At 64.0% G+C, this 53,281-nt stretch carries 59 protein-coding genes (1 of these 59 cut by a window edge); 32 read left to right on the top strand and 27 right to left on the bottom strand.

The features are described from left to right. Both AQ12_RS16165 and AQ12_RS16160 read right to left on the bottom strand, forming a co-directional pair. Positions 1-210: the 5' end (the start) of a GNAT family N-acetyltransferase gene (locus AQ12_RS16165; protein WP_238587740.1), read on the bottom strand. 246 nt of this gene lie to the left of the window's left edge; only the first 210 of its 456 coding nucleotides appear in the window; its start codon is at positions 208-210; its stop codon lies beyond the left edge, outside the window. Positions 211-309: 99 nt separating this feature from the next. Then, positions 310-975 carry a cytochrome b/b6 domain-containing protein gene (locus AQ12_RS16160; protein WP_048440992.1) on the bottom strand — a complete coding sequence of 222 codons (666 nt, stop codon included), beginning with the start codon at positions 973-975 and terminating at the stop codon, positions 310-312. 179 nt (positions 976-1,154) lie between these two features. Here AQ12_RS16160 and AQ12_RS16155 point away from each other — a divergent pair, with 179 nt between their 5' ends. Next, positions 1,155-1,610 carry a cytochrome c gene (locus tag AQ12_RS16155; RefSeq protein ID WP_193387992.1) on the top strand — a complete coding sequence of 152 codons (456 nt, stop codon included), beginning with the start codon at positions 1,155-1,157 and terminating at the stop codon, positions 1,608-1,610. Between the two features lie 64 nt (positions 1,611-1,674). Here the strand turns inward: AQ12_RS16155 and AQ12_RS16150 are convergent, their stop codons facing one another. Genes AQ12_RS16150 through AQ12_RS16135 form a run of 4 tightly spaced genes read right to left on the bottom strand, consistent with a single transcriptional unit; the run spans position 1,675 to position 5,402 of the window. After that, the gene (locus tag AQ12_RS16150; RefSeq protein ID WP_048440973.1) at positions 1,675-2,169 is read right to left on the bottom strand and encodes a TlpA disulfide reductase family protein; all 495 of its coding nucleotides are present in this window, start codon (positions 2,167-2,169) and stop codon (positions 1,675-1,677) included. Positions 2,170-2,224: 55 nt separating this feature from the next. After that, on the bottom strand, positions 2,225-3,403 hold the full coding sequence (locus tag AQ12_RS16145) for a hypothetical protein (RefSeq protein ID WP_048440972.1): 1,179 nt from the start codon (positions 3,401-3,403) through the stop codon (positions 2,225-2,227). 10 nt (positions 3,404-3,413) lie between these two features. Continuing rightward, complete coding sequence (locus AQ12_RS16140; protein WP_048440971.1) at positions 3,414-4,166, bottom strand: alpha/beta hydrolase; 753 nt, start codon at positions 4,164-4,166, stop codon at positions 3,414-3,416. Continuing rightward, positions 4,167-5,402 (bottom strand): CaiB/BaiF CoA-transferase family protein, encoded by a 1,236-nt coding sequence (locus AQ12_RS16135; protein WP_048440970.1) that lies wholly within the window; start codon positions 5,400-5,402, stop codon positions 4,167-4,169. A 55-nt stretch (positions 5,403-5,457) separates the two neighbouring features. On the opposite strand from AQ12_RS16135, the gene AQ12_RS16130 reads away from it, so the two are divergent. The 5 genes from AQ12_RS16130 to ptsP all read left to right on the top strand — a co-directional run bounded on the left by AQ12_RS16130 (position 5,458) and on the right by ptsP (position 9,739). Next, positions 5,458-5,994 carry a hypothetical protein gene (locus AQ12_RS16130; RefSeq protein ID WP_152682829.1) on the top strand — a complete coding sequence of 179 codons (537 nt, stop codon included), beginning with the start codon at positions 5,458-5,460 and terminating at the stop codon, positions 5,992-5,994. Next, positions 5,991-7,205 (top strand): MFS transporter, encoded by a 1,215-nt coding sequence (locus AQ12_RS16125; protein ID WP_048440968.1) that lies wholly within the window; start codon positions 5,991-5,993, stop codon positions 7,203-7,205. Before AQ12_RS16130 ends, AQ12_RS16125 begins: the two co-directional genes overlap by 4 nt. Then, complete coding sequence (locus tag AQ12_RS16120) at positions 7,202-7,651, top strand: PTS sugar transporter subunit IIA (protein WP_048440967.1); 450 nt, start codon at positions 7,202-7,204, stop codon at positions 7,649-7,651. Before AQ12_RS16125 ends, AQ12_RS16120 begins: the two co-directional genes overlap by 4 nt. Continuing rightward, entirely contained in the window at positions 7,620-7,889 is a 270-nt protein-coding gene (locus tag AQ12_RS16115; RefSeq protein WP_048440966.1) for an HPr family phosphocarrier protein, read from the top strand. Before AQ12_RS16120 ends, AQ12_RS16115 begins: the two co-directional genes overlap by 32 nt. Positions 7,890-7,972: 83 nt before the next feature. Then, positions 7,973-9,739 (top strand): phosphoenolpyruvate--protein phosphotransferase, encoded by a 1,767-nt coding sequence (ptsP, locus tag AQ12_RS16110; RefSeq protein WP_048440965.1) that lies wholly within the window; start codon positions 7,973-7,975, stop codon positions 9,737-9,739. 11 nt (positions 9,740-9,750) lie between these two features. On the opposite strand, the gene AQ12_RS16105 is transcribed toward ptsP, so the two are convergent. From AQ12_RS16105 to AQ12_RS16085, 5 genes are read right to left on the bottom strand one after another with little or no spacing between them, the layout of a single operon-like run. Beyond that, a complete protein-coding gene (locus AQ12_RS16105) occupies positions 9,751-10,572 on the bottom strand; it encodes a DMT family transporter (RefSeq protein WP_048440964.1) in 822 nt (273 codons plus the stop codon). Continuing rightward, entirely contained in the window at positions 10,569-11,600 is a 1,032-nt protein-coding gene (gene lipA / locus AQ12_RS16100) for a lipoyl synthase (RefSeq protein ID WP_048440963.1), read from the bottom strand. Before lipA ends, AQ12_RS16105 begins: the two co-directional genes overlap by 4 nt. An 8-nt stretch (positions 11,601-11,608) precedes the next feature. Next, positions 11,609-12,295 (bottom strand): lipoyl(octanoyl) transferase LipB, encoded by a 687-nt coding sequence (lipB, locus tag AQ12_RS16095; RefSeq protein WP_048440962.1) that lies wholly within the window; start codon positions 12,293-12,295, stop codon positions 11,609-11,611. A 9-nt stretch (positions 12,296-12,304) separates the two neighbouring features. Continuing rightward, a complete protein-coding gene (locus tag AQ12_RS16090; RefSeq protein WP_048440961.1) occupies positions 12,305-12,577 on the bottom strand; it encodes a YbeD family protein in 273 nt (90 codons plus the stop codon). A gap of 2 nt (positions 12,578-12,579) precedes the next feature. After that, positions 12,580-13,467, bottom strand: a complete 888-nt coding sequence (locus tag AQ12_RS16085) for an aminotransferase class IV (RefSeq protein ID WP_048440960.1) — start codon at positions 13,465-13,467, stop codon at positions 12,580-12,582. Between the two features lie 191 nt (positions 13,468-13,658). On the opposite strand from AQ12_RS16085, the gene AQ12_RS16080 reads away from it, so the two are divergent. From AQ12_RS16080 to AQ12_RS16040, 9 genes are all read left to right on the top strand, one after another. Next, positions 13,659-14,171, top strand: a complete 513-nt coding sequence (locus tag AQ12_RS16080; RefSeq protein ID WP_082151641.1) for an ATP synthase subunit I — start codon at positions 13,659-13,661, stop codon at positions 14,169-14,171. Then, positions 14,158-15,018, top strand: a complete 861-nt coding sequence (gene atpB, locus AQ12_RS16075) for a F0F1 ATP synthase subunit A (RefSeq protein WP_048440959.1) — start codon at positions 14,158-14,160, stop codon at positions 15,016-15,018. The genes AQ12_RS16080 and atpB overlap by 14 nt, the downstream gene beginning before the upstream one ends. Positions 15,019-15,091: 73 nt before the next feature. After that, the gene (gene atpE / locus AQ12_RS16070; RefSeq protein ID WP_048440958.1) at positions 15,092-15,355 is read left to right on the top strand and encodes a F0F1 ATP synthase subunit C; all 264 of its coding nucleotides are present in this window, start codon (positions 15,092-15,094) and stop codon (positions 15,353-15,355) included. A 60-nt stretch (positions 15,356-15,415) separates the two neighbouring features. Beyond that, positions 15,416-15,886, top strand: a complete 471-nt coding sequence (locus AQ12_RS16065) for a F0F1 ATP synthase subunit B (protein ID WP_048440989.1) — start codon at positions 15,416-15,418, stop codon at positions 15,884-15,886. Positions 15,887-15,889: 3 nt separating this feature from the next. Beyond that, a complete protein-coding gene (locus tag AQ12_RS16060) occupies positions 15,890-16,420 on the top strand; it encodes a F0F1 ATP synthase subunit delta (protein WP_048440957.1) in 531 nt (176 codons plus the stop codon). Between the two features lie 72 nt (positions 16,421-16,492). Continuing rightward, positions 16,493-18,106, top strand: a complete 1,614-nt coding sequence (gene atpA, locus AQ12_RS16055; protein WP_048440956.1) for a F0F1 ATP synthase subunit alpha — start codon at positions 16,493-16,495, stop codon at positions 18,104-18,106. 23 nt (positions 18,107-18,129) lie between these two features. Continuing rightward, on the top strand, positions 18,130-18,996 hold the full coding sequence (atpG, locus tag AQ12_RS16050; protein WP_048440955.1) for a F0F1 ATP synthase subunit gamma: 867 nt from the start codon (positions 18,130-18,132) through the stop codon (positions 18,994-18,996). Positions 18,997-19,041: 45 nt separating this feature from the next. Beyond that, on the top strand, positions 19,042-20,454 hold the full coding sequence (gene atpD, locus AQ12_RS16045; RefSeq protein ID WP_048440954.1) for a F0F1 ATP synthase subunit beta: 1,413 nt from the start codon (positions 19,042-19,044) through the stop codon (positions 20,452-20,454). Between the two features lie 26 nt (positions 20,455-20,480). Beyond that, on the top strand, positions 20,481-20,906 hold the full coding sequence (locus AQ12_RS16040) for a F0F1 ATP synthase subunit epsilon (protein WP_048440953.1): 426 nt from the start codon (positions 20,481-20,483) through the stop codon (positions 20,904-20,906). Positions 20,907-20,991: 85 nt separating this feature from the next. On the opposite strand, the gene AQ12_RS16035 is transcribed toward AQ12_RS16040, so the two are convergent. Genes AQ12_RS16035 through AQ12_RS16020 form a run of 4 tightly spaced genes read right to left on the bottom strand, consistent with a single transcriptional unit; the run spans position 20,992 to position 23,808 of the window. Continuing rightward, complete coding sequence (locus AQ12_RS16035; RefSeq protein WP_238587739.1) at positions 20,992-21,771, bottom strand: GNAT family N-acetyltransferase; 780 nt, start codon at positions 21,769-21,771, stop codon at positions 20,992-20,994. A 4-nt stretch (positions 21,772-21,775) separates the two neighbouring features. Further along, on the bottom strand, positions 21,776-22,303 hold the full coding sequence (locus AQ12_RS16030; protein ID WP_048440951.1) for a TPM domain-containing protein: 528 nt from the start codon (positions 22,301-22,303) through the stop codon (positions 21,776-21,778). Beyond that, positions 22,303-23,202, bottom strand: coding sequence for a YgcG family protein (locus tag AQ12_RS16025; RefSeq protein ID WP_048440988.1), 900 nt, complete (start codon positions 23,200-23,202; stop codon positions 22,303-22,305). The genes AQ12_RS16030 and AQ12_RS16025 overlap by 1 nt, the downstream gene beginning before the upstream one ends. Positions 23,203-23,208: 6 nt before the next feature. Next, a complete protein-coding gene (locus tag AQ12_RS16020; protein ID WP_048440950.1) occupies positions 23,209-23,808 on the bottom strand; it encodes a LemA family protein in 600 nt (199 codons plus the stop codon). 51 nt (positions 23,809-23,859) lie between these two features. On the opposite strand from AQ12_RS16020, the gene AQ12_RS16015 reads away from it, so the two are divergent. Genes AQ12_RS16015 through AQ12_RS16005 form a run of 3 tightly spaced genes read left to right on the top strand, consistent with a single transcriptional unit; the run spans position 23,860 to position 26,114 of the window. Then, positions 23,860-24,612: a hypothetical protein gene (locus tag AQ12_RS16015; protein WP_048440949.1), complete on the top strand. Its 753-nt coding sequence runs from the start codon at positions 23,860-23,862 to the stop codon at positions 24,610-24,612. Between the two features lie 25 nt (positions 24,613-24,637). Next, positions 24,638-25,090 carry a nuclear transport factor 2 family protein gene (locus tag AQ12_RS16010; protein ID WP_048440948.1) on the top strand — a complete coding sequence of 151 codons (453 nt, stop codon included), beginning with the start codon at positions 24,638-24,640 and terminating at the stop codon, positions 25,088-25,090. A 13-nt stretch (positions 25,091-25,103) separates the two neighbouring features. Then, positions 25,104-26,114, top strand: coding sequence for a YheT family hydrolase (locus AQ12_RS16005; protein WP_048440947.1), 1,011 nt, complete (start codon positions 25,104-25,106; stop codon positions 26,112-26,114). Here AQ12_RS16005 and mrdA read toward each other — a convergent pair. From mrdA to AQ12_RS15985, 4 genes are all read right to left on the bottom strand, one after another. Continuing rightward, positions 26,077-28,179 carry a penicillin-binding protein 2 gene (gene mrdA, locus AQ12_RS16000; RefSeq protein WP_048440946.1) on the bottom strand — a complete coding sequence of 701 codons (2,103 nt, stop codon included), beginning with the start codon at positions 28,177-28,179 and terminating at the stop codon, positions 26,077-26,079. The two genes, AQ12_RS16005 and mrdA, sit on opposite strands and share 38 nt — an antisense overlap. A gap of 73 nt (positions 28,180-28,252) precedes the next feature. Then, a complete protein-coding gene (gene mreD / locus AQ12_RS15995; protein WP_048440945.1) occupies positions 28,253-28,771 on the bottom strand; it encodes a rod shape-determining protein MreD in 519 nt (172 codons plus the stop codon). Next, positions 28,768-29,688: a rod shape-determining protein MreC gene (gene mreC / locus AQ12_RS15990; protein ID WP_048440944.1), complete on the bottom strand. Its 921-nt coding sequence runs from the start codon at positions 29,686-29,688 to the stop codon at positions 28,768-28,770. Before mreC ends, mreD begins: the two co-directional genes overlap by 4 nt. Positions 29,689-29,800: 112 nt before the next feature. Continuing rightward, a complete protein-coding gene (locus tag AQ12_RS15985) occupies positions 29,801-30,844 on the bottom strand; it encodes a rod shape-determining protein (RefSeq protein WP_048440943.1) in 1,044 nt (347 codons plus the stop codon). Between the two features lie 235 nt (positions 30,845-31,079). Here AQ12_RS15985 and gatC point away from each other — a divergent pair, with 235 nt between their 5' ends. From gatC to gatB, 3 genes are read left to right on the top strand one after another with little or no spacing between them, the layout of a single operon-like run. Next, positions 31,080-31,379, top strand: a complete 300-nt coding sequence (gene gatC / locus AQ12_RS15980; RefSeq protein ID WP_048440942.1) for an Asp-tRNA(Asn)/Glu-tRNA(Gln) amidotransferase subunit GatC — start codon at positions 31,080-31,082, stop codon at positions 31,377-31,379. Further along, positions 31,376-32,839, top strand: a complete 1,464-nt coding sequence (gatA, locus tag AQ12_RS15975; protein WP_048440941.1) for an Asp-tRNA(Asn)/Glu-tRNA(Gln) amidotransferase subunit GatA — start codon at positions 31,376-31,378, stop codon at positions 32,837-32,839. The genes gatC and gatA overlap by 4 nt, the downstream gene beginning before the upstream one ends. Before the next feature lie 3 nt (positions 32,840-32,842). Next, positions 32,843-34,288: an Asp-tRNA(Asn)/Glu-tRNA(Gln) amidotransferase subunit GatB gene (gatB, locus tag AQ12_RS15970; protein ID WP_048440940.1), complete on the top strand. Its 1,446-nt coding sequence runs from the start codon at positions 32,843-32,845 to the stop codon at positions 34,286-34,288. Positions 34,289-34,423: 135 nt separating this feature from the next. Here gatB and AQ12_RS15965 read toward each other — a convergent pair whose 3' ends face one another. Together AQ12_RS15965 and pyrE are read right to left on the bottom strand one after the other, a co-directional pair. Next, positions 34,424-35,053 carry a DUF4124 domain-containing protein gene (locus tag AQ12_RS15965; protein WP_082151639.1) on the bottom strand — a complete coding sequence of 210 codons (630 nt, stop codon included), beginning with the start codon at positions 35,051-35,053 and terminating at the stop codon, positions 34,424-34,426. A gap of 58 nt (positions 35,054-35,111) precedes the next feature. Beyond that, positions 35,112-35,798 (bottom strand): orotate phosphoribosyltransferase, encoded by a 687-nt coding sequence (gene pyrE / locus AQ12_RS22825; protein ID WP_048440938.1) that lies wholly within the window; start codon positions 35,796-35,798, stop codon positions 35,112-35,114. A gap of 30 nt (positions 35,799-35,828) precedes the next feature. On the opposite strand from pyrE, the gene AQ12_RS15955 reads away from it, so the two are divergent. Then, positions 35,829-37,217, top strand: a complete 1,389-nt coding sequence (locus tag AQ12_RS15955; RefSeq protein WP_193387991.1) for a tetratricopeptide repeat protein — start codon at positions 35,829-35,831, stop codon at positions 37,215-37,217. After that, the gene (locus tag AQ12_RS15950; RefSeq protein ID WP_048440937.1) at positions 37,205-37,996 is read left to right on the top strand and encodes an exodeoxyribonuclease III; all 792 of its coding nucleotides are present in this window, start codon (positions 37,205-37,207) and stop codon (positions 37,994-37,996) included. The genes AQ12_RS15955 and AQ12_RS15950 overlap by 13 nt, the downstream gene beginning before the upstream one ends. A 40-nt stretch (positions 37,997-38,036) precedes the next feature. Here AQ12_RS15950 and AQ12_RS15945 read toward each other — a convergent pair whose 3' ends face one another. Next, positions 38,037-39,122: an alkene reductase gene (locus tag AQ12_RS15945; protein ID WP_048440936.1), complete on the bottom strand. Its 1,086-nt coding sequence runs from the start codon at positions 39,120-39,122 to the stop codon at positions 38,037-38,039. Positions 39,123-39,310: 188 nt separating this feature from the next. On the opposite strand from AQ12_RS15945, the gene AQ12_RS22220 reads away from it, so the two are divergent. Both AQ12_RS22220 and AQ12_RS15935 read left to right on the top strand, forming a co-directional pair. Beyond that, positions 39,311-39,865, top strand: coding sequence for a hypothetical protein (locus AQ12_RS22220; RefSeq protein WP_053076766.1), 555 nt, complete (start codon positions 39,311-39,313; stop codon positions 39,863-39,865). A 95-nt stretch (positions 39,866-39,960) separates the two neighbouring features. After that, a complete protein-coding gene (locus AQ12_RS15935; protein WP_193387990.1) occupies positions 39,961-41,853 on the top strand; it encodes a sulfatase-like hydrolase/transferase in 1,893 nt (630 codons plus the stop codon). A 50-nt stretch (positions 41,854-41,903) separates the two neighbouring features. Here AQ12_RS15935 and AQ12_RS15930 read toward each other — a convergent pair whose 3' ends face one another. Genes AQ12_RS15930 through AQ12_RS15920 form a run of 3 tightly spaced genes read right to left on the bottom strand, consistent with a single transcriptional unit; the run spans position 41,904 to position 44,274 of the window. Continuing rightward, on the bottom strand, positions 41,904-43,304 hold the full coding sequence (locus AQ12_RS15930; RefSeq protein WP_048440934.1) for a sensor histidine kinase: 1,401 nt from the start codon (positions 43,302-43,304) through the stop codon (positions 41,904-41,906). Further along, entirely contained in the window at positions 43,301-43,963 is a 663-nt protein-coding gene (locus tag AQ12_RS15925; protein ID WP_048440933.1) for a response regulator transcription factor, read from the bottom strand. The genes AQ12_RS15930 and AQ12_RS15925 overlap by 4 nt, the downstream gene beginning before the upstream one ends. Next, on the bottom strand, positions 43,963-44,274 hold the full coding sequence (locus AQ12_RS15920) for a PepSY domain-containing protein (RefSeq protein ID WP_238587738.1): 312 nt from the start codon (positions 44,272-44,274) through the stop codon (positions 43,963-43,965). The genes AQ12_RS15925 and AQ12_RS15920 overlap by 1 nt, the downstream gene beginning before the upstream one ends. A 336-nt stretch (positions 44,275-44,610) precedes the next feature. Here AQ12_RS15920 and AQ12_RS15910 point away from each other — a divergent pair, with 336 nt between their 5' ends. Genes AQ12_RS15910 through AQ12_RS15885 form a run of 6 tightly spaced genes read left to right on the top strand, consistent with a single transcriptional unit; the run spans position 44,611 to position 49,569 of the window. Further along, positions 44,611-44,982 (top strand): DUF1924 domain-containing protein, encoded by a 372-nt coding sequence (locus tag AQ12_RS15910; RefSeq protein ID WP_238587741.1) that lies wholly within the window; start codon positions 44,611-44,613, stop codon positions 44,980-44,982. Between the two features lie 11 nt (positions 44,983-44,993). Continuing rightward, positions 44,994-45,503: a diheme cytochrome c gene (locus AQ12_RS15905; protein WP_053076764.1), complete on the top strand. Its 510-nt coding sequence runs from the start codon at positions 44,994-44,996 to the stop codon at positions 45,501-45,503. A 24-nt stretch (positions 45,504-45,527) separates the two neighbouring features. After that, complete coding sequence (locus AQ12_RS15900) at positions 45,528-46,286, top strand: cytochrome b/b6 domain-containing protein (RefSeq protein ID WP_048440930.1); 759 nt, start codon at positions 45,528-45,530, stop codon at positions 46,284-46,286. 41 nt (positions 46,287-46,327) lie between these two features. Further along, the gene (locus AQ12_RS23190; RefSeq protein ID WP_048440929.1) at positions 46,328-47,611 is read left to right on the top strand and encodes an efflux RND transporter periplasmic adaptor subunit; all 1,284 of its coding nucleotides are present in this window, start codon (positions 46,328-46,330) and stop codon (positions 47,609-47,611) included. 6 nt (positions 47,612-47,617) lie between these two features. Then, positions 47,618-48,838 (top strand): FtsX-like permease family protein, encoded by a 1,221-nt coding sequence (locus tag AQ12_RS23185; protein ID WP_048440928.1) that lies wholly within the window; start codon positions 47,618-47,620, stop codon positions 48,836-48,838. Beyond that, on the top strand, positions 48,835-49,569 hold the full coding sequence (locus AQ12_RS15885; RefSeq protein ID WP_048440927.1) for an ABC transporter ATP-binding protein: 735 nt from the start codon (positions 48,835-48,837) through the stop codon (positions 49,567-49,569). Before AQ12_RS23185 ends, AQ12_RS15885 begins: the two co-directional genes overlap by 4 nt. A gap of 7 nt (positions 49,570-49,576) precedes the next feature. Here AQ12_RS15885 and AQ12_RS15880 read toward each other — a convergent pair whose 3' ends face one another. Beyond that, positions 49,577-50,008, bottom strand: coding sequence for a hypothetical protein (locus tag AQ12_RS15880; protein WP_048440926.1), 432 nt, complete (start codon positions 50,006-50,008; stop codon positions 49,577-49,579). Beyond that, complete coding sequence (locus tag AQ12_RS15875) at positions 50,008-52,098, bottom strand: ATP-dependent helicase (RefSeq protein WP_048440925.1); 2,091 nt, start codon at positions 52,096-52,098, stop codon at positions 50,008-50,010. Before AQ12_RS15875 ends, AQ12_RS15880 begins: the two co-directional genes overlap by 1 nt. A 144-nt stretch (positions 52,099-52,242) precedes the next feature. Here AQ12_RS15875 and AQ12_RS15870 point away from each other — a divergent pair, with 144 nt between their 5' ends. Next, positions 52,243-53,208, top strand: a complete 966-nt coding sequence (locus AQ12_RS15870; RefSeq protein WP_048440924.1) for an AEC family transporter — start codon at positions 52,243-52,245, stop codon at positions 53,206-53,208. The last annotated feature ends 73 nt before the right edge of the window (positions 53,209-53,281 follow it).

Raw genomic sequence — 53,281 nt, 5'->3', positions numbered from 1 at the left:
ATAATCGGCGGCGTCCAGCGGCCGAAGCGCGCAGCAGCCGGCGATTTGACCAGCTACTCGCGCCAGGAGCAGCGCCCCGCGCGGCGGCGAATAGTCACCTGGAAGCGTAGCGAGTTCCTGGTCGAAGTCCTGGAAGCACAGGTCCACGCCAAGTCCGCTGGCGTAGTCGCGAAAAATCTCCCGGACGGCTCCCAATTCCTCGGGGGTCACAGGGGAGAATAGTTCGACAACGGGTAACTTCGTGACCAAGCTGCAGGTGGATCGGTTGGAGGCGGCCTGCCAGTTTAGCGCGGGATTCGGCCCGCAATCTCAGCTGCCCAGCTTGACGACCCAGGTGACGCACCCTGCGCAAAGCCCAAAGATCACCAGCGCGGCGACCCTTGAACCCAGATCGTCCCTCGATGCGGCCGCCGGGCTTTCCAGCGCCTTGTCCCCGTCAATCATCGGCTTGATAAGGTTGTCATTCCTTTTCCAGAGGTAGTACAGGACTGCGCAAATGTGGAGCGCGACCAGGCCAAGGATCAGCCATTGTCCAACGCGCTTGTGATACCAGGTCGCGGCCAGACCCTGGCTGCTTTCGACAAACTTGTTCAGGGGGCCGGTGAACGAAATTTCATCATCGCCAATCAGCCCGGTCCCGACCTGGGCCAGCAACACGACAATCATGGCGAAGACTGATCCTGCTCCCAGCGGGTTATGGCCCACCAGGTGATCGGGGTGCGCCTGCCCGCGCAGGTAATTCATGACAGACCTCGGCGAATAAATGAAAGAGCCGAAACGCGACCATCGCCCACCTACAAAACCCCAGACGATACGGAACAAAAGCAGGGTCAGTACCGCATAGCCAATGCGCGCGTGCCACTCCATCGCCGCACCGCCGCGATAACCCGAAATAACCAGGCCGATGACGCATGCCACCAGTGCCCAGTGAAACATCCGCGTGGGCAGGTCCCAGACGCGTACGGGTGTGGGCATGTGCGTTTCCTTCAGTTGATCGATGAGATTCGGCTGCCATTGTGACGCGACAGGTCCGACTCGACTGCGACGCACGGGCATTGGTGGATTCCCTAGCATTCAAAGTTCCCAAGAACTTTTTCACAGACTTGCGAGTCAGCATAGAGTCCAAAGAACCCACAACCCGGAGAAAAAAGCTCATGAGGATTCCCGTATCGCTGGCGATTGCCGCCACAGTTGCCGTGATGGCAGGACCTGCATCCGCGCAATTCGCCAAACCCGAGGACGCAGCCAAGTACCGTCAGGGCGTCATGTTTGTGATGTCGCAGCACGTTGGTCGCCTTGGTGCGATGACCAGCGGTCGAGTTCCTTACGACGCCAGGGTGGCCACCGAGAATGCGGAAATCGTCGCCGACATGGCCAAACTCGCGTGGGCGGGGTTCGGCCCCGGATATGACAAGGTAACGCCAAGTCGCGCAAAGGCTGAAATCTGGTCAGAACAAGCCAAGTTCAAGGAACATGGCGAAAAGCTGATCGCAGACAGCACGAAGCTGGTCGCGGCAGCCAAAACCAACAATCTGGACAATTTAAAGGCAGCGTTCGGTGCCACCGCGGGCAATTGCAAGACCTGCCATGACGCCTATCGCCGCGACTGACGCAGCGTCCGTCCCAACAGAAACGCCCGGTAATGCCGGGCGCTTCTGTTGGGGGTAAGCAAGTTCAGGTTTCTGCGAGCAACTTCTCGATGAGTATGTGCAGTTCGGCAAAGTTGGGCTCGCCGACATAACGCTTCACGATCTCGCCGCGCTTGTTCACCACAAAGGTCGTCGGTGTGAGTTGCACATCGCCCCACGCTTTCGCCACTGCTCCTGTGTTGTCGATCGCCACCTTGAAGGGCAGCTTGCGCGTCTGCGCATAGTTGACGACATAGCTGGGCGGGTCATAGCTCATCGCAACTGCCAATGTGTCGTAGCCGCGCGACTGATATTTGTCGTGGGTCGCCATGATCTTGGGCATCTCCGCGACGCAGGTCGTGCAACTCGTGGCCCAGAAATTCACCAGGGTCACCCGGCCCTTGAGGTCTGAAGTGGTCCTGCTCGATCCGTCGAGCAGCACGAACGTCGACTGCGGGGCGGCCTCCTTTGAGAACGCCAACCAGGCACCGCCGGCGGCAATCGCGGCCGCAAGGGCCAAGCCAATAAGAACGCGTTTCATGAGTCCAGGTTCGAGGGGATGCGTCGATTTTAGTTCCGCATCCGCATTGCCGCCCTCAACCGATCTTGGCCAGCTCCATCACCAGAAACGAAGGCAGGTGGGCGCGTAGCGAATCGCGGCTGATGCGACTCACGCTGTCTCCCATCCAGTTCGACATTTCCAGGATGTTGGGCGCCCGGGTGATTTCCACAACCGGAAAGTTCACGTCGGAGCGGACGATGTCAGCGCGAAGCTCCTCGAATTGATGGTCGCGTAGCCGCTCCTCCACCACGATCAGGTGAGGCATGTCTGCTTCGCAGTGACGCACGGCGCCTGCGCTGGTGGGGCAAACGTCAAGTGTCAGCCCCATGCTGTCGCAAACAGCCTTCAACTCTCCGATCACGCCGGCATCAGCGGACACGAGCAGGACCCGGTGACCCGCGAGCGGGCGTGCCTCGGTCAGGAACGTGCTGGAGTGGCCGCTACTGATGCCCGAATTGCTTTCCATGTCGATCGCCATGAGTCCCTCGATCTGGCGAACCGTTCGCGGAAACTCGATCGAGAGCATGGTGTGATCCACCGCGACGACGCGGTCCACTGTGACGCCCATCGCCATCGCGGTCTGCAGGAGCAGTTGCCAGTTGAGGTCATCACGAACCTTCTCCTCTCCAGATGCAGCCTGAGACAACGCGACCGACTGGCTGGACTTGATCGCCAGTTCAGCATGCTCCGGCCAATTCTTGACGTCCAGGCGAACCTGCAAGCGCTGTCCCTGGTCTGCAGACCAGTCGATCGCCACCTGCACCAGTCCCAGCAGCAGCCCGGGATCGACGATGACTTCGACGGGCCGCAGCCGATGGGTGACCTCATAGCCGCCCAGCTTGAACCGTAGCGTCATGCCATTGAGAACGTCGTTGACGATCGTGTCGAGCGGAAGCCGTTCATGCGACTGGCGCAGCCGTCCGCTGGCCAGGCGCGATATCTGCTGGCTCTGCATCGCAATCCGGTGTGCAGACTCCAGGCAGGCCTCCAGTGTGGCGACCTGTCCTCTCGAAATGCTGCGCATGCTTCGAACTTCCTGAAGCACGTTCTGCATGATGGCGACGTCATGGGCGAGTTCAGCCCCGATGATGGCCGGGAGTGTGGCGGCGGCAACCGGGGTGAGTCCCGCTACGGCTGGCGCAGCCGGCGCAGGCGCCGTCTTCGCTATGCGTTTTCGCTGTGACTCGCTTCGCGCGGACTTGCCTGACCCCATGGAGTCCCTCTCATCCTGAAGCTTTCATTGTGGCGCACTCCATCAGGACGCGGGCAAGTAAATCGGGCTCGCTCACCATCGGGTCGTGACCGGTTTTCATTTCCACGACCCGCACCCCTGCGCCACCCAACCAGGCACCACCCCAGAACCGGCTGTCACCCAGGCGCGGTCGAATCGAGTCGATGGTCGCGAGTGCGGGCTGGGTGCAGTTGATGAAGGTGCGGGCAATGGCCGCCACACGTCCTGGATCGAAGTCCAATGGCGCGGTGTAGGTATGCCCCGGGTGTGGGGTCTGCCGCCGCTTGACCCAATCGTAGGGTGCATCGGCCAGTCCAAAAACGGCTGGATCGGGCGGCGGGAAGCTGAAATCCGGCGAACTCGCCGCAGCGGCAAGCCTGGCTTCCCGGGTCGCCACTGCGTGTGTGCTGCTCCAGCTTTCGCCAGGCTTTGGCACGACGGCATCGACATAGACCAGGTGCTGCAGTCGCTCGGGCATTCGATCGGCTACAGCAGTGCCAATCATTCCGGCGTAAGAGTGCACGGCCAGCACAACCGATTGCATTTCCTCGGCCTCGATCGCCTTCATCACGTCGGCAATATGTGTTTCCAGCGTGATGGCGGGCGACATCAGGTGCGCGCGATCGCCGACGCCAGTCAACGTCACGGCATGTGCGCGATGCCCCTGGGCAGCCAGCAGGGCAATCACATCGCGCCAGCACCAACCACCATGCCAGGCGCCATGCACCAGAACGAAATCAGCCATTCAGATCACCTTGTCTTCTTTCAGTTGCTCGATCCTGTCATCGGGCAGCCCGAGCACCTCACGCAGGACCTGGGCCGTGTGCTCGCCCAGCAGCGGCGGGGGAAAGTCCTTGCGCACGGGCGTCACGCTCATGCGAATCGGGCTGGAGACCAGGTCGAGGCTGGCGCGTAAGGGGTGCGCCCAGGTGGAGACCATCCCGCGCTCCAGAACCTGCGGATCTGAAAAGACCTCCTGGAGGTTGTTGATGGCGCCGCAAGGCACCTTGGCGGCCTCCAGTGCAGCCAGCCACTGCGGCTTGGTTCGCTGGCGCATCAGCGCCTCCAGCATCGGTACCAGGACGGCGCGGTCACGCACGCGCCCCTGGTTGCGCGCGAATCGCTCGTCCTTCGCCAATTCCGGCGCGCCGGCCACCTCGCAGAACTTGGCGAACTGGCTGTCGTTGCCGACCGCCAGGATCAGGTAATCGCGATTGCCTTGAGGGTCAGGCGCGACTTCGAACACCTGGTAGGGCACGATGTTCTGGTGCGCATTGCCCGCACGGCCGGGTGTTTTTCCGCTCACGAGATAGTTGGCGCCCAGGTTTGCGAGCATGGCTACCTGCGTGTCGAGCAGCGCCATGTCGATGTGCTGCCCCTGTCCGTATCGCTCCGCGTGGCGAAGCGCCGAGAGCACGCCCACCGTCGCATACATGCCGGTGAAAAGGTCCGCGACAGCGACGCCCACCTTTTGCGGTCCGCCACCCAGGTCGTCGCGTTCACCGGTCACGCTCATGAGCCCGCCGATGCCTTGCACTGCGTAGTCGTACCCTGCGCGCTCGCGATACGGCCCGGTCTGCCCGAACCCGGTGATGCTGCAGTACACAAGGGCAGGGTTGATCGCCTTGAGTGATTCATAGTCCAGGCCGTAGCGAGCCATGTCACCGACCTTGTAGTTTTCGACAAACACCTGGCATTGCCCAACCAGGTCGCGGATCAGCGCCTGGCCCTCGGGGCTGGCGATGTCGCAGGTGATAGAGCGCTTGTTGCGATTGGCGCCCAGGTAATAAGCGGCCTCGGCCGTGTCATTGCCGGCATCGTCCTTCAGGAACGGAGGACCCCACGTGCGGGTATCGTCGCCGGTGCCGGGACGCTCAACCTTGATGACGTCGGCGCCCAGGTCGGCCAGGGTCTGGGTACACCAGGGGCCCGCAAGAACGCGGGAGAGATCGAGAACGCGAATGCCATCCAGTGAGTTCATGCACGCGATTCTGTCCCCAAACAACACCTCGCAGCGCAAACCCGATAATCGCGCGATGCCCCGAATTACCCGCACCTGGGCGCCACTTGCCGCCGTGCTCCTCGCCGCGTCCACGCTGACTGCGTGCAGCCCGACCTACAACTGGCGCGACGTGCGCCTGGAGCCCACCAACCTGAAAGCGATGCTGCCCTGCAAGCCGGACAAAGCCTCGCGCGAAGTCACGATGGTTGAGCGCAAGGTCGCGCTGGAAGTGCTCGGCTGCGAAGCTGGAGGCGCGACGTTTGCATTGCTCCACGCGGACATCGTTGATCCAGCGCGCGCTGGCGATGCGATCCGTCAATGGCGGATTGCAACGCTTGCGAACTTGCGCGGTACGTCTGCGCGGGACACGCCATTCGTAATTGCCGGTGGGGCGAGCCTTGCGCAGTCCGCGCAGGTCGTGGCAACCGGACAACGCGCGGACGGCAGCAAGGTCCAGAGCCATGCAGCCTATTTCGCGCAAGGCAGCCAGGTTTTCCAGGCCGTGATCTACGCGGATGAGCTGCGCATGGACATGACCGACCCGTTCTTTTCGAACCTGAAGTTTCAATGACAGTGCTGGCACGCCGCACCGCGATTGCCGTCTTTTTGGCGTTTGCGTTCACCTATTTCTTTTCGGCGCTGCTCAGGGCGATCACGGCGACGCTCTCGCCAACACTCACCGTCGAATTCAACCTCAGCGCGCAGGAACTCGGCCTGCTGGCGGGTGGCTACTTCTTCGGCTTTGCGATCACGCAACTGCCGCTGGGGACGTGGCTCGATCGGCACGGGCCTCGTAACGTGCTGTTGTGGTTCCTGCTGGCAGCCGTGGGCGGGGTGATTGCGTTCTCGATGGCGACCAGTTTCACGGCCTTGCTCCTGGCGCGAGTCTTGTGCGGTGTGGGGGTCAGTGCCTGCCTGATGGCGCCACTCACCGGATTTCGGCGTTGGCTCACACCCACTGCACAGCTGCGCGCCAATTCCTGGATGCTGATGACCGGCTCCTTCGGCATGGTCGGCGCGACGCTTCCCGTGCAATGGTTGATGCCGGTCTTCGGATGGCGTCCGCTGTTCTGGGGGCTGGCGGTGGCCATCGTGCTGGCGATGGTCGCCATTGCATGGAAGGTTCCGCGGTGGGAGCCGACCGAGTCGGAACCCGGCGACCGGCCGGGCACCTACTCACAGGTGTGGAAAGACCCGTACTTCCGGCGTCTGTCGCCAGTGGGATTCTTCAGCTATGGCGGCATGATTGCGATCCAGACCCTCTGGGCCGGGCCGTGGATGGTGCGCGTGGCGGGCTATGCGCCACTGGAAGCCGCAGGCGGGCTCTTCATCATCAACCTGTGCATGCTGTGCACCTTCTGGAGCTGGGGCATGCTCGCGCCTGCGCTGGCCCGGCGCGGCATCTCGACGCAGCGGCTCATTGCGTGGGGCCTTCCGATCAGCTTTGTGGTCCTGCTGGCGATCATCGTTGCCGGTCCTGCGGCCGGCGCCTGGGCCTGGGCGCTGTTCTGCATTTCTTCGACCTTTGTGTCGCTGGCCCAGCCTTCGGTGGGCATGGCGTTCCCGCCGGCCCTGGCAGGGCGCGCCCTGTCGGCCTATAACCTGGTGATCTTCGGCGGGGTGTTTGTCGTGCAGTGGGGCATCGGCCTGCTGATTGACGGCTTCAAGGCTGCCGGGATGGCCGAGGTGTCTGCTTTTCGCGCCGCAATGGGTGTCTTTCTGGTTTGCAGCATGCTGTCGTACGCTTACTTCCTGCGCGCAAAGGATAATTCCCGCTCATGAATGCGATCCTCATCATCGCCCACGCGCCGCTTGCTCACGCCTTGCGGCAATGCGCGCTCCACGTCTTTCCGGACTGCGGCGCGCTCCTGGCGGCGATCGACGTGCAACCCAACATGCCGCCCGAGGAAACGCTACACACCGCTCGCATCGCCATGAAGCAGCTGGGCGATGAAGATCGCGGCATCCTCGTGCTGACCGACATCTTCGGCGCGACACCCAGCAACGTCGCGCAGAAGCTTGTCGATGGCGTCAAGTCGCGCCTGATCACCGGTGTCAATCTGCCCATGCTCCTGCGCAGCGTCAGCTACCGCGCCGAATCACTGGATGCGCTCGTATCGCGCGCAGTGATCGGCGGGACGCAGGGTGTGATGCAGGTGGCCATCACCGCACCACAAAACCAGCCACGAAGAAGCAATGACCAGGACCACGACGACCATCAGCAATAAGCTGGGCCTGCACGCCCGCGCCTCGGCCAAGCTCACCAAGCTCGCCGGAAGCTATCCGTGCGAGGTCTGGATCACACGCGGCGAGCGTCGTGTGAATGCCAAGAGCATCATGGGCGTGATGATGCTGGCCGCCGGTATCGGCTCCGAAGTGTCGATCGAGACGATCGGGGAAAAGGAGCAGGAGGCGATGGACGCCATCCTGGCGCTTATCCACGATAAATTTGGAGAAGGGGAGTAAATGGCCCCCACGGTCGTGCACTGCGTGTCACTCCCTGCCCCCCGAGGGGGCTGCATTTCGCCTACGGGCGGCCGGGCGGCGAAATGACCTTCAGCGTCCACGGCCTGGCCGTTGCGCGCGGCATCGCCATCGGGCGAGCCGTGCTCATGGCATCGAGCCGCGCGGACGTGGCGCACTATTTCATCGAGCCGGCGAAGATTGAGTCCGAAATCGAACGCGTGCGCGATGGGCGCAACGCGGTGGTCGATGAGTTGCATCGGCTTCAGCACACCATTTCGATGATGGGGCCCAAGGAGGCACCGCACGAACTCAGCGCGCTTCTCGATGTGCACCTGATGCTGCTGCAGGACGAAGAGCTGATCGGCGGCGTCAAGCACTGGATCTCGGATCGCCTGTACAACGCCGAGTGGGCGTTGACCACGCAGCTCGATGTGCTGTCGCGACAATTCGACGACATGGAAGACGACTACCTGCGGGGGCGCAAGGCCGATCTCGAGCAAGTCGCCGACCGCATCCTGCGCTACATGAAGGGCGTTGCCTTGCCGGTGGCGCCACCTGCGGCCAGCCGCCGCAAAACCCAGCAGGACCTGCTGCTCGACGACAGCATCGACGTGCCGCTGGTGATGATCGCGCATGACCTGTCACCCGCGGACATGCTGCAGTTCAAGCAGAGTGTTTTCGCGGGCTTTGTCACAGACGTGGGCGGACGCAATTCGCACACGGCGATCGTGGCGCGCAGCATGGATATTCCGGCGGTGGTCGGCGCACGCAGCGCGAGCCAGCTGGTGCGTCAGGACGACTGGGTCATCATCGATGGCGATGCAGGCGTGATGATCGTCGATCCCTCGCCGATCATCCTGGCCGAGTACGGATTCAAGCAGCGCCAGGCCGAGCTCGAACGCGGGCGCCTGTCGCGCCTGCGCCATACGCCAGCGCTGACGCTGGACGGCCAGAAGATCGAGCTTCTGGCGAACATCGAGTTGCCCGAGGATGCACCCGGTGCAATGGAAGCGGGAGCGGCGGGTGTCGGGCTGTTCCGCAGCGAGTTCCTGTTCATGGGAAGGCGCGGGCATCTGCCCAATGAAGAAGAGCAATTCCAGGCATACAAGCGCGCCGTTGAAGGCATGCAGGGGCTGCCCGTCACGATCCGCACGGTGGATGTGGGCGCCGACAAGCCGCTGGACGACACGCGCCGCGATGAGGCGCACCTGAATCCCGCGCTGGGCTTGCGCGCGATCCGCTGGAGCCTGGCTGACCCGGCAATGTTCCTCACGCAATTGCGCGCCATCCTGCGGGCGGCGGCGCATGGCAAGGTCAACATGTTGATCCCGATGCTTGCCCATGGGAGCGAGATCCGGCACACCTTGTCGTTGATCGATTTTGCGCGGGCGGAGCTCGACAACCGCGGGACCCCGTACGGGCCTGTCTCGCTCGGCGCGATGATCGAGATTCCGGCCGCTGCGCTCACGGTGAAGATATTCCTGAAGTACTTCGACTTTCTATCGATCGGCACCAACGACCTGATCCAGTACACGCTGGCGATCGACCGCGCTGACGAGTCGGTCGCGCATCTTTACGACCCGCTGCATCCGGCGGTGCTTCGGCTGGTGGCCGAAACGATTGCCGAGTGCGATGTGCAGGGCAAGCCGGTGAGTGTCTGCGGTGAGATGGCCGGTGACACGACGCTCACCCGACTGTTGCTGGGACTGGGATTGCGAAGCTTCTCCATGCATCCGGCCCAGATCCTGGCGGTGAAGCAGGAGGTGCTGCGCTCCGATGCATCCAGGCTCACGCCGTGGGCGCAGGCGATCATGGATTCGGAAGACCCGGCCGCCGCACTCGAGGCCTGATCGGCTCTGCGCTAACGCACGCGCGTGCCTGCGACGGCGGCACCGATGATCAACACCGCCGCCGCCCCAATGCTCCATGTCATCGGCCGGTCGCTCACGATCATCAACAACAGCGTTGAAGCCAGAGGCGTGATGTAGCTGAGGATTCCGATGTGGCGCGGATCGCCGAGTTTCAGGGCCTTGTCCCAGAGGAAGAACGCCGCGCCCAGTGGGCCGAGTCCCATGATGGCAATCAGTCCCCAATCGGTCACCGAGAGCGCAACACGCGGTTCGAGTGCCCAGTGGCAAACCAGCGACAGCGTGCCCGACACAAGCCCGAACAGACCGATCGCTGCAGTAGGGAATGCCTTCACGCGCCGCGTGAGAAGCGAGTAGATCGCCCAGATGAATGCCGCGCCCAAGGCTGGCAGGTAGCCCCAGGCCCAGCCTCCGCCTGACGTGCCAGAGCCCAGGATGGCAACGGCTGCGCCGGCAAGGCCTGTGAATGCCGCGACCAGATGCGCGGCTCGCATGCGGATGCCCGGCACGAGCGCGGGCGCCAGGGCCACGATCAGGAGCGGCCACAGGTAGTTCACCAGATTTGCTTCCACGGCGGGTGCATGGCGCAGCGCGATGAACAGCAGGAAGTGATATCCGAAGAGCCCGCAAATGCCAAGTGCAAGCGTCGATGCCGGGATCTTCCACTGCTTCACAAGTGGCCATGCAGGGACGCTGCCGATCACGAGCGCCAGCCCCGTCAACAGGAAAGGCGGCACATGGCCCAGCGACACGCCAAGGGATGCCAGCGTGGCCCACAGGGCGATCGCGCCCAGCGCGTAGAGGTTCGCGCTCAGGTGTGGGCGCCGCCTGCCACGGGAGACGACACGCCGGCCAAAGGTGACGATACGCCTGCGGCGTGGGCCTGCTCGTCCGCGTGATACGAACTGCGCACCATCGCGCCGACAGCGGCGTGGCTGAACCCCATCTCGTAGGCCTTGGCCTCGAACATCTTGAAGACGTCCGGGTGGACATAGCGGCGCACCGGCAGATGCGAAGTCGAGGGCGCAAGGTATTGGCCGATCGTCAGCATGTCGATGTTGTGCTCGCGCATTTCGCGCATCACCTGCAGGATCTCGTCGTCGGTTTCGCCCAGGCCGACCATCAGGCCGCTCTTGGTCGGAACGTTGGGATGGAGTACCTTGAATTTCTTGAGCAGGTTCAGGCTGAAAGCGTAGTCGGAACCCGGACGCGCTTCCTTGTACAGGCGCGGGATCGTTTCCAGGTTGTGGTTCATCACGTCAGGCGGTGCAGCCTTGAGGATTTCCAGCGCGCGGTCATCGCGGCCGCGAAAGTCGGGCACCAGAACTTCGATCGTCGTGCCGGGCGACAGTTCGCGCGTGCGGCGAATGCATTCCACGAAATGCCCCGCGCCGCCGTCGCGCAGATCGTCGCGATCGACCGAGGTGATCACCACGTATTTCAGCTTGAGCCGGGCGATCGTGCGGGCAAGGTTCTCGGGCTCGTTCACGTCGAGCGGGTCGGGCCGGCCGTGGCCGACATCGCAAAACGGGCAACGCCTTGTGCACTTGTCGCCCATGATCATGAACGTGGCCGTGCCTTTGCCGAAGCACTCGCCGATGTTGGGGCAGGAAGCTTCTTCGCAGACGGTGTGGAGGTTGCTTTCCCGAAGGATCTGCTTGATCTCGTAGAAGCGCGTGGTGGGCGAGCCTGCACGCACGCGAATCCAGTCGGGTTTCTTCAGCAACTCGCCCTGCTCGACCTTGACGGGAATGCGAGAGAGTTTGGCCGCGGCCTTCTGCTTGGCTGCGGGGTTGTAGTTTTCGACGGATTGCGCCTCGCGCACGATTTCGCTGGAGCTCATGGATGCTTTCAGGAAGGAAGCAGGGCTGCGAGCTTGTCGCCAAGTACGGCTGCCGCGTCATTCCAGTTGGTAGATACCCCGATTGTAGAAAGGTCCACGGTTTTCAGTCCCGGATAGCCGCAAGGGTCGATGCGCGAGAAGGGTTCGAGGTCCATTGCCACGTTCAGTGCCACGCCGTGATACGTGCAGTGGCGACTGATCTTGATGCCCAGCGCCGCGATTTTCCCGAGCCCCTCGAACCCGGGCTTGCTCCCGCCCCCGTTGGGGGAGGGTTGGGGAAGGGGCAGCCTTGCGTGCGAATACGGATCATCCAGCCGCACATAAATCCCCGGCGCCCCTGCAACCCGATGCCCCGTCACCCCGAATTCGGCCAGTGTCCTGATCACCGCCTCCTCCACGCGATAGACGTACTCCTTCACGAAGAAGCCCTGCCGCTTCAGGTCCACCAGCGGGTAAGCGACAACCTGCCCCGGTCCGTGAAAGGTGACCTGGCCGCCGCGATTGGTCGCCACAACCGGAATGCCACCGGGCGTGCGCACATGTTCGGCTTTGCCCGCCAGTCCTTGCGTGAAAACCGCCGGATGCTCGCAAAGCCAGATTTCATCTTCCGTGCCCTCACTGCGCGACGCGGTGAACGACTGCATCGCTGCATATGTCGGTGCGTACTCGACGGGCCCGCGAACACTGAGGCGCATGGGCCGGGCCTAGAGAACGACCTTGACCATCGGATGACCCGTCAGCTTGCGGTACAGGTCGTCGAGCTGCTCGCGGCTCGTCACGTTCACCGTGATCGTGATGCCCAGGTACTTGCCGCCATTGCTGCTGCGCAATTCGATGGAGGCCGCGTCGAAGTCGGGATCGAACTGCGCAGCGACCGCAGTGATCGCATGCACAAACCCATCCACGTTTTCGCCCATCACCTTGATGGGAAAGCGGGTGGGAAACTCGATCAGGGATTCTCTTTGTTCAGGTGTCATGTTCAAGCCCGCTTGGCCTGTTGGTAGCCAGCGTAGAGCTTGTCGTAGATGGGGCCTGGCTTGCCGTTTCCAACCGGCTTGCCGTCAAGTTGGGTCACGGCGATGATCTCCTTGGTTGCCGAGCTCATCAGAAGCTCGTCGGCAGCCATGACTTCTTCACGCGAAACGCGTCGCAACTCAAATGGGATGCCGGCGTCGCGGCAAAGCTCCTCGAACAAGCCGTACCGGATTCCTTCGAGGACGAGGTTGTCTTTGGGCGCGCCCAACACGACGCCGCCCTTGACCACCCAGACATTGGAGGCGGCGGCTTCGCTCAGCCAGCCGTCCCTGAACATGATGGTCTCGTTTGCGCCGACGTCGGCGCTGATCTGGCGTGCCATGACAGCGCCTGCAAGGCTGATGCTCTTGATGTGCGCCTTCTTCCAGCGGAAGTCATCGGCCGTCACGCACGCGACGCCTGCGGCGCGTTCCTCGGGAGGGTAGATGTACAGCCGGTTGCTCATGGCGAACACGGTAGGCGTCAGGCCGGCGATCATGGCGTGATCGCGAAGCGCCACACCGCGCGTGACCTGGATATAAACCAGCTGGTTGGTTTCTTCTGGCACCTTGCCCTGCTGCTTCGCATAGGCAGCCACCAGTGTGTCCACAATCTCACGCCACTGACCGTCCGTGCAGGGGCTGGTGATTCGCATCTCGTCGAGACTGCGGGCGAGCCGGGCCATGTGCTCCAAAAAACGAAACGGCTGGCCGGCGTAAACGGGTACTACTTCATAAATCCCGTCGCCGAAGACAAACCCCCTGTCCATCACGCTGACCCTGGCGTTTGGAAGCGTCGTGAACTCGCCGTTAAGGTAGCAGGGCAGGTCGGGTAAATCGTGGCTGGTACTCATGGCGCCATTGTGTACGGTGCGACGCACCCGAATCGGGCGCCCGTTCAAATCCAGCAACACTGTCCTACGCAAAAGTACGCTGAACGCCGGCATAGCCCGCGTCTCGACTCGGATACGGGCGACCAGAACGGGGTTTCTACTTATAATGAGAGGCTTTGTAAAAATCCTGGAACAAGGCGGCGCACCAAACAATGACAATAAACGCACCGCTTCCTGTGAATTTTGATGAAGTCCCCGACGGAGAGATTCCGGTCAAGCCGCTGACCTTTGAGGAGGCGCGTCGGCTTCGCGAACAAAATCCACTGGTGTCCCCCTGGTGGGTCGTGATGGGGCAGGTAGTGGTGGGGCTCCTTGTGGCGTTGGCCGCGTGGGGCATCACTGGGAGGCAAAGCGTAGGGTGGTCCGCCGGATATGGCGCGATGGCCGTGGTGATCCCCGCGGCCATTTTTGCGCGAGGGCTCACCGGGCGTTTTGCGTCACTCGACGCTGGCAGTGCTGCCGTCGGGTTCATGGTGTGGGAGATGGTCAAGATTGCTTCGACGATTGCCTTGATGGCAGCGGCGCCGAAGCTGGTGGCGGACCTGAGCTGGCCGGCAATGCTGGTTGGCCTGATCGTCACCCTGAAGGTGTATTGGTTGGCGCTGGCATTCAAGCCGCGCCCAAAACGAATTGAAAACTTGAAGAATACAAATGGCCGCAGCTGAACATGCACCTAGCGCCGGTGAATACATCATTCACCACCTGACGCACCTGCAAAACCACAAGGCGTCCAACGTCCTGGACTTCACGGTCTTCAACTTCGATTCGCTGTTCTTCTCGATCCTGATCGGGGTGCTCGGCTGTTTCATCCTCTGGCGCGCCGCGCGCAAGGCGACGGCTGGCGTCCCGGGCCGCTTTCAGGCGGCAGTGGAAATTCTGGTCGAGATGGTCGACTCCCAGGCCAAGGGCATCGTCCACAACGCCAACAGCCGCAAGCTCATCGCCCCGATGGCGCTCACAGTCTTCGTGTGGATTTTCCTGCTCAATGCAATGGACTTGCTGCCGGTCGACCTGTTGCCGTTCATCTGGGAAAAAATCTACGGTGCCGCCGGCGGCGATCCGACGCACGCCTATCTGCGTGTCGTTCCCACTGCCGATCTCTCGGTGACCATGGGTCTGTCGGTGTCGGTGCTGCTGCTGTGCCTGTTCTACAACATCAAGATCAAGGGCCTGGGCGGCTGGGCCCATGAACTCGTGACCGCGCCTTTCGGTGCACACCCGATCCTGTGGCCGTTCAACTTTGTCTTCCAGATCATCGAGTTCGTTGCCAAGACCGTGTCGCACGGCATGCGACTGTTCGGCAACATGTACGCCGGCGAACTGATCTTCCTGCTGATCGCCTTGCTGGGCGGAGCGTGGTCCCTGTCGGCCACTGGCATCGGCCTGGCTGCACTGCATATCGTCGCTGGCTTTGTCTGGGCGGCATTTCACCTGATCATCATCACGCTGCAAGCCTTTGTGTTCATGATGCTGGCCCTGGTTTACCTTGGTCAGGCGCACGACTCTCACTAGATATTGCGCACTGCTTTTTCCGTTTTCTCTTTTCTCTTTTCTCTACGTCAACCAAGTCCTCTAGGAGCTTTTCATGGAAGTTATCAGCTTTGTCGCACTGGCCGCCGGCCTGATCATTGGTCTGGGTGCCATTGGTGCCTGTATCGGTATCGGCATCATGGGCGCCAAGTACCTCGAATCCGCAGCACGCCAGCCTGAGCTGATGAACGAACTGCAGACCAAGATGTTCCTGCTGGCCGGCCTGATCGACGCTGCGTTCATTATCGGTACCGGTATTGCACTGTGGTTCGCCACGGCCAATCCGTTCCTGGCGCAAATCGCCAACCTGCCGAAGTAAGTCTCGTCCTCCCAGAACGTATGCCCTGCGGCCTTGGCTCGCGGGGTGAAGGATGAAAAAGTGAGCATCACCGGTACCCTGATCATTCAGATGATCGTGTTCCTGGCCCTGGTCGGGTTCACGATGAAGTTCGTGTGGCCGCCGATCGCCGTGGCCCTGGACGAGCGCGCAAAGAAGATCGCAGAAGGCCTTGCTGCCGCCGACAAGGCGAAAGCTGACCTGTCTGCAGCCAACCAGCGCGTGGAAGAAGAGCTGGCCAAGACCCGTAACGAAACCGCAGCGCGCCTGGCAGATGCCGAGCGTCGCGCCCAGGCCATCGTTGAGGAAGCCAAGACACGTGCGACAGAAGAGGGCGGCAAGATCGTTGCGGCCGCTCGCGTTGAGGCGGAGCAGCAAACCGTCAAGGCACGTGAGGCCCTGCGCGAGCAGGTTGCAGCGCTGGCCGTGAAGGGCGCCGAGCAGATCCTGCGCAAGGAAGTCAATGCCGGTGTGCATGCCGACCTCCTGAGCCGCCTGAAGACCGAGCTGTAAGCCATGGCTGAACTTGCCACCATTGCGCGGCCGTACGCCGAGGCGCTTTTCAAGTCGGCATCCGCTGATCTGAATGGCACTTCGGTCTGGCTCGACGAAATTGCCGGCATCGCGGCAGAGCGCCAGATCCAGCTGTTCGCGGACAACCCCAAGGTCACCAACCAGCAGGTGTTCGACCTGGTCTCCGGCGTCGCCCAGGTGGCGCTGTCCGAGGCGGCAAAGAACTTCCTGCGCACGGTGATCGAAAACGGCCGCCTGTCCGCACTGACGGAAATCGCCAGCCAGTTTCGCGCGCTCGTGAACGTGCAGGGCGGCACATCGGACGCGACTGTCTACAGCGCGTTCCCGATCGACGCCGACGCCCTCCAGGGCGTTTCGGAGACGCTTGAGAAGCGTTTTGGCCGCAAGCTCAATCTGTCGGTCGAGCAGCAGCCCGACCTGATCGGTGGGATTCGCGTGGTGGTCGGAGACGAAGTGCTCGACACCTCGGTCAAGGCCCGCCTGGAACAAATGAAAGTCGCGCTGTCGGCTTGATAGCCGCCGCTTCAAACGACGCATCTAACGCCGCCTAAAACGCTGCTTAACCAAAGAAAGAAGGAAAGAGTCATGCAACTCAATCCCGCAGAAATTTCTGAACTGATCAAGAGCCGCATCGAGGGGCTCGTCGCCAGCGCCGACATCCGTAACCAGGGCACCGTTGTGTCCGTGGCGGACGGCATCTGCCGCATCCACGGCCTGTCCGACGTGATGGCTGGTGAAATGCTGGAATTCCCGCCGACCAAGGACGGCGTCGCCACCTTCGGCCTGGCGCTGAACCTGGAGCGCGACTCTGTCGGCTCGGTGATTCTGGGCGAGTACGAGCACATTTCCGAAGGCGACACCGTGAAGTGCACGGGACGCATCCTGGAAGTGCCGGTCGGCCCCGAGCTGATCGGCCGCGTGGTGAATGCCCTGGGCCAGCCCATCGACGGCAAGGGTCCTGTCAACGCCAAGATGACCGACGTGATCGAAAAGGTTGCACCGGGCGTGATTGCACGTCAGTCGGTCAGCCAGCCCATGGCGACGGGCCTGAAGTCGATCGACTCCATGGTGCCGATCGGCCGTGGCCAGCGCGAGCTGATCATTGGCGACCGCCAGACCGGCAAGTCCGCTGTGGCCGTCGACGCGATCATCAACCAGAAGGGTCAGAACATGACCTGCGTGTATGTTGCGATCGGCCAGAAGGCATCCACGATCAAGAACATCGTGCGCTCCCTGGAACAAGCCGGCGCGATGGACTACACCATCGTGGTTGCCGCCTCTGCTTCCGAGTCCGCCGCCATGCAGTACGTCTCGGCTTACTCGGGTTGCACGATGGGCGAGTACTTCCGCGACCGTGGTCAGGACGCCCTGATCGTTTATGACGATCTGTCCAAGCAGGCCGTCGCCTATCGCCAGGTTTCGCTGCTGCTGCGCCGTCCGCCAGGCCGCGAAGCCTACCCCGGCGACGTGTTTTATCTCCACAGCCGACTGCTCGAGCGCGCAGCCCGCGTGAACGCCGACTATGTCGAGGCCTTCACCAAGGGTGAAGTCAAGGGCCAGACCGGCTCGCTGACTGCGCTGCCTATTATCGAAACGCAAGCTGGCGACGTGTCGGCATTCGTTCCGACCAACGTGATCTCGATCACCGACGGCCAGATCTTCCTGGAAACGTCACTGTTCAACGCAGGTATCCGTCCCGCGATTAACGCCGGTATTTCGGTGTCGCGCGTGGGTAGTGCTGCGCAGACCAACTGGATCAAGGGCCTGTCCGGCGGTATCCGTACCGACCTGGCGCAGTACCGTGAACTGGCTGCGTTCGCGCAGTTCGCATCCGACCTGGACGAAGCCACCCGCAAGCAGCTCGACCGCGGTGCCCGCGTGACGGAACTGCTCAAGCAGGCCCAGTACAGCCCGCTGCCGATCTCGCTCATGGGCGCCACGCTGTTCGCAGTGAACAAGGGCTTCCTCGACGACATCGAAGTCAAGAAGGTTCTTCCTTTCGAACACGGCCTGCACGCTTATCTCAAGGACAAGCACGCTCCCATGCTCGCGACCATCGAGAAGAACGGCGCCAAGTGGGACAACAAGCCCGCCAAGGATTCGGACAGCGACGACAAGAAGGCTTTCAAGAAGGCCTGCATCGACGCAGAGGCTGAAATGACTGCCGCAATTGCCGCCTTCAAGAAAACCTTTGCCTGATCACCAAAGCATAGGAGCTCAACGTGGCAGCAGGTAAAGAGATTCGCGGCAAGATCAAGTCGGTGGAGAACACCAAGAAGATCACCAAGGCCATGGAAATGGTGGCTGCGTCCAAGATGCGCAAGGCGCAGGAACGCATGCGTCACGCCCGGCCTTATGCCGACAAGGTGCGTAATGTTGCAGCCAACCTTGGCAAGGCGAACCCGGAGTACACCCACCCGTTCATGAAAATGAACGATGCCAAGACGGCTGGGTTCATCGTGGTCACGACTGACAAGGGCCTGTGCGGCGGCATGAACACCAACGTGCTGCGCCTGGTCACCACCAAGCTGCGCGAGCAGCAGGCAGCGGGCCTGGAGTCGCACGCAGTGGCCATTGGCAACAAGGGCCTGGGCTTCCTGAACCGCATCGGCGCCAAGGTGGTCTCGCATGTGACGCAGCTGGGCGATACGCCGCATCTGGACAAGCTGATCGGCCCCGTGAAGGTCTTGCTCGACGCATACGCGGAAGGCAAGGTGAGCGCGGTGTACCTGTCGTACACCAAGTTCATCAACACGATGCGCCAGGAGCCCGTGCTCGAGCAGCTCTTGCCGCTCACGGCCGACAACTTCAAGTCGGATGAAGGCCAACCCGGCTGGGACTATATCTACGAGCCCGACGCGCAGACCGTCATCGACGAACTGCTGCTGCGCTACGTGGAAGCGTTGGTGTACCAGGCTGTTGCCGAGAACATGGCGTCCGAGCAATCGGCTCGCATGGTCGCGATGAAGGCAGCCACCGACAACGCCGGCAATGTGATTGCCGAGCTCAAGCTGGTCTACAACAAAACGCGCCAGGCAGCGATTACGAAAGAACTTTCGGAAATCGTCGCCGGGGCCGCAGCGGTCTGATCGCGCGGACGCACGGATTCAACAGATTAATTATTGGAGCGACTCATGGCTCAAGCAAACGCTACCCAGGGCAAGATTGTTCAATGTATCGGCGCGGTGGTCGACGTGGAATTTCCACGCGACAAGATGCCCAAGATCTACGACGCACTGAAGATGGAAGGCACGGCCCTGACGCTGGAAGTGCAGCAGCAACTCGGTGACGGCATCGTGCGCACCATTGCGCTGGGCTCGTCCGACGGGCTTCGCCGCGGCAACATGGTCTACAACACCGATGCATCCATCATGGTTCCGGTTGGCAAGGCCACCCTCGGCCGCATCATGGACGTGCTGGGCAATCCGATCGACGAGCGCGGCCCGGTTGATTCGGCGCTGACGGCTTCCATCCACCGCAAGGCCCCGGCTTACGACGAGCTGTCGCCCTCGCAGGAATTGCTCGAAACCGGCATCAAGGTGATTGACTTGGTTTGCCCTTTCTCCAAGGGCGGCAAGGTGGGCCTGTTCGGTGGTGCCGGCGTCGGCAAGACCGTGAACATGATGGAACTGATCAACAACATCGCCAAGGCCCACTCAGGTCTGTCGGTGTTCGCCGGTGTGGGCGAGCGTACCCGTGAGGGCAACGACTTCTATCACGAGATGGCTGACTCGAAGGTCGTGGACCTGGAGAACCTGCCCAACTCCAAGGTGTCGATGGTGTACGGCCAGATGAACGAGCCGCCGGGCAACCGCCTGCGCGTTGCATTGACCGGTCTCACGATTGCCGAATCGTTCCGCGATGAAGGCCGCGACGTGCTGTTCTTCGTGGACAACATCTATCGCTACACGCTGGCCGGCACCGAAGTGTCCGCGCTGCTGGGCCGTATGCCTTCCGCCGTGGGTTACCAGCCGACGCTGGCCGAGGAAATGGGCCGCCTGCAGGAGCGCATCACGTCGACGAAGGTCGGCTCGATCACCTCGATCCAGGCCGTTTACGTCCCTGCCGATGACTTGACCGACCCGTCGCCTGCAACGACCTTTGCCCACCTGGACTCCACCGTGGTGCTGTCGCGTGACATCGCTGCGCTGGGCATCTACCCGGCCGTCGATCCGCTGGACTCCACCAGCCGCCAGCTCGACCCGCTGGTTGTTGGCGAAGACCACTACAACACCGCTCGCGCTGTGCAGAACACGCTGCAGCGTTACAAGGAACTGCGCGACATCATCGCCATTCTGGGCATGGACGAACTGGCACCGGAAGACAAGCTGGCCGTGGCTCGCGCCCGCAAGATCCAGCGTTTCCTGTCGCAGCCGTTCCACGTTGCTGAAGTGTTCACCGGCTCGCCTGGCAAGTACGTTCCGCTGGCCGAGACGATTCGCGGCTTCAAGATGATCACCAACGGCGAATGCGATCACCTGCCCGAGCAGGCGTTCTACATGGTCGGCACGATCGACGAGGCCTTCGAGAAGGCCAAGAAGGTTTAAGTCCAGGAAACTGACTAAAGGTACTTATGGACCCCACCCACACCATCCACGTCGACGTGGTCAGCGCCGAGGAGTCGATCTTCTCTGGCGAGGCCCGCTTCGTGGCGCTGCCCGGCGAAGCCGGTGAGCTCGGGATCTACCCGCGCCACACGCCGCTGATCACGCGCATCAAGCCAGGCACAGTGCGTATCGAAAAGGCCGACGGAACCGAAGAGTTCGTGTTCGTTGCTGGTGGCATCCTCGAAGTGCAACCCAAGACCGTCACCGTGCTGTCCGACACCGCCATTCGCGGGAAGGATCTGGACGAAGAGAAGGCCAATGCCGCCAAAGCCGCAGCCGAAGAAGCGCTGCGCAATGCCAAGGGTGAACTCGACATCGCCAGGGCGCAATCGGAGCTGGCCGTCATGGCTGCGCAGATCGCGGCCCTTCGCAAGTATCGTCAGAAGAAATAAATCCCCAACGGATTCGAGCGAAACAAGAAGCGCTAAAAACCGCGCCCTCGGCCCTGCCTGTTGGCAGGGCCTTTTTATTGGGGGCTCATGGTTTCTGCGGTGCCATCGCCGACGGTCTCTCCCAGTAGGTGTAACGCCATGCGGTGCGCAATCCGCAGCGCGCATACAGGCGCTGCGCCACCGCGTTGCCAGCCTCCACCTGAAGCACCATCTGCTCATATCCGCGTTGCGTTGCAGTGCTTGCCAGCGCAGTAAGCACTCGCAATGCGTATCCGCGGCGCCGGTGCGTTAGCGCCGTTCGCATGCCGTGAATGCTCGCCCAGCCATGACCGAGTGCCAGAACGCCGGCGGCGACGGTTTGGTCGGCATCGCAGGCCCGCGCAAAGAGCGATCCCTGGGCCCGGCGCAGCGTCGCTACACGGCTGGCGCCATCGACAGGATCGAAGCCTTCGCCCAGGAAAACCGATGCCCATTCGTCGTCGGCAGCTGTCCTGATCTCTACCTGCGACAGACAGGGGGACACCATTCGGGCGGCCTCGCTGCTGGAGCCGACCTGCACCAGCGTTGGTTTGGATTCGGCATAACCACGGGCAACCAGTTCCGATCGAAAGGGCGCAAACGTTTCGACATCCGGCACACGAAATATGGCGGGCAGCTCTAGCGCCCCATACCGACCCTCGATCTCTGGGATCAGGTGCGTGTCCGGCTCGCCGTGGTCCAGCGGAACAGCGCTCCGAGCGCGCCCAACCGTCCCTTCGTCAAAGGGCAGGAGCCAGCCCCCCAGTTCTTCGACCCTCGGCGGCGCCACCGCAGCAACCGTCGCGCGCTCAATCGAGGCGACATCCGGTACCGGGGCGATTCGCACAGCATCAACCCAGGACCGGTTCGTCCGGCAGTTCATTGGGATTGACCTCGCCGGGTGCCAACGGGAAGTGCTGCACCAGCAGAGCCGAGACTTCCTCCAGCGCCTGGGTCAACCCATCTTCAAAGCGCCGGTCACGAAACGCGGTGCCCATTCGCTGGACGATAGCTTTCCATTCGGCTTCGGGTACGCGCTGTGACAACCCGCGGTCAGCGACGATTTCAATGGCGTGTTCGGCCAGCAGCAGGTAGATCAGCACACCGTTGTTGTTGGCGGTATCCCACAGGCGCAGTTTGGAGAACATGGCGATTGCACGTTCGCGCGGCGTGGCACCCCGCAGGATGTAGCTGGTGGGCAGGCCCGCTTCCACATAGAGGCGAATCTCGCCGCTGTGCCGCTGCTCGCTCGCGGCGACGCGCCGGGCCAGGCGCTCGACCAGCTCTTGTGGGATGGCTCGATGTGTATCTGCGTCATCCTGCCAGCGATGGCGCCACAGACGCAGGGCGGTTTGCGAGAAGTTGCGTGTGCCCGCCATCACCAGTCTCCCGAGGCGCCGCCGCCCCCAAAATCACCGCCGCCGCCAGAGCTCCAGCCGCCCCCGCCCCCACCACCGCCTGAGTTCCAGCCGCCGCCCCCGCCGCCGCCCCAGATCACGGGACCGCCAAGCCCGCCGCGCCGCCCGGACCCACCACCACCCAGTCCACCCGATAGCAGCGCGAAGACCAGCGCGACGAATGCCGCAATGGCCGCAATCGCAATGCTCGACGTGATGAGCAACGCGATGGTGCCGACGCCCGCGCCAGTCACCAGTGACCCCAGCTTGCGCCCCAGCATGCCCTTGAGCACACCGCCCACGACCGGCACGGCGATGAAGAGAAAGATCGCCAGGTCCATCCAGTCGAAGCCGAATGCGCCACCTGCAGGCGACTTGTCGGCCTGCTTGACAGGCGGCAGGGCTTCCCCGTTGATGAGCGAAGTGATCTGTGCCACGCCCGCGCGCAATCCCGCAGCGTAATCCCCCTTCTTGAACTCCGGCGTGATCGCTTCGTCGATGACGCGGCGCGCCGCCAGGTCGGGAATCGCGCCTTCCAGCGTCTTGGCAACTTCAATACGGATCTTGCGATCGTCCTTGGCGACGACCACCAGCAGCCCGTCACCTACGCCTTTACGGCCGATCTTCCATGCGTTTGAAATGCGGTTCGCATAGCTGGTGATGTCTTCGGGCTGCGTCGTGGCCACCATCAGGATCGCGACCTGCGCGCCCTTGGCAGTCTCCAGTGCGGTGAGCTGGTCTTCCAGCCCCTGACGCTGGATGGCGTCAAGCGTGTTGGTCTGGTCGATGACGTGCGCGGTGAGCGCCGGCACCGGCAGCACGTTCTGCGCGTGACTTGCGAAGCTAAGAAACAGCAGCGCAGCGGCCAGTGCCCGAAGCATGTTCACTTACTTCTTGTTGAAGTCAACCTGCGGTGGCACCGAAATCTGCGCTTCGTTTTGCACAGTGAATGTCGGCTTGGGCGAGTAGCCGAACACCATCGCGGTGAGGTTGTTCGGGAAACTGCGAGCGAGCACGTTGTACTCCTGCACCGTCTGGATGTAGCGATTGCGGGCGACCGTGATGCGGTTTTCGGTGCCTTCGAGCTGCACGCGCAAATCACTGAAACCCTTGTTGGCCTTCAGGTCCGGGTAGCGCTCCACCGTCACCATCAGCCGGCTGAGTGCACTGGACAGTTCGCCTTGTGCTTGCTGGAATTTCGCGAACGCAGCCGGATCGTTGAGCGTCTCCGGTGTGACTTGCATCGACGTGGCCTTGGCGCGGGCTTCAACGACTTTGGTGAGCGTCTCCTGCTCGAAGTTCGCTTCACCCTTGACGGTGGCGACGATGTTGGGGATGAGGTCGGCGCGGCGCTGGTACTGGTTGAGCACTTCGCTCCAGGCCGACTTGCTGGCTTCGTCGAGCCGCTGGAAATCGTTGTACCCGCACCCGGTCAGCGAGGCCGCAGCGAGCATGGCGGCAAGGATGAGGAACCAGCGCTTGATCATGAGTGATTTCCCTTCAAGGTGACGCGAGAGCCGCGACGGTAGCATAGATGGATGCAGGTTGAGCCCTTTCAAGCACTGAGTGCCGCGCAGCGCCGCGCTGCAGTCGCGCGCAAGCCTCGTCTGGTGATTGCAGGCGCGACCGGCGTGCTCGGCAATGAGGTGCTGCGGCGTGTGGTCGGCACACACCGGTTCGAATCGACACGTGTGCTCGCGCGCGAACCGGTGACCACGGCGCTGCGCGGTGTGGACCTCATGGTCGTGCCGGGTGAGGCGCCTGGCGACTGGCCACTGGAGCCGGCGGATACAGCACTGGTCATGTTCGACCCGCCGCGACTCTTCCATGACCGCGAGCGGGCGCTGTGGACACCGCAACCAGAGCAGCTCGTCGCAGTTGCGCGCTGGATGAGGGCCAGTGGCGTGACGACGCTGCTTGTCGTTTTGCCTCACGCGCAGGGGCGGCTACCCGAGGCGCTCAAGCGCGGCCTTGCCAACCTCGATGAGCAGTCGCTTGCAACCCTCGGCTTCGATCGGCTGATGATCGTACGCACGGCTCGCAAGCCCGTGCCGGCTCGTGGCGAGGGCATGCTGCGCGCGCTTGCAAGCTTCATGCTGTCGACCTTCAAGTACATGCTTCCCGGCAGCGAGCAGCCGGTGCGCGCGGTCAAGGTCGCCGAGTTCGTCTCGGCGCTGCTGGAACTCGCACCGGCGGGTGTGCACATCGCTGCGCCAGAGGTCGTTTGGCGTGCCGCCCAGGGGCACTCGCGCGATTTGCGCGAGACGGTGCGGCAGTGGCTTGCGGCCTGAATCCACGGCAGAATCCCTGCAACCCATGCGCAAGAAAAACAAGCTCCAAGCCGCCAACCTGGAAGGCAGTCCCGACGACGTTGAAGCGGCGTTTTACAAGGCATTGCAAAACGCCGACATCGAAGCGCTCATGGCTTGCTGGGCCGACGAGGACGACATCGTCTGCATTCACCCTGGGGGCCCACGCGTGGTGGGCGCGATGGCGATTCGCGCCACCTTCGAAGCGATGTTCAACAACGGCAGCATCCGCGCCTGGCCCGAGCGCGCCCGCAAGACACAGGCGCTGGCAAGCGCCGTGCACAACGTGCTGGAACGCGTCGAAGTCCTCAGCACCGAAGGCCCCGCGCAGGCGTGGGTGATCGCTACCAACGTGTACCACCGCACCGCGCAGGGCTGGCGCATGGTCGCGCACCATGCAAGCCCCGGCACCAGCAGCGAGATCCAGGAAGTGTCGGGCACGCCGCTCGTGCTTCATTGATGCGGGCATCCCATTGAATTACCGTGCGCCGTGGTGGCTGCCAGGCGGCAACCTTCAAACCATCTGGCCCGCGTTGTATGCCAAACGATATTTCGGCGGACATCCCCAGTACCGGCGTGAACGCTGGACAGCGCCCGATGGCGATTTCGTGGACGTCGATTGGCTGATTTCGCAGGGTTGCGTGCAGCCCGACCGCCCCATGCTGGTCATGTTCCACGGCCTCGAAGGGTCGTCTCGCAGTCACTATGCCGAAGCGTTTGCCGACTTCGCGGCCGAGCATGACCTTGCATTTGCGATTCCGCACTTTCGCGGCTGCAGCGGCGAGCTCAACGCAGGGCCGCGCGCCTATCACTCGGGTGACCACGAAGAAATCGCCTGGATCCTGGCGCGCCTGCGCGAACACCACAACGGCCCCATCGTGGCGGTCGGCGTATCGCTGGGCGGCAATGCGTTGATGCGGTGGGCCGCCGAGGCGGGCGAGGGCGCCGGCGCCCTGGTGCGCGCCGTCGCCAGCGTCTGCTCACCGCTAGACCTCGCCGCCAGCTCGGTGCAGATCGGCCGCGGCTTCAACCGGCTCGTGTACACCACGATGTTTCTACGGTCGATGAAACCCAAGGCGCTGGAAAAATTGAAGCAGCACCCCGGGCTCTTCGACGGTGCGCGAATGCAGGCAGCACGAGACCTGTACGAGTTTGACGACATCTTCACCGCACCGCTGCACGGTTTTACCAATGCCGACGACTACTACGCGCGTGCGAGCGCCAAGCCGCACCTGCACCGCATCTGTATACCGGCGCTCTGCCTCAATGCGCGCAACGACCCATTCGTGCCGGCACAGAGCCTGCCCAGACCCGGCGAGGTGGGAGATTTCGTGACGCTGTGGCAGCCGCAAGAAGGCGGCCATGTCGGATTCCCCGACGGCAGCCTGCCGGGGCATGTGCGCACCATGCCGGACGAAGTCGGCGGCTGGCTGCTGCGCGCGGCCGCTACTGCACAGCCACGCGAACCGAAGACGCCGGCTTGACGGCAGCTGCGGGTTTGGGCGTGGCTGCCGCGCTCGCCGCGCTCGCCGCGTTCGCAGGGGCGGCAGCAAGCGGCGCGGATGAGGCCGCAGCAGGAGCCGATGCGGGTGCAGGAGCGGCGCCGGGAACCACCCAGGGCACGTCAGCCGCAGGACGTGGTTTGCCTACCGGCGTTGTCGCCTTGCCCTGCCGCACCAGTGCCATGTCTTCTTCGCTGGGGTACATGCCGGTCAGGTAGTAGTCGAAGGCACGGCGGGCGATTGGCGCGGAATTCTGCGCGCCGAAGCCCGCGTTTTCCACAATCATGGCGATGGCAATTTTTGGGTCTTCTGCGGGAGCGTAGGCCATGAACAGTGCGTGATCGCGATGGCGTTCATCGATGGCCGATGCGTTGTATTTTTCGCCCTGCTTGATGGCGATCACCTGGGCGGTTCCGGTCTTGCCGCCGCTCGTGTAGCCGGCGCCTGCAAAGGCGCGCGCCGAGGTGCCTTCGATGTTCACACCCACCAGCGCCTTGCGGATGATGGCGATGTTTTCAGCCTTGGCAATGCGCTCGCCCACCACGCGCACCGCATCCGTGGGCGTCTTTGTCACCACATCGATCACCTTGCTGACCAGGTGCGGCTTCATCTTCACGCCTGAGTTCGCCAATGTCGCTGTGGCCGATGCCAGCTGCAGCATCGTGAAGTTGTTGTAGCCCTGCCCGATGCCCAGCGAAATCGTCTCGCCGGCGTACCACTTCTTCTGTTCGGGCTTGCGGTAAGCCGCCCGTTTCCACTTGGTCGAGGGCAGCAGCCCGCGCGATTCGCCCTGTATATCGATGCCGGTCAACTCGCCGAAGCCGAACTTCACCAGCTCGTCGTGCATGAGGTCCACGCCCATGTCGTTGGCCAGAATGTAGTAGTAGGTATCGCACGACTGCACGATGGACTTGTACATGTCGACCGAGCCGTGGCCGCCCTCCTTGTCGTCGCGAAACCGGTGGCCGCCGAACATGAAAAAGCCCGGATCGGAGATGGATTGCGCAGGCGTGCGCTTGCCCGTCTCAAGCGCAGCCAGCGCCATGAACGGCTTGTAGGTCGAGCCGGGAGGGTAGGTGCCACGCAAGGCGCGATTGAGCAAGGGCTTGTCCAGCGACTCATTGAGCGCTGCCCAGTTCTCGCTGTCGATGCCATCGACAAAAAGGTTGGGATCGAACGTGGGCTTGCTGACAAAGGCGAGCACTTCGCCGGTCTTGGGTTCGATGGCAACCATCGCGCCGCGGCGGTCGCCGTACAGGTCTTCGATCAGCTTTTGCAGCTTGATGTCGATCGACATCACGATCGTGTTGCCGGGCGTGCCGGGCCGGCTGGCGAGCTTGCGCATCGCGCGGCCGCCGGCCGAGGTCTCTACATGCTCGACCCCGGTGATGCCGTGCAGCTGGGCTTCGTAGCTTTGTTCGACGCCGAGCTTGCCGATGTATTCGGTGCCCTTGTAGTTGGTCTGCGCCTCTTCGGGCCAGTCTTCCATCGCCTTCTTTTCGGTCTGGTTGACCCGCCCGATGTAGCCGATCACATGGCTGGCCAGCTCGCCGTAGGGGTAGTTGCGAAACAGGCGGGCCTTGATGTCCACGCCCGGAAATCGCCAGCTCTGCGCGGCAAAGCGCGCCACCTCTTCATCGGTCAGGCGGGTGCGGATCGGAAGCGATTCGAAATTCTTGGACTCTTCCAGCAGCTTGCGAAAGCGCCGCTTGTCGCGCGGCTGGATGTCGACGATGGTCGACAGCTCTTCGATGGTCTTGTCCAGGCTGGCCAGGCGCGACGGCATGATCTCCAGCGTGTAGGCCGAGTAGTTGGTCGCCAGCACGATGCCATTGCGGTCGAGGATAAGCCCGCGATTGGGCACCACCGGCACGATGGCCGTGCGGTTGTTCTCGGCCTGTTCGAGCAGGTCGGTGTGGCGATACACCTGCAGGTAAACCAGTCGCGAGACCAGCAGCAGGAAGCACACGACGACGACCAGGCTTGCAGCCAGCACGCGGATGCGAAAGCGCGAGAGGTCGGCTTCGACGTTTCGTAGTTCGGTCATGCGTGGTTAGTGACGAAGTCGCGGGACAAGTTGCGCGGGTGGCCCGGCTAACAGCTTAGAGAGATCAGAGAGCTCAGAGCGGCCTATTTTCATCGGGATCGGGCGCCCTGCGTTGCGGCGCGAGCAGCAACACGCTCACGACCGGCCACAGCACAGCTTCGGCTAGCGGAGCGATGACGGTGACCCAACCGGGGAAGGTGCCGCCCATCAACATGCGGATGGCGAGTTCGATCGCGTGGGCGGCGACAAAAAGCGGCAACACCTGCACAGCTTGCGACGGCACAGAAAACCACAGCAGGCGGCGATGAATCGTGATCGCGAAATAGCTGAGCGCCGTATAGGCCAGCGCATGCTGGCCCAGCAATGCGGTCTGGTGCACATCCATCGCCAGGCCGAAGATGAAGGCAGCGCCAATGCCCACCCGAAGCGGCTGGTGCACGCTCCAGAACACGACGACCAGCGCCAGCACATCCGGCATCCACGGCGTCCGGCCTATGGGCAGCATGTTCACGAGCAGCGCGAGCAGCAGGCTGCCCCAGATGAAAACCGGATTGGCGGGCAACAGCAGCTGCTGGCCCTGTCGCATGATCATCGGCGGCCTCCCTTGCGGGCGGCGGGCGCCGCGTCTTCGGGTGCCGGACGCGCCGGAAGCACGTCGGTCATCGGCCCGAGCACCATGACGTGACGCGCACCACCCACCAACGCTTGCGGCAAGCAGGTGATGCGCGCGAAACCCGAATCGGCGCGGCGATCGACCTTGTCGACCTTGGCAACCGGCAGGCCCGAAGGATAAACGCCATCGACACCGCTGGTGGTCAGAAGATCGCCGGGCTGGACATCTGCATTGGCCGCCATGAAGCGAAGCTCGAGCGAGCCGCCGTGCAGCGTGGGGTCGCCGTATGCCACGCTGCGCGCGCCAGTGCGGGCATTGAGAACCGGGATCGCGTGTTCGCGATCGGTGATGAGCGTCACTTCGCTGATGAGCAAGTGCACCCGCGTCACCTGGCCGAGCACACCGCCCTCATCAATGACAGGAGACCCGGCCTTGATCTGGTGGGTCGATCCCTTGTCGATGATGATCTTGCGGGTGTAGGGGTCGGCCGCGTCATAGAGAACTTCGGCGGCAGTCGATGTGGCCATGAATCGCGCACGAAGTTCGAGCAACTTGCGCAGGCGTTCGTTTTCCTGGGTGAGCTGTTCGACCTGGAACGACCGCTGGGACTGCAAGGCGAGCTTGGCGCGGGCGGCCGCCTCGCCGCGTTGCGCACTCGCCAGGGATTCGAAATAGTCGGCCCCACCGCTCACGAACATCACGGGCCGCATGGCGACCCATTGCACGGGGTAGAGCGCTGTGGCGATCGCCGCGCGTATGGGTTGCGCAATCTTGAAGCGTGTGTCGGCCACCATCAGGAACAGTGCGATCGCACTGAACACCATCAGTTTGGAAATTGCAGACGGGCCCTGCTTGAAGAAGGGCGGCGGGTTGCGGTCGAGAGTACCTAAAGGCATGGAGGCGGTTATTTTGCACCCTGCCCCTCTTGGGGAGGGCCGGGGTGGGGGCATTTCAGCGCTGTGGCCCCCACCCTAACCCTCCCCCAGAGGGGGAGGGAAATTCATGCCGTCACTCGCTCGTGAAAATGGAACCCAGCCGTTCCATCCGCTCCAGCGCGATGCCGCAGCCGCGCACCACGCAGGTCAACGGGTCTTCGGCCACCAGCACCGGCAGGCCGGTTTCTTCTGCCAGCAGGCGGTCGAGGTCGCGCAGCAGTGCGCCGCCGCCGGTGAGCATCATCCCGCGCTCTGCAATGTCGGCGCCCAGTTCAGGCGGCGTCTGCTCCAGCGCGTTCTTCACCGCCGAGACGATGTTGTTGAGCGGATCGGTGAGCGCTTCCAGGATTTCGTTGGAAGAAATGGTGAACGAGCGCGGCACACCTTCAGACAGGTTGCGGCCCTTGACTTCCATTTCCTTGACTTCGCTGCCGGGGAAGGCCGAGCCGATGTTCTTCTTGATGGCTTCGGCGGTGGGCTCACCGATGAGCATGCCGTAGTTGCGGCGGATGTAGCTGATGATGGCCTCGTCGAACTTGTCGCCGCCGACGCGCACGCTGCCCTTGTAGACCATGCCGCCGAGCGAGATCACGCCGACTTCGGTCGTGCCGCCGCCGATGTCCACCACCATCGAGCCGGATGCTTCCGAAACCGGAAGGCCCGCGCCGATCGCAGCAGCCATCGGCTCTTCGATCAGGTACACCTCGCTCGCACCAGCGCCCAGCGCCGACTCGCGGATGGCGCGTCGCTCGACCTGGGTCGAGCCGCAGGGAACGCAGATGATGATGCGGGGGCTGGGCTTCAGGATGCCGCGCGGATGCACCATCTTGATGAACTGCTTGAGCATCTGCTCGGTGACGGTGAAGTCGGCGATCACGCCGTCTTTCATCGGGCGGATCGCCTCGATGTTGCCGGGCACCTTGCCCAGCATGGCCTTGGCCTCGCGGCCGACGGCCTGGATGGTTTTCTTGCCCTGGGGGCCACCTTCGTGACGGATCGCAACGACCGAAGGCTCATCCAGGACGATGCCTTTGTCGCGTACGAAAATCAGGGTGTTGGCCGTGCCCAGGTCGATTGCCAGGTCGGTGGAAAAGTACCGACGGAATGCTCCGAACATCAGGAAGTCCTCTCGGGAGCCATGCAGCGGGCGCGGCCGTGATGGCGATGGGTCATGTTATTGGGGTGGAAAGCCGTGGTTTTCCTGCAAATACCGGCGTTTTCGCGGGTGTTGCACTAAAGGCGGGATAATACCCGATCCCCTCCCCAGAAACCCGCCTCTACAGGGCCAAAATTTCGCGTTTACACCTGTTGCACGCCGGTTTGCGCGTGCGTTCGAGCCGAATTTTTTCCTCATGTCCCTTACCTCCCAAGACATCGCCCGCATCGCGCACCTCGCCCGGCTGGAACTGCAGCCGGCCGAAAGCGAGCGCATGCTGACCCAGATCAACGGCTTTTTCGACATCGTCGAAAAAATGCGGGCGGTCGACACCACCTGCATCGAGCCCCTGGCGCACCCGGCGGCCACCATCCAGGACGTGGTCCTGCGGCTGCGCGATGACGTCGCCGACCCCAACATCGACCGCGAAGCCAACCAGCGCAGCGCCCCGGCCGTGGAGCGCGGCCTCTTTCTGGTGCCGAAGGTGATCGAATGAGCGACCTGCACGAATTGACCGTTGCGCAGCTCGCAAAAAAGCTGCAGGCCCGGGAAGTATCGGCCGTCGAGACCGCCAGGCATTTTCTGGCGCGCGGCGTGCAGCATGACAAGCTCGGCGCGTACCTCGATGTGAATGAAGCCGTCACGCTCGCCCAGGCGCAGGCCGCCGATGCGCGCATCGCCTCAGGTGACGCCTCGCCGCTGCTGGGCGTGCCGGTTGCGCACAAGGACATCTTTGTCACCAAGGACTTTGCGAGCACCGCCGGCTCGAAGATGCTGGAGAACTACCGCTCGCCATTCGACGCAACCGTGGTGGCGAAGCTGTCGGACGCAGGCGCTGTCACGCTCGGCAAGCTCAACTGCGATGAATTCGCGATGGGCTCGTCGAACGAGAACTCCGCTTACAAGCCGGTCTTGAATCCGTGGGACACCTCGCGAATCCCGGGCGGCTCATCCGGCGGCAGCGCAGTCGCGGTGGCAGCCCGGCTTGCACCTGCAGCCACCGGCACCGACACCGGCGGCTCGATTCGCCAGCCCGCTGCGTTCTGCGGTATCACGGGCATCAAGCCAACTTACGGCCGCGCATCGCGCTACGGGATGATTGCGTTTGCTTCCAGCCTCGACCAGGCCGGACCGATGGCACGCACGGCCGAAGATTGCGCGCTGCTGCTGTCGCAAATGTGCGGCCCCGACCCGGACCGCGATTCGACATCGCTTGATGTGCCCGCAGAAGATTTCACGCGCACGCTCGGCGACTCGATCGAGGGCCTGCGCATTGGCGTGCCGAAGGAGTTTTTCAGCGAAGGTTTGTCCGTCGATGTGCGCTCTGCGATCGCCAGCGCGTTGAAGGAATACGAAAAGCTCGGCGCAAAGCTCGTGGACATCACGCTGCCTCGCACCGAGCTGTCCATTCCGGTGTACTACATCATTGCGCCGGCGGAAGCCTCGTCGAATCTCTCGCGCTTCGACGGCGTGAAATTCGGCCATCGCACCAAGGCGCACGGCGACCTGATCGAGATGTACAAGAAGACGCGCGCCGAAGCTTTTGGCGATGAGGTCAAGCGCCGCATCATGATCGGCGCGTATGTTCTCTCGCATGGCTACTACGACGCGTACTACCTGCAGGCGCAAAAAATCCGCCGCATGATCGCTGACGATTTCCAGCAGGCTTTCAAGGTGTGCGATGTGATCGCAGGCCCCGTGGCTCCGACGGTTGCATGGAAGATCGGCGAGAAGTCAGATGATCCGGTGGCGAACTACCTCGCCGATATCTTCACCTTGCCGGGGTCGCTGGCGGGCCTGCCCGGCATGAGCATTCCTTGCGGCTTTGGTGCGGGCAACATGCCTGTCGGCATGCAGTTGCTCGGCAACTATTGCGCCGAAAGCAAGCTGCTCAACGCCGCGCATCGCTTCCAGCAGGCAACGGACTTTCACCTGCGCACGCCGGAGGGTTTTTAAACCATGACGACCAAACTGATACAGGGATACGAAGTCGTCATCGGCTTTGAGACACACGCGCAGCTTTCCACGCAGTCCAAGATTTTCAGCCGCGCCCCCACCGCGTTCGGGGCAGAACCCAACACGCAGGCATCGCCGTTTGATCTCGCACTGCCCGGCACGCTGCCGGTGATGAACAAGGGCGCAGTCGAGCGAGCGATCGAGTTCGGCCTGGCGGTGAACGCGCACATCGCGCCGCGCAGCGTTTTTGCGCGCAAGAACTACTTCTATCCCGACCTGCCCAAGGGCTACCAGATCAGCCAGTTCGAGATTCCGGTGGTGCAGGGCGGCAGCGTCGAGTTCTATCTCGGCGAAGAGAAAAAATCAGTGCGTCTCGTGCGCGCCCACCTCGAAGAAGACGCAGGCAAGTCACTGCATGAAGACTTCATCGGCCAGTCGGGCATCGACCTCAACCGCGCCGGAACGCCGCTGCTGGAGATCGTCACCGAGCCCGACATGCGCTCGTCCGATGAAGCAGTGGCCTACGCCAAGGAGCTGCACAAGATCGTGACCTGGATCGGCATCTGCGACGGCAACATGCAGGAGGGCAGCTTCCGGTGCGACGCCAACGTGTCGGTGCGCAAGCCCGGCGCCGAACTGGGTACGCGTCGCGAGATCAAGAACCTCAACAGCTTCAAGTTCATGCAGCAGGCGATCGACTTCGAGATCCGCTGGCAGATTGAAGAGATTGAAGACGGTCGTGCGATCCAGCAGGCCACGGTGCTGTTCGATCCCGACACCGGCGAGACGCGCGCGATGCGCACGAAAGAAGACGCTGCCGACTATCGCTACTTTCCCGATCCTGATTTGCCGCCGCTTGCGGTTTCGCCCGAATGGGTGGAGCGCGTGAGGAGCGAGATGGCGGAGTTGCCGCGTGTGATGGCCGCGCGCTTCGTGAAGGACTACGGCCTGCCGGAGTACGACGCGACCACGCTCACGCAGAGCAAGGCGATGGCGTCGTATTTCGAAGCAGTGGCGAAGGCATCGCAGCAGCCCAAGCTGGCGAGCAACTGGGTCATGGGCGAAATCTCGCGGCGTCTGAACACGAGCGATGTCAGCATCGAAACCTTGCCGGTGAACGCGCTGGCACTCGCAGCGTTGATCCGCCGTATTTCAGACGGCACGATTTCCAACAATGCGGGCCGTCAGGTCTTCGAGGCGCTGTGGACGGGGCAGGGCAGCGATGTCGATGCCATCATCGAGGCGCAGGGCCTCAAGCAGATGAACGACAGCGGCGCTCTCGAAAAAATCATCGATGACGTGATTGCTGCGAACGCAGACAACGTGGCCCAGTTCAAGGCCGGGAAAGACAAGGCGTTCAACGCGCTGGTGGGCCAGGTCATGAAAGCCAGCAAAGGCAAGGCCAACCCGACGCAGGTGAACGACCTGTTGCGCGCGAAGCTGGTTTAGAAGGCTGTCATGCCGGACTTGATCCGGCATCCACCGCGAAGCGGCGACTGCGCCTGATCACAGATGGATTGCGGGGGATTCGCAGGATCCCTCCGGTCTCGGCCCGCAATGACAAGCTTCACGCCCGCGCATCGCTCATCGTCTCGCCGTCCCCGAAGCAGCCGCCGCGGCTGTCCTGGGCGCAGACCCCGCCAGCTGAGCCCACATCACCTTGAGCTTGACCAGTTCCTCGTCGTAGCGGGCGTTCAGGCGCTGCTTTTCAACATCCTGGTTGACGATGAACCGGCGCTGGCTTTCTATCGCCTGTGTGTTCTCGTCGATCTGCCGCTTGAGTTTGAACGGAACCTTGGTCGTGTCGCCCTTGAAAAATTCGAGCTCCACGTCCAGCTTGCGCCGTTGCGATTCAAGCTCGATGCGGTGCTTGTTCGCGGTGTGGATGACGTCGTCGATCTGCGCGAGTGATGCGGCCCGCTCCCTGTCGTGCGTGGCCCGGTCCGGGTAGCGGGCGATCAGTGCGCGCTCGCGCTTTTTCTCTTCCTGGATGCGCTTGGTTTCCTCAAGCGCCTTGGCAACCCGCAGCTCCTCGGCCGCGCGCTCCTCAGCCGTGAGCGAGGGGCCGACCTTGCGCCGGACGGTGCCGCTGGGCGTGAGTTCGCGCTGCTCGCGGTCAAGGCATTCAGGGATGGGCCGGTCGGCGGTCAACCGGCGGCCCTTGGCATCGATGCAGGTATAGATGCCTTGCTGTGCCAATGCTGCCGCAGCCATGCCAAAGCAAGCCCCAAACCCTACAACAAATCGCAATGCCAGGTACTGCATCCAAGCCCTAGTTGACGCCGTAGCGTTGCCGGTAAGCCAGCACCTCCTCATGCCATGCGCCCAGGTTGTCACCCCCCTTGTTTTCCAGATACTGGAGCAAATCGGCGAGCCGCGCAATCGCGCAAACCTGCAATCCGAGCTGCTGCTGCACATATTGAACGCCGCTGTAGTCCACGTCAGCGCCGTTGGCTGTGGCCTTCTCCTGCCGGTCCAGCGCGATCGCCACGCCGCAGGCCTTGCCGCCGGCCGCTTCGATGATGTCGCGCGCTTCCCGCTTGGAAGCGCCGTCGGTGATGACGTCGTCGATCACCAGCACCCGGCCCTTGACCGGTGCGCCGACCAGCGTGCCGCCTTCGCCGTGATCCTTGGCTTCCTTGCGGTTGTAGGCAAACGCAACGTTGCGCCCCAGGCGCGCCATTTCAATGGCGACCGCAGCGGCCAGCGAAATGCCCTTATAGGCCGGGCCGAACAGCATGTCGAATTCGATGCCCGAAGCCAGGATGCGCCGTGCATAGAATTGGGCGAGCCGCCCGAGCTTGGCGCCGTCGTCGAACAACCCTGCATTGAAAAAGTAGGGGGAAAGGCGTCCCGCCTTGGTCTTGAATTCGCCGAACCGCAGCACGCCGGCTTCGATGGCAAATTCGATGAACTCCCGTGCAATCTCGTCGTGCCCGTTGTCTTGATGGATAGTCATGCGAAACCCTTTGTCGTGGACGAGATTGTATTGACCGCTGTATTGAACGAAGCCCAGGCCAACGCCCTCGCGCAGCGCTCCTGGGCACTGCGGCAGGCCGGCCAACCCGCGCAGGCGCTGGCGCTGACGGCCCCTGTCATCGGCTCCAGCGACGCGGCCCGGCAATGCGCGCCGCTGCAGCATGAGCACGGCCAGACACTGCGCCAGCTGGGGCGCCTGCGCGAAGCGATCGCGAGCTTCGATCGCGCGGTCGCCCTGAATCCTGCCTACGCCCGCGCGTGGCTGCACCGCGCCAACACGCATTACGACCTGGGGGACCGCACCGCCGCGCTCGCCGACTACGACCGGGCGCTCGCCCTGGATGCGAAGAACGCAACCGCGTGGCAAAACCGCGGACTCGCCCTGGCCGATCTGGGCCGCCACGACGAGGCGCGGCAGTCGCTCGAGTACGCGATTGCCGCAGACCCGAATCACGTCGAAGCGCACTGGAACCTGGCGCTGGTGCTTTTGCGCATGGGCGATGAGGCGCGCGGCTGGCAAGAGTTCGAGTGGCGCTGGCAGCGGCCTTCAATGCCGATGGCCGGGCGTCACCTTCGCAAACCCCGTTGGCAGCCCGGTGCGGCATTGCAGGGCAAGACCGTGCTGCTCTATGCCGAACAGGGGCTGGGCGACACCCTGCAGTTCTGCCGGTATGTCGCGTGGGTTGTCGCGCAAGGCGCGCGTGTGCTGCTGCTGGTGCAACCTGAAGTCGCCCCCCTGCTGGCCGGGCGTTTCGAGAACACCCGGATCGTCGCCAGCGGCGGGGCGCTGCCGCCCTACGACCTGCACGCGCCGTTGATGAGCATTCCGTGGCTGGCGGGCGAGCCCTTGCGGCAGTGGCCGCAGACGCATCCGTACCTGGTTGCACCCGAATCGCACACCGCTGCATGGCGAACCCGGCTTGGTCAACCAAGGCAGGTTCGCGTGGGACTGGTCGCCGGCGGCAACCCGGCGCACGGCAACGACAAGGCGCGAAGCATCGGCCTCGCACGCCTGCTGGCAACACTGCCGCGTGGTCCCCACTATGTGTGCCTGCAACGCGACCTGCGCGCGGGCGACCGCGAGGCGATGCAAGCGCGCGGCGATGTGTTCGATGCCTCGTCGCAGCTCACGGACTTCAGTGTCACGGCGGGCCTGTGCGCCTGCATGGACCTGGTGATCAGCGTCGATACCAGCGTCGCGCATCTGTCCGGCGCGCTGGGCCGGCCGACATGGCTGCTGCTGCCGTTCAACTCCGACTGGCGCTGGGGCATCGATCGTGCCGACACGCGCTGGTACCCGACAATGACGCTCTGGCGCGAGCACGCGCCCGGCGAACGCGACGCCCTCCTGGCGCGAGTCGCCCAAAGCCTCACCGATCAATTCGCATGTTCCGACTGACCAGCCTCAATCTCAATGGAATCCGCTCCGCCACCAGCAAGGGTGTCGAAGCGTGGATCGCCAGCACCAACCCCGACTGCCTCTGCTTGCAGGAGGTCAAGGCCCAGGCCGCCGACATCGAAGGCCGCTTCGAGCAACTGGCGGGCCTCAAGGGCTACTTTCATTTCGCGGAGAAGAAGGGCTATTCCGGCGTGGCGCTCTACACGCGGCATGAGCCGAGCGACGTGGTGGTCGGTTACGGCTCGAGCGAGTTCGATGCCGAAGGCCGCTATGTCGAACTGCGCTTCGACACGCCATCGCGCAAGTTTTCCATCGTGAGCTGCTACTTTCCCAGCGGCTCATCCGGCGAACATCGCCAGCGGGCGAAGTTCCGGTTCCTCGAAGAGTTCGATCCGTTCCTTTGCAAGCTCAAGCAAAGCCGCGAGTTCATCCTGTGCGGAGACGTGAACATCGCGCACCAGGAAAGCGACCTGAAGAACTTTCGCAGCAACAGGAAGAACAGCGGCTTCCTGCCCGAAGAGCGCGCATGGATGACCAAGCTGATTTCCGAAACCGGCCTGGTCGATGTGTACCGCCTGCTCAAGCCCGACACCACCGAAGAGTGCTACACGTGGTGGAGCAACCGGGGGCAGGCGTACACGAACAATGTGGGGTGGCGGCTGGACTACCACCTCGCAACGCCAGCCACCGCACGCCTGGCGCGAACCGAATCCATCTACAAGGCGCAGAAGTTTTCAGATCACGCGCCGATCACGGTGGATTACGAATTCAGCCTCTGATGCGGCGCATCCGCGAAGGCGCACAACCGCCCGCCGGTTGTCACGCCGGACTCGCCTCCAACGCGGGATAGTCGGTGTAGCCCTTGGCGCCAGGCGTGTACGCCAGTTCCATATCCGGTGCGGCCAGTGGTGCTTGCGTCCGCATGCGCTCGACCAGGTCTGGGTTGGCGATGAACGGTCGCGCAAACGCGATGAGATCGGCCTGACCCGCAACCAGCGCGGCTTCGGCGGACTCGCGATCGAAGCCGCCAGCCAGGATGAACAGCCCCTTGAACGCAGCGCGCAGTTTTGCCTTCAGTTGCGCAGGCACCGGCGGGGTGCCCATGGCCGAATGGTCCAGCACATGCAGGTAGAGCAGCCCGAGCTTTGACAGCTCTTCAGTGAGCGCGATGTATTGCGCTTCCACGCCGGGGAAAGCGCCCGTGCTGTTGAACACACCGAATGGCGACAGCCGGATGCCCACGCGATCGGCCCCGATGGCGTCGACCGTGGCGCGGGTCACTTCAAGCGCGAAGCGATTGCGCCGCTCCATGTCGCCGCCGTAGCCGTCGGTTCGCTGGTTCACGTTGCCGTTCAGGAACTGCTCGATCAGGTAGCCGTTGGCGGCATGCAACTCGACGCCGTCGAATCCGGCTTCGATCGCGAGTCGGGCCGACTGGGCGTACTCGCCCACAGCCGTGGCAATGTCGGCCTCGGTCATGGCGCGAGGAACGCTGTGCGGCTGCATGCCATGTGCATCGGTGTACATCTGGCCGGGGCAAAGCTCGGCGGTCGGCCCGACCACTTCGGCGCCAGCGGGCAGGTTGGCTGACTGCGTCACGCGGCCGGTGTGCATGAGCTGCACAAATATCATGCCGCCTTTCGCATGGACGGCGTCGGTGACAGCCTTCCATGCGACGACCTGCGCCTGGTTGAACAGGCCCGGAATGCGCGGATAACCCAGGCCGTTCGGTGAAGGCGAAGTGCCTTCGGTAATGATGAGGCCCGCCGTTGCGCGCTGGGCGTAGTGCGTCGCGATCAGGGCGTTGGGCGTGTTCGCCTCGACGGCCCGGCTGCGCGTCATGGGGGCCATGACGACGCGATTGGCAAGCTGAAGCGAGGCGCTGGAAAGGGGATCAAAAAGCATTCTTCTTCCTGGGTGATGTTGGGTAGGTTTGTTCTGATGGCTGCAAGTAGATGGGACCGGGACGCCCATCGACAAGAGTGTTTTGCGACATCTGGCAAGACCTTCTCCCGGCGCGCTGCGCCAGGGGTCCGCTTCAGTGATCGCTCAGAATAGGGGGTACTTTGACGGTGGCGACATAGGAGAAGGTCTTGCAAGTGCTGTTGGAGGCGGGCGGATTCGCTCTGAGGTTCATGCGCAATCCCCGCCAGACCGGGGCGGTTGCGCCCGCGAGCAAGAGCCTTGCCCGTGTGGTTGGCGAAGTCACCCGGAACACCTGCGCAGCCCTTGAAGCCGAAAGAGGGGAAGGCCTGGCACTGATCGAACTCGGCGCGGGGACCGGGGCGCTCACCGGTGGCATCGCCGCCCTGCGACCGGTTCTTGTCGAAGCCGATGCCGTGTGGGCCTCAAACCTCAGGCGCAGGTTCCCTTCGCTCGAAGTGCGTGCCGAATGCGCGTGCGACACCCTGGAATCACTGCGCGGACCGGTCGGTATCGTGACCTCGATCCCGCTCCTGAACAATCCGCAGGGTATCGAGATCAAGCGGCTGATCGCCAGGGGCTATACCGCCGGGCTGATCCGTTTTTGTGTGCTTTACACCTATGGCTGGGGTGATCCGCTGCGCGACGCAGGATTTCGCCAGGGCCGGCGCGAGCGTTTCGTCGCCATGAGTCTTCCTCCCGCCTCGGTCTGGGTCTATCGGTGATGTCGGGCGCCGCAGCGTGGGTCAGGGCGCGGCGCAAACCGCTTGCCGTATGCGCTGCGGGTGCACTGGCGGCGTGGCATCTGCGGTCCCATCCGATGCATTGGCTGGCGGTGGCGCCGGTGTTGGTATTCGGATATGCAGCGGGCGCCTTCGATTTCCGGGTGTCTGCGCGCGAACGTCTGCTGTGGGCACTGGCCCTTGCGGCATTGCTGGCAATGCCGATGCTTGCGGCGACAGGCGCAGGGGACTTCGCGCTACCTCGTATTTCACGGCGGGATATGCTGGCCATCGTCTTGTGCGCAGCGGCGGCCTGGGGTGTGAGCAGGCGTTGGTCTGACGCGGCCGCGTATGCGCTGGTCATTTTTGGCGCCGCCTGGACCGAGCCGCAACTCGCGGCGCTCGTGATGAGCCTGCCGCTTCTGGTCTTGCTTGCGCTCAGCGGGAGGCCCCGATTTTCGCTGGTGGTCGGCGTTGCGCTTTTTTGCACCGGGCTGGCGGCGATGGTGGCTAAGGAACGCTTTGGCGGATCGATGCTGACCTGGCAGGACGTGCGCTTTTTCATGCGGCAGTTCTCGGACAACGTGGGCGTCTTCGGCCATCAGTTCACGTTGGTGGCATACACGGCGCTGGCGATGGCGGCCGGAGCGGTTGCGCTGGTCCAGGCATGGAGGCGAGAAGCCGCCGGCCCCGGCGGTCCCATGAGTCGGGCGGCCCGGGTGTGCGCCCTGCTGGCAGTCGCGGGCAGTTTTTCGTCGTTGGACACCTGGGCCCGCCAGGCCGCCGATCGATTCGACTCCGGTGCCGCCTGGGACCTCGCCGAGGCGGAGAAACCGCTCTATTCGCGGTTTCTATCTACCGCCTACCTGGAACCCCGTCCCGACTATCGTCCTGTCGACACGGCGGCGCTGGAGGCGGAGATCGCCTTGCTGCAGCAGACTTCTGCGCGACCAGCAGGGGCAACGCCCGACATCGTTGTGGTGCTGCAGGAAAGCCAGGTCAATCCGCGCCTGTGGTCCGGGTGTCCCGGCCATCTGTGCGCCTTTCCCGCATTCGATGCGCAGCCTCCGGTAGTGGATGCCGGCCCGCTGCGTGTGCACACCTTTGGCGGCGGCACCTGGCTGTCCGAGTTCACGGTGATGACGGGCGTGCCGCACACGGTGTTTGGGGGCGCAGGCGCATTTGCGTCGTTCAACGTGGCACCCCAGGTCAGCGCTTCACTGCCGCGTTCGCTTCGGGCGCGCGGGTATCGCACCGTGGCGGTCTACCCCGTGTCCGGCGGCATGATGAACGCGCGCGCCGCCTACGCCGGTTACGGGTTCGACCGCTTCTACGACATGAACGACATCGGCTTGACTGCCGGCTGGGCGACAAGCGATGAGGAGATGCACGCGGCCGCCCTGCGTGTGCTGGAGCGCGAGCGCCAGCACGGACAACCGGTCTTTCTTTTCGTGGTCACGATCTTCAACCACTCGGAGCACGGCGTCGACCTGGGCCGGGTGCCGCCCGATCTTGTGTCGCAGGCGCGTGCCTACGCGGGGGGCGAGAAGGCCGGCGACACCTTCGCCGACTATCTCTGGCGCACGCGCCGCTTCGCCCGGGCGCTGGAGACCACGCGCCGTGAACTCTCGAACAGCACGCGTCCAGCGGTGCTGGCCTGGTTCGGGGACCACCAGCCGCCTTTCGAGAGCGCGCCGGACATGATCCGCCGCATAGGGTCAGGCGATCCGCGTATCCCGCCACAAATGACCACCTGGTACAGCGTCGAAACCCTGGGGCGCCCCTCGCAGCCGCCACGCGTACGCGCCCTGGACCTGGCTTTCCTGCCCGGACTGCTGGTGGAGCGCGCAGGCATCGCGCCAGACGAGTGGATGGCCGCGAACATCGTCGCATCGAAGCATTGCAACGGGCTGTTCGCGGAGTGCGCCCAGCCAGCTTGGCGGGACGCCTACCTGACCTATCTGTTCGAACGGCAGCGCGCGTTCCGATGAGCGTGGCCGAGGAACGCCAGCGGCGGGCGACCGCGAGGACCCTGATCGCGCTACGCCGGCAGGAACAGCGTCGCAGCGAGCCCACCCGCCGAGGCCGCACGGAGCTCAAGCCTGCCCCCATAGTCCTGCGCCAGCGTCTGCACGATCGCCAACCCGAGCCCTGCGCCGGGAACTGACTCATCAAGGCGCACGCCGCGATCGGGAAGGTTGGCCAGCTGGTCGGCGGCCACGCCGGGACCGTCGTCTTCGACCACGATGCGCAGTTGCGGCCTACCTTCGTTCGTTACCCCATCGATGCGCACGGTCACCCGGCTGCGCGCCCACTTGCAGGCGTTGTCCAGCAGGTTGCCCAGCATCTCCTGCAAGTCCTGCGCTTCGCCCGCAAATCGCCAGGGCGGATCGGACCCAGGCCGCCCGATCGTCGGCAGCTCAATTGCAATGCCGCGCGCAGCGTGCACCCTGTGCATCACGCGGATCAGGCCGTCGAGCACCGGCAACACTTCGATGCCCGTGCCGCTGACCCGCAACTGCGCTGCTGCGCGTGAACGCGCCAGGTGCCAGTCCACATGGCGGCGCGCGGCTTCGACCTGCTCGGCCATCACGCGAGCCACTGTCTGCGGGTCAGCCTGCCTGGCGAGCTGATCGGCGCTCTGGGACAGCACGGTCAGCGGCGTCTTCAGCGCGTGGGCCAGGTTGCCCGCGTGCTGGCGGGCGCGTTCGACCACGACCGCGTTTTGCGCGAGCACCTCGTTGAAGTCATCCACCAGGGGCTGCAGCTCCTGCGGAAACGATCCCTGCAGCCGCGTGGCACGGTTGGCACGCACAGCGTCCAGGGCCTCGCGCAAGGCGCGCAAGGGGGCCAGGCCCACGGTCACCTGCACCCATGAGGCGGCAGCCAGCAGGCCGAACAGCACCAGCAGCGACCACGCCAGCTGTGTGCGAAAACGCGCGACAGCAGCTTGCAGTGCGTCGGTGCTGCGAGCGACCGCCAGCCGCCACACCCGCTGCGGTTGCGCTGCGTCGTGGATGCTGCGCTCCAGCACCATCAGCGGCTGGCCTTGCGGCCCCGACACCTCGTGCACATGCACAGCGCCGTCGGCCAGCGTGTCCGAAGGCAGCGCCAGATTGACGTCCCACAGCGAGCGAGACCGCAGCGCTGCGGAGCGGTCGGGCCCATCGACTTGCCAATACAGGCCCGACAGCGGCCGCTGCCAGCCGGGGTCGGTCATTCGCGCGTTGTCGACCACGGGGTCGCCGTCGGCGCCGAACTGGGTGGCTGCTGCCAGTTGGTCGAGCTGCACCTGCAGGGTCTCGCGAAACTGCTGGGTGACGTGCTCGCGAAACAGCCCGCCCAGCAACCAGCCCGCCGGCACCAGCGCCAGCACCAACACCACCACGGTGGCAACCAGCAGCCGCCGGCGCAGTGATGGTGTGCGAGATGCGGCGCTCATGCTTGCGGCGCGAGCCGGTAGCCCATGCCGCGCACCGTCTCGATCAGGTGCGGCGGCAGCTTCTTGCGCAGGCGGCCGACGAACACCTCGATCGTGTTGGAGTCGCGGTCGAAATCCTGCGCATAAATGTGCTCGGTGAGTTCGGCGCGTGAAACCATCTTGCCCGGCCGGTGCATCAGGTAGGCGAGCACCTTGAACTCGTGGCTGGTGAGTGGCACGAGCTCGCCGTCGCATGTCACCCGGCTGCTGCGCGTGTCGAGCGCGAGCGGGCCGAGCGTGAGCACCGGCGAGGCCAGGCCCTGCGAACGGCGCAGCAAGGCCCGCACACGCGCCAGCAGTTCTTCCATGTGGAAGGGCTTGGTGAGGTAGTCGTCGGCGCCCGCGTCGATGCCGGCCACTTTCTCGTGCCAGAGGTCGCGTGCGGTGAGCAGCAATACCGGTGTGGCAATGCCGGCAGCACGCCAGCGCTTGAGAACGGTGATGCCATCGAGCACCGGCAGGCCCAGGTCCAGCACGACCGCGTCATAGGGCTCCACGCTGCCCATATCCAGCGCCTGCTTGCCGTCGGATGCTGCGTCCACCGCATAGCCTGCGTCCGCCATCGCCTGCACGAGGTTGGCGCGCAGGTGAGGCTCGTCCTCGACCACCAGCACGCGCATCAGCGACGGTCCTTGCGCTTGAGCACTTCGGCGGTACGGGCGTCCACATGCAGCTTGACCAGTGCGCCGCCGCGCTGCAGCAGCTTCAGCTCGTAGATCCATCGGCCGTCCTCGCGTTCCAGTTCGACTTCGAGGATCTCGCCGGGATAGGTCTGGGCCACGCGTTGCAGCACCGTCGCCAGCGGCAACACTTCACCGGCCTTGAGCGCCGCGCGGGCGCGGTCGTGGTCCCTCTCGCTGGCCACGGCCGGGGCCGTCGCCAGCGAGAAGGTGACTGCAAGACACAGGCTGTAAAGAACGCGGTGAAACATGATCCTCTTCATTGTGGGCAGGTCCGCAGTCAGGGCGCTTGACCTGGCGCAAACCGCACTGCGAAGCGACTGCTGCGCCTGATCAACGATGGATTGCGGATCAAGTCCGCAATGACAACCGGTCGTTGGCTGTCATGCCGGACTTGATCCGGCATCCACCGCGAAGCGGCAACTGCGTCTGCATGGCAACCATTGTGGGCATCGAATCTGAACGCCCGATGAACGCGCGCTTCAGCTTCGGTTAAGGGGTGAAGTCGCACGATGGCTTCCTCGATACCCGAAGGAGTGCTTCCCGTGAATTTTCGCCCCCGCAGCAGCTGGCTCGTGATCGCCGTGATGGCTGCACTCGCCGCAACACTGTCGGCGCAGGCCGCTGACACAAGCCCGGCCGCGCAACTGGCGCGCTTCAACGCGCAGGCCGAGCGCCCCGGACAGGCCGAAACCGGGCGCGTCTTCTTCCAGTCGCGCCATGGCGGCGAGTGGTCGTGCGCCTCGTGCCACGGCACGCCGCCCAGCGGCCAGGGCAAGCACGCGAGCACCGGCAAATCGATTGCGCCATTGGCACCCGCATTCAATCCGCAGGCCTTCACCGATACCGCCAAGGTCGACAAGTGGCTGCGTCGCAACTGCAAGGACGTCACCAGTCGCGAGTGCACCGCGCAGGAAAAGGCAGACCTGCTCGCCTACCTGGTGAGCGTCAAGCCATGAAAGACCGTGACATGAAAACCATCACCTTTCTGGGCACGGTGCTGTTCGCGCTGGCCGTCGCCGGCGCATCGACCGCCGCCCGCGCCGATTCACCCCGAAACGCGGTGACACCGCTGAAGGCCTACGCGCAGGAATGCAGCACCTGTCACCTGGCCTACCCGCCTGGCATGTTGCCCGCGCGCTCGTGGCAAAAAATCATGGGCGGGCTGGACAAGCACTACGGCAGCGATGCCTCGCTCGACGCCGCCACCGTGGCCGAAATCGCCGGCTGGCTGCAAGTCAACGCCGGCACGTACAAGCGCGTGCGCGAACAGCCGCCCGAAGATCGCATCACGCGCGCCGAGTGGTTCGTGCACAAGCACCGCGAGATCGCGCCTTCGATCTGGAAGCTGCCCAGTGTCAGGAGCGCGGCCAATTGCGCCGCGTGCCACACGGGCGCCGACAAGGGGCGTTTCAACGACGACAACCTCCAGGTTCCTGCTGGCGTGCCCGCTCATCTGCGCCGCGCGTGGAACGACTGAAACCCAAAGAAAAGGATTCCTGCAATGACTTCTTCGTCCACACAGGCCGCGGGCGCTGCACCGCGCGCCGCCGCTGCCACAACTACAACTGCCACAACCGCCGCGCCGGGCCGACTCGTCATCGACGCGCCCACCCGCATGTTCCACTGGCTGTTTGCGCTGGGGTTTCTCGGTGCATGGGTCACAGCCGATGGCGAGCGCTTTCGGCTGCTGCATGTGACGCTGGGGTACACGATGCTGGGGCTGCTCGCATTTCGCGTCGTCTACGGCCTGGTCGGGCCGCGGCAGGCGCGCCTGTCGGCGCTCCTTCGCAAGGCAAGCGGCATCGGTCAATGGCTGCGCGCCGCATTCACCGCCGGTTCGCCCGGTGCGGTCAACTGGCGCCAGGGCCAGAACCTGCTGATGGGTGTCGCTGTCGTCGCGCTGCTGGTCATCGTGCTGCCGCTCACCCTGAGTGGCATCGGCACTTACAACGAATGGCTGGGCGGCGACGCTTTCGAAGATGTGCACGAATTTTTCGGCAACGCGATGCTTGCAGTGGTGCTGGCGCATCTGGGGCTGATCCTCGCGCTGAGCATTCTTCGCCGGCGCAACCAGGCCATGCCCATGATCACCGGTCGCATGCCCGGCAACGGGCCGGACCTGGTGCAGCGCAAGCGGACATGGCTCGCGGCCTTGCTGCTGCTGGCGGTGCTTTCGTACGGCGCGTGGGAGTGGCAGCAGTCGCCCAACGGCCTGCTGGCGGGTAGTGAAAACAGCAGCCACGAACGGGGCGACGACTGACCCAGGTGGCGCTGCACGGGGCGGCTGGCAGAATCAGCCTCATGTCGCGACGCCTTGTGGTCTTTCTCGCGGTGCTTGCCGCCGTCGCTCTAGCCGCGTTCGCTGCATGGTGGATGACGCGCGCACCCGCAGTGCCTGCGGTCCAGGCACGCATGGCGCCCCTCGTGCGCACCCTGCAGTTCTCCGCTCGCGTCGCCACTGCATCGCGGGTTGATGTGGGCAGCACACTCACCGGACGCGTGCTGCAGGTGGCAGTGGCCGAGGGCGCACAGGTCAAGGCGGGCGATGTGCTCGTGCGGCTCGAAAGCGCCGAGCTGCGCGCAGCGCTCGCACAAACCCAAGCCAGTGAACGACAGGCCGCCGCGCGGATCGCAGGCCTGCGTACCACCGGACGCAGCACGGCGCAGGCCTCTGTGTCGCAAGCCGATTCAGTGCTGGTCGCCGCGCAGGCCGATCTCAAGCGCACGCTCGATCTCGTGGCGCAGGGCTTCGTGAGCCAGGCGCGCCTGGACGAGGCGCGCCGCGCTGTCGCGGTCGCGCAGGCGCAGCGCGATGCCGCACGCGCGCAGAGCGCTGCTGTCGCCGAGCCGGGCACTGAAGTGGCACAGGCCCAGGCGCAACTGGCGCTGGCAACTGCTGCACGCACCGCGGCGCAGGCCCGATTGAGCGAGGCCGTGCTCACCGCGCCGGCCGATGCGCGTGTGCTCACGCGTCTGGTCGAGCCCGGCCAGATCGTGCAACCCGGACGCGCGCTGCTCAGCCTGGCGCTGGCCGGGCCGCTGCAACTGGTCGCGCAAGTCGATGAGCGCTACCTGGGCCAGTTGCAGCCGGGACAAATGGCAGGCGTGCTGGCCGACGCGTATCCCACGCAGCGTTTCACGGCACGCGTGCTTTCGATCGCGCCGCTGGTGAATGCGCAGCGCGGCGCGATCGAAGTCAAGTTCGCATTGCCGCAGCCGCTTCCGTCCTTCTTGCGCGAAGACATGACACTGTCGGTCGAAGTCGAGACCGCGCGTCGCGATCAGGCGCTGGTGTTGCCGTCCAGCGCGCTGCGTTCAGAAGAATCGACCGGTGGCGCCAGCGGCGTTGTCTGGCTGGGAAACGACGGGCGCGTCGAGGCGCGCAAGGTGCGCGTGGGCCTGCGGACGCTGGACGCGGTCGAGATCATCGATGGACTGAAGACGGGCGAACTCGTGCTGGTGGGTCCTGCACCTCAACCGGGCCGCCGCGTGCGCATCGACAGCCGGGCCGCACCGGCGGCGGTTGCAGGCAAGGGCACCAAGGAAGATGCCGCAGGCGCGATGAGCAACGCGATGGGTCGGTAAGGCCCCATGCTCGGATTCGAGACCCGTGTCGCGACGCGCTTCCTGCGCGAAGGGCGGATGCAGACCCTGCTCATCATCATCGGCGTGGCGGCGGGTGTGGCGGTGGTCACCTACATCTCGGCGCTGATCACCGGCCTGCAGCGCAACACCATCGAAAAGACACTGGGGTCACAGGCGCATGTCACGCTCAGCCCGCGCGATGAGGTCGTGCTGGACGCACGCGCTCCCGCCAGCGCCGCAACCCGCGAACTGGTGCAGACGCAGCCGCGCGCGCAGCGCCTGCGCTCGCTGGGCAACTGGCAGCCGCTGGTTCCCCTGCTGGAGGCCATGCCGCAGATCACGGCAGTCTCGCCGATGGTGTCGGCTGCGGGCCTGGCCGAGCGCGGCGAGGCGTCCAAGGCGATCGCGCTGCTGGGCGTGGACCTGGAGCGCTACGACCGCGTCATCGGGCTGCGCGCCAAGATCGTCGATGGCACCGCGCGCCTGGGTCCCGGCGAGGCCATCATCGGGCGCGAGCTGGCCAAGGATCTGGGTGTTCGCATCGGTGACCGCATCGGCATCGTGACCGGCGGCATCAGCGATTCGCTGCGCGTCACCGCGCTGGTGGACCTGGGCGTGCGCGACCTGAACCGGCGCACGGTGCTGGTGCCGCTGCGCACGGCGCAAAGCCTGGCCGGCCTGCCCGGTGGCGCGACCAGCCTGGACCTCACATTGGCCGACATCTGGTCTGCCCAGGCGGTGGCCGATGAGCTGGGCGCGCGCTGGCCCTACAAGGCTGAGAGCTGGCAACAGGCCAATGCGCAACTGGTGTCGGCACTCAACGCGCAGTCGGTGAGCACGGCGGTGATCCGCGGCGTGGTGATGATCGTCGTGGTGCTGGGCATCGCCAGCGTGCTGGTGGTGTCGGTGGTGCAAAAGCAGCGCGAGATCGGCATTCTCCGGGCGATGGGCGCCACACAGGGCCAGGTGCTGCGCATCTTCCTGATGCAGGGCGCCATCGTGGGGGCCGTGGGCTCGGCGCTCGGCGTGCTGCTTGCGGTGGCGCTGATATGGGCCTTCACCACGTTCGTGCTGGGCTCCGATGGCCTGCCGCTGTTCAACATCACACTGGCTCCCGCGCTCGCCTTGCAGGTGGCTCTCACCGCCACGGTGTGCGGTGTGCTGGCGGCAGTGGCACCGGCGCGGCGCGCGGCCCGGCTCGATCCCGCGCAGGCGATCCGGCTATGAGCACTTCCGATACGGCAACACCCGCTGGCGAACTGCTTGTGCTGGACGGCGTGCGCAAGAGCTACAACATCGGCCTGCCCAACCAGACCGAGGTGTTGCACGGCCTGTCGCTGCGCTTGAACCGGGGCGAATTCGCGGCGCTCATCGGTCCGTCGGGCTCGGGCAAAAGTACCTTGCTGAACATCGTTGGCCTGCTGGAGCGCATGACCGCAGGAAGCTATCGCATCGAGGGCGAAGAGATGAACGGCCTGGACGACGCGGCGCTCACGCGGCGCAGGCGCTCGTCGCTGGGCTTCGTATTCCAGTTCCATCATCTGCTGCCCGCGTTCAGCGCGCTGGAAAACGTGACCTTGCCCGCGCTGATGCGCGAGGGCCGCGTCACGCCAGTCCAGCGGGAACGCGCGCGCGCCGTGCTGGCGGCAGTCGGGTTGGGCGATGCGATGACCAAGCGCCCCGGTGAGCTGTCCGGCGGCATGCAGCAGCGCGTCGCGATCGCGCGTGCGCTGGTGCTGGAACCACCGCTGGTCCTGGCGGATGAACCCACCGGCAACCTGGACACCGCATCGGCCAACGAAGTCTTCGCCCTGATGCGCCAGATGCACGCCGAGCTGAACATCTCATTTCTGGTGGTGACGCACGACCCGCGCATGGCAGCGCGATGCGACCGTGTGCTGGAACTCGTCGATGGGCAACTCGTGAACGACGGACCGCCGGTCACTTCTGGCGGTTAGTGCTGGGCTACTGCTTGCGCAGCACGAACGCGCGCTCGACCTTGTCGCGCTCCAGGCGCCAGGTGCCGCGCACTTCGCGGCCGCAAGAGCCTTCGGCGACATCCCCGACCCAGGTCGCGCTGATGGCGATGCCGTCGATGGATTCCTCCAGCAGGAACTCGCTGTCGTGGACTTCGCCCGACAGGGCGGAGCGCTCTGCGCCCCTGTCGATCGTGCCGCGCACGCCGCGGTACTGCGGATGGCGTACCAACACAAGCGTGGCGTCTGCCGCGCCCTCGATCTGCGCGCGCCATCGGCCCACCAGGTGCGCGAACGTCACCTCGGATGCCTTGGGACATGCGCGCGATTCACGCGCTGCGTTCTGCGCCGCGGCGGGCAGTGACAGCGTTGCAGCCAGCAATGCTGCGCCCGACAACAGGGCGGCCAAACCGGCTCGCATCACGAACCCCCGGCAGCCGCCGCCGCAGCAGCCGTGTCACTGGCCTTGCGCGCGAACTCCGCGCGCAGGGCCTTGAGCTTTTCGCGCGGGTCTTCCCTGGTGCTGGCCTGCTCCAGCGCCATCTCGGCGATGAAGCGGCTGGGCTGCGCTGCCACCATCTCGCGGCCCTTCTTGCGTTTGCGCGTCCAGCTCACAGCCAGCGAGCGCTGCGCGCGCGTGATGCCCACGTACATGAGGCGGCGCTCTTCCTGCAGGCGCTGCACGATGCTCTCGCTCATCGGGCCGGTGGCTTCGCTCATGGCTTTTTCGTCATCGCCGGGCTTGAAGGGCAGCAGGCCCTCGTTCACACCGGCCAGGATCACATGCGGCCACTCCAGGCCCTTGGCCGCGTGAAGGGTGGACAGCGTCACCACGTTCTGGTCTTTCTCGCGCTCGCTGATGGTGGACAGCAGTGCAATGGTCTGCGCGACTTCGAGCAGGCTCTTCTTTTCGCTGGCGATGCTCACACCGGCCGCATCGTCGATCTCGCCGCCTGCGCGCTGCGACATCCAGTCGCAAAACTCCAGCACGTTGGTCCAGCGGCTTGCGGCGAGTTTCTCGCTCTCCTCACCGTCGTACAGGTGCTTTTCGTAGTCGATGTCCTTGAGCCATTCGAGCATGAACGCGCGCGAGTCCTGGGCGCCATGCGTGTGGCGCGCGCGAAACTCCAGGTCGTTCACGTAGCGGCCGAATTCATGCAGGCTGCCCACGGCTTTCGCAGGCAGCACGGAGCCCAGCGACGACGAGAACAGCGCCTCGAACAGGCTCAGCTTGTACTTGCTCGCAAACGTGCCCAGGTGCTGCAGCGTCGTGTGGCCGATGCCGCGCTTGGGCGTGGTCACCGCGCGCAGGAAAGCGGGGTCGTCGTCGTTGTTGATCCACAGGCGAAACCAGGCGCACAGGTCGCGAATCTCGGCCCGGTCAAAAAAGCTCTGGCCGCCCGAGACCTTGTACGGAATCGCTGCCTTGCGCAGCGCCTGCTCGAAGACGCGCGCCTGGTGGTTGGCGCGGTAGAGCACCGCAAAGTCTTTCCAGTCCTTGCCTAAACCGTTCGCGCGGATCGACTGGATGCGCGCCACCATGCGTTCGGCCTCGTGTTCCTCGTTGTCCGCATCGACGATGCGCACCGGCTCGCCTTCACCCAGTTCCGAGAACAGCGTTTTTGGAAACAGCTTGGGGTTAGGGCCGATGACATTGTTGGCTGCGCGCAGGATGGCGCTGGTCGAGCGGTAGTTCTGTTCCAGCTTCACCACCTTGAGCTGCGGGAAATCCAGCGGCAGGCGCTTCAAGTTGTCCAGCGTCGCGCCGCGCCAGCCGTAGATCGACTGGTCGTCGTCGCCCACCGCGGTGAACCGCCCGCGCTCGCCGACCAGCAGCTTGAGCACTTCGTATTGCGTGGCGTTGGTGTCCTGGTATTCATCGACCAGCACATGGCCCATCTGCTTTTGCCACTTCTCGCGCACGTCGGCATGTTCTTGCAAGAGCTTGAGCGGCAACCCGATCAGGTCGTCGAAATCGACGCTCTGGTAGGCGGTGAGGCGCTCTTCGTAGCGCGCCATGATGCGCGCGGTGATCTTTTCGTTGTCGTCCTTGGCTTGCGCCTCGGCCTGCGCCGCGTTCAGGCCCATGTTCTTCCACGCGCTGATGGCCCACTGCCACTGGCGCGCCACCTTCGCATCGGTGCTGCCGCCTGCGTCTTTCAGCAAGCTGGTGACATCGTCGCTGTCGAGGATGGAAAACTGCGGCTTGAGGCCCAGCGCCGCGCCGTCCTGGCGCAGCATGCGAACGCCCAATGCGTGAAAAGTGCACACCATCACCTGCTTGGCTTCGCGCCCGATCAGGCTCTTGGCGCGCTCGCGCATTTCGGCGGCGGCCTTGTTGGTGAAGGTGATGGCCGCGATGCGATTGGCCTCAAGCCCCGCCTGGATGAGGCGCGCGACCTTGTGCGTGATGACGCGGGTCTTGCCGGAGCCTGCGCCGGCCAGCACGAGGCATGGCCCCTGCAGATAGTTCACAGCTTCCTGCTGCGCGAAATTGAGACCGGCGGACATCGGGGAGGGAGTGCGTGAAGAGAAACGGGGGAGGGAGAAAAAGAAGGTACTGCGACAAGGCTGCAGGCGAGCGGCGAATCATAGCGGGCGAGCCGGTCAGCACCCTGACATCGGGCGGTTGGCCGTTGCGCGGAGAATACTGCCGTGCTTGACATCCTTTTGATCACCTTTCCCTTCTTCGCGCTGGTGCTGTGCGGCTACATCGCCGCCCGCAGGCGCCTGCTGCCGCTCGACGCAATTCCGGGCCTCAACACCTTCGTTCTTTACTTCGCGTTACCTTGCATGCTGTTTCGCTTCGGCTCCACCACGCCGATTGCGCAGTTGCTCGATCTCTCGGCGATCGCGGTCTATCTTTTTTGCGCGCTGGTGATGGTCACCTTTGTGGTGTGGGTGAGCATGAACAGCCGCATCCGCTGGAACGATGCGTCGTTCGGTGCGCTGGTGGCGGCCTTTCCGAACACGGGTTTCATGGGTGTGCCGCTGCTGGTTGCATTGCTCGGCGCGCGCGCAGCGGGACCGGCGATCCTCACGATCCTGGTGGACTTGCTGGTGACGTCATCGCTGTGCATTGCGCTGTCGCGCCTCGATGGCGCGGATGAACACGGCGCCGCCAAGGCTGCGAAGAATGCGCTGCGCGGCGTGGCACTCAATCCGATGCCATGGGCCATTGTTCTGGGTGGCGTGGCGTCGGCCTTGCAATGGGAGCCGATCAAGCCGGTGGCGCAGACGATAGGCCTGCTCGCGGATGCGGCTTCGCCTGTCGCCCTGTTCACCATCGGCGCGGTGCTGTGGCGTTCGCAAGCCGTGGCAGCCGCGCAGGAGCAAGCGCGAATGCCGCTGCGCGATTACGTGCCGGTGGCGGTGATCAAGCTCGTGCTGCATCCCTTGCTGGTGCTGGTGGTGGGCGTCGAAGCGATCGCCATGGGATTGCCGCTGGACAAGTTCGCGCTGTCGGTGATGGTGCTGGTGGCGGCGTTGCCAAGCGCCAGCAATGTGTCGGTGCTGGCCGAGCGGTTCGGCGCGGATACCGGGCGGATCGCGCGGATCATTTTGCTGACGACGGCTGCGGCTTTCTTGACTTTTTCAGGGGCTGTGCGATTGGTGATTTGATCGGGAAGTCTTCTCCTTCCCCCGCTGGGGGAAGGCCGGGATGGGGGCTTTGGGCCTGTGCACATGCCGCGAT

It is taken from the genome of Caenimonas sp. SL110 (assembly GCF_001044395.1).
In the GTDB taxonomy this organism is placed as follows: Bacteria; Pseudomonadota; Gammaproteobacteria; order Burkholderiales; family Burkholderiaceae_C; genus Ramlibacter.
This window is presented reverse-complemented; position numbering and strand designations above follow the sequence as displayed.

Excerpts from the sequence above, each read along its gene's own strand:
- AQ12_RS16160 (WP_048440992.1), bottom strand. The coding sequence starts at position 975 with ATGCCCACACCCGTACGCGTCTGGGACCTGCCCACGCGGATGTTTCAC.
- AQ12_RS16155 (WP_193387992.1), top strand. The coding sequence starts at position 1,155 with ATGAGGATTCCCGTATCGCTGGCGATTGCCGCCACAGTTGCCGTGATG.
- AQ12_RS16150 (WP_048440973.1), bottom strand. The coding sequence starts at position 2,169 with ATGAAACGCGTTCTTATTGGCTTGGCCCTTGCGGCCGCGATTGCCGCC.
- AQ12_RS16145 (WP_048440972.1), bottom strand. The coding sequence starts at position 3,403 with ATGGGGTCAGGCAAGTCCGCGCGAAGCGAGTCACAGCGAAAACGCATA.
- AQ12_RS16140 (WP_048440971.1), bottom strand. The coding sequence starts at position 4,166 with ATGGCTGATTTCGTTCTGGTGCATGGCGCCTGGCATGGTGGTTGGTGC.
- AQ12_RS16135 (WP_048440970.1), bottom strand. The coding sequence starts at position 5,402 with ATGAACTCACTGGATGGCATTCGCGTTCTCGATCTCTCCCGCGTTCTT.
- AQ12_RS16130 (WP_152682829.1), top strand. The coding sequence starts at position 5,458 with ATGCCCCGAATTACCCGCACCTGGGCGCCACTTGCCGCCGTGCTCCTC.
- AQ12_RS16125 (WP_048440968.1), top strand. The coding sequence starts at position 5,991 with ATGACAGTGCTGGCACGCCGCACCGCGATTGCCGTCTTTTTGGCGTTT.
- AQ12_RS16120 (WP_048440967.1), top strand. The coding sequence starts at position 7,202 with ATGAATGCGATCCTCATCATCGCCCACGCGCCGCTTGCTCACGCCTTG.
- AQ12_RS16115 (WP_048440966.1), top strand. The coding sequence starts at position 7,620 with ATGACCAGGACCACGACGACCATCAGCAATAAGCTGGGCCTGCACGCC.
- ptsP (WP_048440965.1), top strand. The coding sequence starts at position 7,973 with ATGACCTTCAGCGTCCACGGCCTGGCCGTTGCGCGCGGCATCGCCATC.
- lipA (WP_048440963.1), bottom strand. The coding sequence starts at position 11,600 with ATGAGCTCCAGCGAAATCGTGCGCGAGGCGCAATCCGTCGAAAACTAC.
- lipB (WP_048440962.1), bottom strand. The coding sequence starts at position 12,295 with ATGCGCCTCAGTGTTCGCGGGCCCGTCGAGTACGCACCGACATATGCA.
- AQ12_RS16090 (WP_048440961.1), bottom strand. The coding sequence starts at position 12,577 with ATGACACCTGAACAAAGAGAATCCCTGATCGAGTTTCCCACCCGCTTT.
- AQ12_RS16085 (WP_048440960.1), bottom strand. The coding sequence starts at position 13,467 with ATGAGTACCAGCCACGATTTACCCGACCTGCCCTGCTACCTTAACGGC.
- AQ12_RS16080 (WP_082151641.1), top strand. The coding sequence starts at position 13,659 with ATGACAATAAACGCACCGCTTCCTGTGAATTTTGATGAAGTCCCCGAC.
- atpB (WP_048440959.1), top strand. The coding sequence starts at position 14,158 with ATGGCCGCAGCTGAACATGCACCTAGCGCCGGTGAATACATCATTCAC.
- atpE (WP_048440958.1), top strand. The coding sequence starts at position 15,092 with ATGGAAGTTATCAGCTTTGTCGCACTGGCCGCCGGCCTGATCATTGGT.
- AQ12_RS16060 (WP_048440957.1), top strand. The coding sequence starts at position 15,890 with ATGGCTGAACTTGCCACCATTGCGCGGCCGTACGCCGAGGCGCTTTTC.
- atpA (WP_048440956.1), top strand. The coding sequence starts at position 16,493 with ATGCAACTCAATCCCGCAGAAATTTCTGAACTGATCAAGAGCCGCATC.
- atpD (WP_048440954.1), top strand. The coding sequence starts at position 19,042 with ATGGCTCAAGCAAACGCTACCCAGGGCAAGATTGTTCAATGTATCGGC.
- AQ12_RS16040 (WP_048440953.1), top strand. The coding sequence starts at position 20,481 with ATGGACCCCACCCACACCATCCACGTCGACGTGGTCAGCGCCGAGGAG.
- AQ12_RS16030 (WP_048440951.1), bottom strand. The coding sequence starts at position 22,303 with ATGGCGGGCACACGCAACTTCTCGCAAACCGCCCTGCGTCTGTGGCGC.
- AQ12_RS16025 (WP_048440988.1), bottom strand. The coding sequence starts at position 23,202 with ATGCTTCGGGCACTGGCCGCTGCGCTGCTGTTTCTTAGCTTCGCAAGT.
- AQ12_RS16020 (WP_048440950.1), bottom strand. The coding sequence starts at position 23,808 with ATGATCAAGCGCTGGTTCCTCATCCTTGCCGCCATGCTCGCTGCGGCC.
- AQ12_RS16015 (WP_048440949.1), top strand. The coding sequence starts at position 23,860 with ATGCAGGTTGAGCCCTTTCAAGCACTGAGTGCCGCGCAGCGCCGCGCT.
- AQ12_RS16010 (WP_048440948.1), top strand. The coding sequence starts at position 24,638 with ATGCGCAAGAAAAACAAGCTCCAAGCCGCCAACCTGGAAGGCAGTCCC.
- mrdA (WP_048440946.1), bottom strand. The coding sequence starts at position 28,179 with ATGACCGAACTACGAAACGTCGAAGCCGACCTCTCGCGCTTTCGCATC.
- mreD (WP_048440945.1), bottom strand. The coding sequence starts at position 28,771 with ATGATCATGCGACAGGGCCAGCAGCTGCTGTTGCCCGCCAATCCGGTT.
- mreC (WP_048440944.1), bottom strand. The coding sequence starts at position 29,688 with ATGCCTTTAGGTACTCTCGACCGCAACCCGCCGCCCTTCTTCAAGCAG.
- AQ12_RS15985 (WP_048440943.1), bottom strand. The coding sequence starts at position 30,844 with ATGTTCGGAGCATTCCGTCGGTACTTTTCCACCGACCTGGCAATCGAC.
- gatC (WP_048440942.1), top strand. The coding sequence starts at position 31,080 with ATGTCCCTTACCTCCCAAGACATCGCCCGCATCGCGCACCTCGCCCGG.
- gatA (WP_048440941.1), top strand. The coding sequence starts at position 31,376 with ATGAGCGACCTGCACGAATTGACCGTTGCGCAGCTCGCAAAAAAGCTG.
- gatB (WP_048440940.1), top strand. The coding sequence starts at position 32,843 with ATGACGACCAAACTGATACAGGGATACGAAGTCGTCATCGGCTTTGAG.
- AQ12_RS15965 (WP_082151639.1), bottom strand. The coding sequence starts at position 35,053 with ATGGCTGCGGCAGCATTGGCACAGCAAGGCATCTATACCTGCATCGAT.
- pyrE (WP_048440938.1), bottom strand. The coding sequence starts at position 35,798 with ATGACTATCCATCAAGACAACGGGCACGACGAGATTGCACGGGAGTTC.
- AQ12_RS15950 (WP_048440937.1), top strand. The coding sequence starts at position 37,205 with ATGTTCCGACTGACCAGCCTCAATCTCAATGGAATCCGCTCCGCCACC.
- AQ12_RS15945 (WP_048440936.1), bottom strand. The coding sequence starts at position 39,122 with ATGCTTTTTGATCCCCTTTCCAGCGCCTCGCTTCAGCTTGCCAATCGC.
- AQ12_RS15935 (WP_193387990.1), top strand. The coding sequence starts at position 39,961 with ATGCATTGGCTGGCGGTGGCGCCGGTGTTGGTATTCGGATATGCAGCG.
- AQ12_RS15930 (WP_048440934.1), bottom strand. The coding sequence starts at position 43,304 with ATGAGCGCCGCATCTCGCACACCATCACTGCGCCGGCGGCTGCTGGTT.
- AQ12_RS15925 (WP_048440933.1), bottom strand. The coding sequence starts at position 43,963 with ATGCGCGTGCTGGTGGTCGAGGACGAGCCTCACCTGCGCGCCAACCTC.
- AQ12_RS15920 (WP_238587738.1), bottom strand. The coding sequence starts at position 44,274 with ATGTTTCACCGCGTTCTTTACAGCCTGTGTCTTGCAGTCACCTTCTCG.
- AQ12_RS15910 (WP_238587741.1), top strand. The coding sequence starts at position 44,611 with ATGGCTGCACTCGCCGCAACACTGTCGGCGCAGGCCGCTGACACAAGC.
- AQ12_RS15905 (WP_053076764.1), top strand. The coding sequence starts at position 44,994 with ATGAAAACCATCACCTTTCTGGGCACGGTGCTGTTCGCGCTGGCCGTC.
- AQ12_RS15900 (WP_048440930.1), top strand. The coding sequence starts at position 45,528 with ATGACTTCTTCGTCCACACAGGCCGCGGGCGCTGCACCGCGCGCCGCC.
- AQ12_RS23190 (WP_048440929.1), top strand. The coding sequence starts at position 46,328 with ATGTCGCGACGCCTTGTGGTCTTTCTCGCGGTGCTTGCCGCCGTCGCT.
- AQ12_RS23185 (WP_048440928.1), top strand. The coding sequence starts at position 47,618 with ATGCTCGGATTCGAGACCCGTGTCGCGACGCGCTTCCTGCGCGAAGGG.
- AQ12_RS15885 (WP_048440927.1), top strand. The coding sequence starts at position 48,835 with ATGAGCACTTCCGATACGGCAACACCCGCTGGCGAACTGCTTGTGCTG.
- AQ12_RS15880 (WP_048440926.1), bottom strand. The coding sequence starts at position 50,008 with ATGCGAGCCGGTTTGGCCGCCCTGTTGTCGGGCGCAGCATTGCTGGCT.
- AQ12_RS15875 (WP_048440925.1), bottom strand. The coding sequence starts at position 52,098 with ATGTCCGCCGGTCTCAATTTCGCGCAGCAGGAAGCTGTGAACTATCTG.